Source organism: Pseudoalteromonas sp. 20-92 (assembly GCF_030847595.1).
GTDB classification, from domain to species: Bacteria; Pseudomonadota; Gammaproteobacteria; order Enterobacterales; family Alteromonadaceae; genus Pseudoalteromonas; species Pseudoalteromonas fuliginea.
Genome location: NZ_JANJGQ010000004.1, coordinates 230687 through 288357 on the forward strand (window position 1 = coordinate 230687; position 57671 = coordinate 288357).

Consider the following 57671-nt stretch of genomic DNA (forward strand, 5'->3'; position numbering starts at 1 on the left):
ACTCCATATTTAGTGAGGCATACATGTTTTGTGCTTTATTGTCGGTCATATACTCTATGAGTTTCAAGGCATTTTCAGGATTTTTAGCGAACTTAGTAATAACCGCACCCGATACATTTATGTGCGAGCCACGATTAATTTGGTTCGGGAAATTAATATTTACCGCTTCCGCCCAACCTTTTTGTTCTTTATCTTGCAACATTTTTCCAAGGTAATAACTATTACCTAACGCTAAATTGCACAAACCTTCTTTAACAGCTTTAACTTGAGCACGGTCGTTACCTTGGGGTTTGCGCGCTAAATTAGCTTTAACGCCTTCAAGCCATGTTTTAGTATCAGCCTTACCATGGTGAGCTATCATTGATGCAACAAGCCCCAAATTATAAGGATGCTTACCCGAACGAGTGCAAATTTGACCTTTATATTTAGGATCAGCCAACTCTTCATAAGTTAGGTTTGGTAACGCACCTACTCGCTCTTTTGATGAATAAACATTACGCACACGCTTTGTTAGCGCAACCCACTGGCCTTCGCCATCACGAAATGCTGCAGGCACATTATTATTTACGCTGTCACTTTTAATAGTTTGCGTTAACTTTAAATCTTCTAATTGAATAAGTGCACTAAAGTTAGAAGTTAGTACTAAGTCGGCTTTGCTATGTTTTCCCTCGCGCTTAACACGTTCAATTAATCCTTTTTTAGCAAAAACAACATTCGTTTGGATGCCGGTTTGTTTTGTAAAATCATCCAAAATTGGCTGTATTAAAAACGGTTGGCGAAAAGAGTAAATATTAACGACGTCGTTTGCAAAGGCTGGCGCCGATACTATTAATCCTAAAGTGATAGCGAGTGTCTTCATTATTCCACCTAAATAATAATTATTATCAAATAATTCTACCGTGAACAGTTAAAAAGTGCACACCTTAAATAGCTGTAAGTAGGTAAAAGGTGTCTAAAACAGAAATGTCATGTAAGACATCTCTCACGGATGTGACAGCTAATGAGTAAAAAGCAACATATAAAACAAGCATTAATTAAATAACCAATTGAAAATAAAGAATTAATAAACTTTAGCTATTGCATAAATACTAATTAAATATAGTTTCAGCCCTATTTAAGTTGCTCCATTCACCTACAATTTACTCATCAACCAAGCAGTGATGCTTATCGATTAAATACAAGCAAATTATTTATTCGACCAACCAATGATTAGGTTACCAAGGAAATACGGATTTTAGGACAGGCTCAGGATGAGTAACACAATGGAATGTTGTAAAAATGGATAGCATCAGGAAGGTGCGAAAGGGATAACAACAAGGGTTTAAGTTGTTTGACAGGATGTTTAAGGAATAGATGGACAGGCCTTTTAGGCAACACAATGGATTGATTAATACACGGATGCACTAGGAAGTGCAATGGAAGGATTTGGTAATAGTATTTACCTTACAGGATGTTCAGGAATTAAAGGAGACAGGCCCGGATAGCCTAGATTACATAGAACTAAAAAGTAATATTGTAATAACATGGATTAGTAAAAATTGGAGTTGATTAAGTTCAATTGCAGGATGCAAAAAATTAGAAGATTCCGCAAGCGCGCCTAGAGATAGAGCGCGCTTTTCTTTGCATAGGTCATTAAGTCAAACATATTAATAATAGAGGAAATAGCAATCTCATCAGCTTCAGAGCACAACTTATATGAAGGAACATAAATAGTTTATGGATATAAATTTTAAATCGAGTAAAAACGTCTCCACACTTAATAGCCCAGTAAATAGCACAGCAGAGTATATTTGTATTTTTACGGCACCTACCCCAAAAGAAAATCCTTATTCTGCTTTGTTTAATCCAGAAGGATTCGATTTTTCTAACATGTCTATGAGTGAGTTTAAAACGATACTCAACGTTATTATTCAATTAGAAAGTGATATCAGAACAACCCAAAGAGGTGAAACCGCCCGTGATGACGAATTTAGTTATCAATTAAATAAGCTAGCAAATGCAATAGGCCGCACAAATTTTAATGGTAAAGTTAATATTAATAAGTATTTTTTAAAAAGAGTAGAAGAAGCAAAAAAAATGGAAAGCAGTGACTTCCATTCATTTAGTCAAGTGCATACAAGTATGAATCAACTATATGAAACAGTTGTAAAGTTAACATCTGAAGAAAATTTTACAGCACTTCAAAATAAAGCGATAGCTTACTTAGAATACACGAGCAAACAATCGGCTTAAGTTAGCTCTGATCAGACTCAGGCCTGCCTTTATTACGTTTACCTAATAAATACGCATCGCGAAACTTTATAAAATGTTGCTCAAGCTTTGTTGATGCATCCATTTCGCCAGCAAGGGCTAACACCATAATAGCCACTTCAGCAGTGCCTAGTTGATGCGCATGAGGGGCTACACGTAATCGGTAATCAGATAGTTTATCAGCAGTAACAGAAAGTACAGGCAGGTTATCTAAATAGGGACTTTTACGAATCATTTTCTTTGCTTCTCGCCACGTACCATCTAAAAATATAAATAGCGGCTTTTTACCTAATTCAATACTCACTTCGGTAATAGCTCTGCCCTCTTCTACATCTTCAGCGGGAAACACGACCATTGGCTGATACTGCGAATCATTTATTAAAGCTAAAAGCGCTGGGTTAGGATCTGTTCTGTCCCATCTAAAAGCGTGGTTATCTGGCACTATTTCAGCAATTAAACGCCCTGTATTTGAAGGTTTAAAGCTTTCATTATGGTACATCAATAAACAGACCGCAGCCGTACAATCAGCCTGTTCAACACCTTTACAAATACAGTAGTGCTTAGCTATTAAGCATTGCTCACAGCGATCTAATTTACCGCCTCGAGCATTAAACTCTCGACGGGATTCACTTATTTGTTGAGCGCGTAATGCTAAAACTGAGTTTTTCACTGTATTTACCTTCAATTAATTAAGCGCGCATTGTAACGACTTCTTGTTATTTAATCTTATATTTATAGCCATACCAACCTGCATAAATCTTTGATCAATTTAACGAATTAAATTGCACTATAACTTCGTTAAAATTTTTTTATTTAGAACAACTAGATACAAAAAATTTTGCCTAGTTCTAGCGTAATTTTCTTAACGTTAAATAGACCCCATATATAAGCAGATTGGTATCATTAAATTAATTCAACATCTCTCAAATTAAAAATCAGACATAAAAAAACCCAACCTAAGTTGGGTTTTTCAAACAAATGCTAAAGAGTTAAATTACTTCTTTTTAACTGCTTTTTTGTTTGGTAGGTCAGTGATCGAACCTTCAAAAATTTCAGCTGCAAGGCCGATTGATTCGTTCAATGTTGGGTGAGCATGAATTGTAAGCGCTAAGTCTTCACCATCTGCACCCATTTCAATACCTAAACCGATTTCGCCAAGCATTTCGCCCGCGTTAATACCGATCATAGCACCACCGATTATACGGCCACTTTCTTTATCAAAGATAAGTTTAGTAGAACCTTCAGTACGAGCAGATGCAATTGCACGACCAGATGCTGCCCACGGGAATACCGCAGTTTCAACTTTTAAGCCTTGCTCTTTTGCTTCTTTCTCAGTAACACCTACCCAAGCGATTTCTGGGTCAGTATACGCTATTGAAGGAATACATTTAGGGTCGAAGAAATGCTTCTGACCAGAAATAACTTCTGCAGCAACATGACCTTCATGAACCGCTTTATGCGCAAGCATAGGCTGGCCAACTAAGTCACCAATTGCAAAAATATGGCTTACATTAGTACGTAATTGCTTATCAACATTAATAAAGCCACGCTCATCAACGTTTACGCCCGCTTTTTCAGCATCAAGTAAGTTACCGTTTGGAGTACGGCCAACTGCAACAAGTACTTTGTCGTAACGTACTGGTTCTGCTGGTGCGTTTTTACCTTCAAACGTTACGTATAAGCCGTCTTCTTTAGCTTCAACACCAACAACTTTAGTTGAAAGCATTACGTTGAATTTTTTGCTTACGTATTTTTGGTAAATTTTGATGATGTCTTTATCAGCTGCTGGTACTAATTGATCAGCAAATTCTACAACATCAATTGCAGAACCTAGCGCACGGTATACAGTACCCATTTCAAGGCCGATAATACCACCACCAAGTACAAGTAATTTTTCTGGTACGTCTTTAAGCTCTAGTGCACCAGTTGAATCAATTACACGGTCATCTTGTGGGATGAAAGGTAAGTTAACTGGTTTAGAGCCTGCTGCAATAATCGCGTTATCAAACGTGATAGTTGTAGCGCCGTCTGCGCCTTCAACTACTAAAGTATTGCTGCCAGTGAATTTGCCGTATCCAGATACAACTTTCACTTTACGCATTTTGGCCATGCCTTCTAGTCCACCAGTTAACTGGCCAACTACAGAATCTTTCCAAGTACGAACTTGGTCAAGATCGATTTTTGGTGCGCCAAAAGTAACACCGTGAGATGACATTTCAGCTGCGTCATCAATCACTTTAGCTACGTGTAAAAGTGCTTTAGAAGGAATACAACCAACATTAAGACATACGCCACCTAATGTTTCGCGAGATTCTACTAATGTAACTTCTAAGCCCAAGTCAGCAGCACGGAAAGCCGCAGAATAACCACCAGGACCACCGCCTAGTACAACAACTTGAGTTTTTAATTCGTTGCTCATGCTTTTACCTTAATTGTTTGAACGGGACACTGCCCTAAAATTTAACTGCCATGTTTCTGCAAGGCAGAAAGAGTGAGCAGCGCACAAAGTGATGCAATTCGTACAAAGATTGTATCATTGCAAATGGTAAAAATCCCAGCTAAAAACAACTGGCTGGGATTTGATTCTATTTATTTTATTGCGTATACCAATTTTTCTAAACTGGTTACATCACCAACTGGCGAATATCGCTCATGTAACTTGCAAGAGTCACAGTAAAGCGTGCAGCTAATGCTCCGTCAATAACCCTATGGTCGTATGACATAGAAAGTGGAACCATTAGTTTAGGTTCAAACTCTTTACCATTCCATTTAGGTTTCATTTCAGATTTAGATACACCTAAAATAGCAACTTCTGGCGCATTAACAATCGGCGTAAATGCCGTACCGCCAATACCGCCAAGGCTAGAGATAGTAAAACAGCCACCTTGCATATCAGACGATGTAAGCTTACCGTCACGGGCTTTAACAGATACTTCCATTAGTTCACGTGATAATTCAATAATGCCTTTTTTATCAACATCTTTAAACACTGGCACTACTAAACCATTTGGCGTATCAACAGCAACACCAATGTTAATGTACTTCTTAAGAATTAAACTTTCGCCATCGTTAGACAGTGAAGAGTTAAATGTTGGGAAGTCTGCAAGTGCTTTAGCCGCTGCTTTCATTACAAACACAAGTGGCGTGATTTTAACACCCAGCTTTTTCTTCTCGCTAAGTGCATTTTGCTCTTTACGAAATACTTCAAGACTGGTGATATCAGCTTCGTCAAACTGTGTAACGTGTGGGATTTGTACCCAGTTACGGTGTAAGTTTTTGCCTGATAGCTTTTGAATGCGAGATAGTTTTTTCTCTTCAATTTCACCAAACTTAGCAAAATCTACTTTAGGCCATGGAATTAGACCAAGCTCGCTGCCACCAGCATTACTACCTGCTGATAATTGACCAGATTCAACTTGCTTAACCAGTGTTTTAACATAGTTTTGCACGTCTTCTTTAACCACTCGGTTTTTACGACCAGTGCCTTTAACGTTAGCTAGGTTAATACCAAACTCACGCGCTAAACGGCGAACAACAGGTGATGCATGAGCATACGCACTGTTTTCTGTGAAGCTTTCATTACTTGCTTTTGCAGGTGCTGCTTGAGCGGGAGCCGATTCAGTTTTAGCCGCTGCTGCAGGTGCTGATTTTTCAACTGGTGCAGATGCTGCTACTGGCGCGCTGCCTGCAACTTCAAATACAAAAATTAATGAGCCAGTCGATACTTTATCGCCAGCGGCTACTTTAATTTCTTTAACCGTACCTGCAAATGGAGCGGGTACTTCCATTGCGGCTTTGTCGCCTTCAACGTTTAAGATTGATTGATCTTCTGAAACCTCATCGCCAACGGCAACCATAATTTCAGTTACTTCAACTTCATCGCCACCAATATCAGGTACATTAACTTCTTTAGTACTTGGTGCTGCGTTTGCTGTTGAGCTAGCTGCTGGCGCTTCTACAGGAGCCGACTCTTTAGCCGGTGCTGCAGATTCACTTCCTGCTACTTCAAAAACAAACACTAACGAGCCTGTTTTAACTGTATCGCCAGCGGCTACTTTAATTTCTTTAACCGTTCCAGCAAATGGTGCTGGCACTTCCATTGCAGCCTTGTCGCCTTCAACGTTTAAGATAGATTGCTCTTCTTCAACGGTGTCGCCAACAGCAACCATGATTTCAGTTACTTCAACTTCGTCATCGCCAATATCTGGTACGGTTACTTCTTTAATTGAAGAACCTGTAGAAGCAGCAGGTGCTGCCTCTTCAGATTTAGCTGGAGCAGCGGCTGATGCATTAGTCGAGCCAGTGCCTTCACTCTCGCCTTCAAACAAAAACACTAAAGAGCCCGTTGTAACGGTGTCGCCAACGTTTACTTTAATCTCTTTCACTGTACCCGCTTGCGAAGCAGGTATTTCCATTGATGCTTTGTCGCCTTCAACATTTAATAGTGATTGGTCCACATCTACTTTGTCGCCAACGCTTACTAATATTTCGGTTACTTCTACTTCGTCGTCACCAATATCAGGTACTTTAATTTCAATACTCATTGCAAACCTCTTATGCGTACAGTGGGTTAAGTTTGTTAGTGTCGATGTTGAACTTTTTAAGTGCTTCAACAACTACTGACTTCTCAACTTCACCGCGTTTAGCAAGTTCAGATAACGTAGCAACAACAACGTAGCCCGCGTTAACTTCAAAGTGACGACGTAGGTTTTCACGGCTATCAGAACGACCGTAACCATCTGTACCTAGCACTTTGTAGTTGCTGCTTGGAATAAATGAACGCGCTTGTTCAGCGTAGTTTTTCATGTAATCCGTTGCTGCAACAGTCACAGAGTCGTTTAATACGCTTGTGATATATGCTGTTTTTTGCTCGCTTTCAGGGTTAAGCATGTTGAAACGTTCAACATCTTGACCTTCACGCGTTAATTCGTTGAAAGACGTTACTGAGAACACGTCAGACGCAATGCCATACTCTTCGCTTAGAATCGTAGCGGCTTTACGTACTTCAGTCATAATAGTACCTGAGCTTAATAGCTGTACGTTGGCTTTTTTACCTGCGTAACTTTCAAGCTTATAAATACCTTTACGAATACCTTCTTCAGCGCCTTCTGGCATAGCTGGCTGATGGTAGTTTTCGTTCATAAGCGTTAGGTAGTAGTAAATATTTTCTTGGTCGTCACCGTACATACGACGAATACCGTCTTGTACAATAACTGCAACTTCAAACGCGTAAGTTGGGTCATAAGAAATACAGTTAGGAACCGTATTAGCAAGAATATGACTGTGACCATCTTCGTGTTGCAAGCCTTCACCATTTAGCGTTGTACGACCCGCTGTAGCACCTAATAAGAAACCACGTGCTTGTTGATCGCCCGCCATCCATGCCATGTCACCAACGCGTTGGAAACCAAACATAGAGTAGTAAATGTAGAATGGGATCATTGGCAAATCGTTAGTGCTGTATGAAGTTGCAGCAGCAACCCATGACGACATAGCACCTAACTCATTGATACCTTCTTGCAGTACTTGACCTGAAGTCGCTTCTTTATAGTAAGAAACAATATCGCGATCCTGCGGCGTATAGTTTTGACCATGTGGGTTGTAAATACCAATTTGACGGAATAAACCTTCCATACCAAATGTACGCGCTTCATCGGCAATAATTGGTACGATGTTTTTACCAATGCCCTTATCTTTTAATAAGATATTAAGTGCACGAACAAAGCCCATAGTGGTAGAGATATCACGTTTTTGCTCTTCAAGTAGCGGCTTGAATGCGTCTACTTCTGGCAACGTAAGTTTTTCACTAAAACGTGGAATACGCTTAGGTGTGTAACCTTTAAGCTCATCACGACGCGCATGTAAGTACTTGTACTCAGGTGAACCTTCTTCAAGCTCTAGGTATGGTAATTCTTTTAATTGATCTTCAGATACTAAGTCATCAAGGCCAAGGCGTGAACGTAAATGTGCAACATGCGACATGTCCATTTTTTTCACTTGGTGCGCAATGTTTTTACCTTCAGCTGCTTCCCCCATACCGTAACCTTTTACAGTTTTAGCAAGAATTACAGTTGGACGACCTTTTGTTTCTTCTGCTTTTTTAAATGCAGCAAATAGTTTTGACGATTCATGACCACCACGCTTAAGCGCGAAAATTTCGTCATCTGTCATGTCCGCAACAAGTGCAGCTGTTTCAGGGTAGCGACCAAAGAAGTTTTCACGTACGTACGCGCCATCTTTCGCTTTATATGTTTGGTAATCACCATCCACAGTTTCGTTCATTAACTGTAGTAATTTACCCGTTGTGTCTTTAGCTAGAAGAATATCCCAACCGCTGCCCCACACTAGTTTAATTACGTTCCAGCCAGCGCCTTTAAACAAGCCCTCTAGCTCTTGAATAATTTTACCGTTACCCATAACTGGGCCGTCTAAGCGCTGTAAGTTACAGTTAACTAAATAACAAAGGTTATCTAGTTTTTCACGTGCAGCAAAAGAAATAGCACCGCGTGACTCTGGCTCATCCATTTCACCGTCACCTAAAAACGCGTATACACGCTGATTTTTAGTGTCTTTTAAGCCACGACCATCTAAGTATTTTAAGAAGCGTGCTTGGTAAATTGATGAAATAGGACCTAAGCCCATTGATACCGTAGGGAACTGCCAAAACTCAGGCATTAACTTAGGATGAGGGTACGATGGTAAGCCTTCGCCATCAACTTCTTGACGGAAGTTATCTAGTTGCGCAGCCGATAAACGCCCTTCAACAAATGCACGTGCGTAAATACCCGGAGAAATATGACCTTGGTAATAAACTAAGTCACCACCGTCTACATCATTTGGTGCTTTAAAGAAGTGGTTAAAACACACTTCATAAAATGCAGCAGATGATTGGTAAGACGCCATATGGCCGCCTAAGTCGAGATCTTTTTTAGATGCACGTAGAACGATCATAATCGCGTTCCAACGGATAATTGAACGAATACGACGCTCAAGATTTACATCACCCGGGTAAGCAGGTTCTTGATCTACAGGAATAGTATTAACGTAGTTCGTGGTAATACCCGTTGGCATATCAACGCCGTCTAAACGGGCTTGCTCTAATACTTGCTCAAGTAAAAACTGAGCTCGTTCAACACCTTCTTCGCGCACAACTGATTCAAGAGCTTGTAACCACTCTTGTGTTTCTAGCGCGTCTACGTCAATTTTATTGACTTCAGACATATGGAGGTTTCCTTATGTTTAAAATACGAATATTGTTAATTTAATATCACAGCTACTTAATGTGTGTTCAAAGTAATTATGTACTAACTTAATTTTGTTTAGTGCGTCTTAAACTACGTTCAATTCGCGAATGTTCTTTGCCTGCTTCAAGCAATGCTTCTTCTATAAATGCTAAGTGCGCATTACTTGCTAAACGGGCTTGTTCTGGATTACCGTCAATTACGGCATCCATTAATAAACGCCTGTGTTGGGCTAATTGACTGCTAATATCTGACTTTTTTAATAGAACAGTTAAATTTTGCAGTACATTTTGCTCAAGCAGCGCTTTCATACCTCTAACTAAATGCAATAACACGACATTATGCGAAGCTTCAGCCACACTAAAGTGAAATGCATTAATTGCTTTTGCTTTTTGCTGTAAATCATCATTAACTAAGGCAATTTCATCAAAGCTTTGTTTTACTTTGCTAAAATCGTTGCTGGTCCCGCGCAGTGCTGCGTAATAAGCAGCAATCCCTTCTAATGCATGACGAAATTCAAGTAAATCAAACTGCGACTCAGGGTGTTTACTAATCAAATCAAAAAGTGGATCAGTAAGCCCTTCTTCGAGCTGATTTTTTACAAACGTGCCGCCACCTTGGCGACGCGTAACTAAACCTTTCGCTTCTAACTTTTGAATTGCCTCTCGTAGTGACGGGCGAGACACTTCAAATTGCTTTGCTAGTTCACGCTCTGGTGGCAACTTTTCACCTGGTGCTAACGAGCCTTCAAGAATCATGTTCTCAAGTTGCTGTAAAATAACATCAGATAATTTTGCTGCTTTAATCTTTAAAGACATGAATCAACGTCCGCGTTGTATAAATACCAATAGCCCACAAAACGGGGCTTTAAGTCGTATGATTTACCCAAAAGGTAAATTGGTCATACCAAAAATTTTCAATACGGTATCAAAAAGCCTAATAGCTGTCAATTTACAGTGTATTTATACGTTGGCAGTAGCGTAACGCATTTTGAACGAAGATTAAACAATGCGCAATTTACAAAAATTGTTATAACGCTAATAGGATGAAAACAATTGGTCTGACCAGATGGATTTAGAATATTAGCTCTATTTTATTGTGTTTAAAAATTGCAGGAAGAGATTAAAGCACCTTACATTGCATAAGGTACTTTATTAAAAAGGTATTAACTTAAGACAGCCCACCAAATAATGTAAGTAGTGCTATAAGTACTAAGTAAAATAATACATTGCGCTTAACAAGCTTAATCATACAAGTGGCTTCGTAGGTACAGCCGTAATAACGCTTTTCAACTTGCTCAGCAGCCAGTGCAGTACATGTTACGACTTCTCGGTTTGGAGATTTAAAGTTAAGTACGTAACGTAGCCAACAGCTCGTGCCTTTATTAAAGTTACCTATTACTAAATAACCAAAGCTGGTAATACGTGCAGGTAACCAGTCGAGCCAAAACAATAGTTTATGTATAAGCTTAAAACGCTTAGCAAATATTACCTTATGATCTTCTCGTACTAAATCAGCTAAAGTACGTACTAATGCATATAAAACAGCACCTGGCGCGCCTAAAACAACAAACCAAAAAATAACCGCGCAGTAAAATCTAAAATTTACCCACGCCAATGTTTGCCCAAAAGTTTCACCGTTTTCTTGCGCTTCAGTACGTTTTTGCCCTATTTGTAGTGCATATAAAGATGCTGCAGTACCATCGTCGCGCGTTAACGCATTTAAATACGATTTATATAAAGCACGCTGCTTAGCACAACCAAAGCACACTAAAAGTACCGCGATGTTAATACCCAACTGCCACAATACAAAATCTGACAAACAATAAACTAGCGCTATAGCTATAACAGGGAGTGCAAGCCAAACTAAAAATCCCAGTGTTGAGCTAAATAAGCCCTTATCACCAAGTAATTTATTAGAGCGATTTAAATAACCATTTGCGTAATAACTTATTTGCCAATAATTAGACCGAGCACCTAGACGCTCAAGTATTAGTGCAATTATTATAGAAACCAAAATCATTGTAGTTACTCTCTTAGCTTGATTGCTCAAGCATATTTAAAAACAATTGCCAATTAAAGCTACTACCTGGGTCGGTTTTTCGCCCTGGAGCAATATCGCAGTGCCCCACAATACGTGAAGGCGTTATTTTTGGATAGCGTTGCATTATTGATTTGCTCAAAACAGCTAACGCATTATATTGCATTAAAGTATAAGGAGTGGTGTCAGTTCCTTCAAGCTCAATACCAATGCTAAAATTGTTACACGCCGCATGCCCTTCAAATTCAGATAAGCCAGCGTGCCATGCGCGCTTATTAAATGGCACGTATTGTAAAACATTCCCGGTGCGCTTAATAAAGCAATGGGCAGATACACGTAAATTCTTTAAGTCACTAAAACTCGGATGAGCATTACAGTTAATGCTACCCATAAATAACTCATCAACGAAAGGTGTACCAAACTGCCCTGCTGGCAATGATATATTGTGAATCACCAATAAAGAAATATCAGCCTCATCAGGGCGCTCATCAAAATGCGAACAAGGCCGCTGCACTACCGTACTTAAAATACCACTTAAATCTATTTTCATGATACGTTTGCTATATAAATATCAAGATATACATATCGCTGATGCTAAAGGATTTATTAAAACAATGATAGTAACAAGCGAGGTGTAAAACCTCACCTACAACATACACCAAACCGTAGGTGCGAATTTACGTCTGCTCATGTAACGTAGCTTGGGTGTTTAAAAAGCAAGGTGTAAAACCTCACCTACAACATACACCAAACCGTAGGTGCGAATTTACGTCCGCTCATGTAACGCAGCTTGGGTGTTTAAAAAGCGAGGTGTAAAACCTCACCTACAACATACACCAAACCGTAGGTGCAAATTTACTTTGCGCTCATGTAACTTGGCTTGGGTGTTTAAAAAGCGAGGTGTGAAACCTCACCTACAACATTCATCAAACCGTAGGTGCGAATTTACGTCCGCTCATGTAACTTGGCTTGGGTGTTTAAAAAGCGAGGTATAAAACCTCACCTACAACATACACCAAACCGTAGGTGCGAATTTACGTCCGCTTATTTAACGTAGCTTGGGTGTTTAAAAAGCGAGGTGTAAAACCTCACCTACAACATACACCAAACCGTAGGTGCGAATTTACGTCCGCTCATGTAACGTAGCTTTTTAAATTAAAAGCGAGGTGTAAAACCTCACCTACAACATACACCAAACCGTAGGTGCAAATTTACTTCGCGCGCTTATCTTTATATCGGAACAAAGCCAATCGCTTCTCTTTCATCTACAAACATAGTAAAATTTTCTTAATTTATTAACGCTTATGAGCTTTGCTATGTCTATTTCGCACACCTTAATTAGTCAACTTGTTACTCTTGCACTCGACGAAGATTTAAATTACCAAACCGCGCAAGATGGCGATATTACCGCACAACTGATCCCACTAAACGAGCAAGCAAATGCCAAAGTAATAACGCGCGAAGACTGCGTTTTTTGCGGAAAAGACATCATCCTTGAAGTATTTAAACAAGTAGACCCGACTGTAAAAGTAGCCGTACTCGTAAATGATGGCGACGTAATTAAAGCAAACAGCACATTATTTACAGCCACTGGTTCAGCACGTTCAATATTAACTGCCGAGCGTACTGCACTTAACTTTGTGCAAACCTTATCAGGTACAGCGACTACTACAGCGCATTATGTAAAAGAGTTAAGCGGTACCACTACACAACTACTCGACACTCGCAAAACAATACCAGGGCTTCGCGCATTACAAAAATACGCAGTAAAATGTGGCGGTGGTGCAAATCATCGTATTGGCTTATTTGATGCGTTCTTAATTAAAGAAAACCATATAGCAGCCTGTGGCACAATTGATAAAGCAGTGGCTCAAGCAAAACTGAACCATCCTAATAAATCAGTTGAAGTCGAAGTTGAATCACTTCATGAGCTAAATCAAGCTATTCACGCTGGCGCTGATATTATAATGCTTGATAACTTTAGCATTGAGCAAATTAAGCAGGCAGTTACATTAACGCATAAACGCGCCAAACTTGAGGTCTCTGGTAATATGACGCTAGAAACACTCAAAACCTATTCTCAAGCGGGTGTTGACTTTATATCAAGTGGTGCGCTTACAAAAAATTTACAATCAATCGATTTATCAATGCGTTTTGAATAAAAAACACGCTAAAAAAGGTTTAAGCATAGCTAATTCATTGACATTTTAAATAATTGAGCATTTAATAGTAAAAAAGGACTACTCTTTAATATTTTGTTAAATAAAGTACCTTTAACATTAAATACGTATGCTAAATAACAATAAACAGTGCTAGACTCGCACTGTTGTATCAACTTATTTTATAAGTTCAGCCAAAATAGTTACTTGGCAATTTAGTTTAAAAACTAAATACACTAAATTATTTTATCAAGTGTCTAGTATTCATTGCTAACGTATAATTTGATTGATACAACGTAGTAGCACACAATGAATTTATAGCTTTTGTGGTCAACACTCAAAAGTTAACGTGAAATAACGTTTTTTAAGTAAAACTGTAAACTAAATCAGCTAAATTAAGTTAGGCAATTTTGCCGCTTTTATGATTTAACCTACAAAAATCTATCCTTTAGGAGAGGAAACATGAAAACAATGACTCAAAAACAACAGGGTTTCACCCTAATTGAATTAATGATTGTAGTAGCAATCATCGGTATTCTTGCTGCAATTGCATTGCCTCAATATCAAGATTATACCCAAAGAACTAAAGTTAGCTCGGCGCTAGCTGGAGTAGCTTCATTTAAAACTGCAGTAGCTCTTTGTAGCCAGATGAATGGCAGCTTAAGTGACTGTGATGGTGGCTCTGAAGACATCCCAGCAAACATTGCAGCTGACGATGGTGCAACAATCAACTTTGTTGATGCAGTTACTACTACTGATGGTGTTATTTTATTAACCACTACAGCTACAAATAGTGCCGGTGCAAATATGGTACTAACAATTACACCTACAGTTGGTAATGGTAGTCTAAAATGGGTTATGACGGGAACTGGTTGTTCTGCAACAACTCCTGGTCGTGGTATAAACTGTGATGTAAACTAACTTAAGCAAAATGGGTAGCTGTATATACTGCTACCCCTTAAGTGACTGAAGGCCTGAAAAGTGTCTAAAAAAAATAAAAACGATGATTTAAATACTTTCCAATGGATAGGAGTTAGTACTAGAGGAAAGCGCTTAGAAGGTGAAATCGCTGGTATCAGTATTGCCTTAGTAAAAGCTCAACTTCGTAAGCAAGGTATTACTCCCTCAAAAGTAAAACGTAAAGCAAAGCCTTTATTTGGCGTACACACTCAAAAAATAACACCTAAAGATATCGCCTTGGTTACTCGCCAAATTGCCACTATGTTAATGGCTGGCGTACCCTTAATTCAATCTATTGAGATGATAGCTTCTGGCTCAACAAATAAAAGCGTTACCAAGCTTATCTCAGCTGTAGGCGATGATGTAAAAGCTGGTCAGCCTTTGTCTTTATCACTTAGAAAATACCCACGTTATTTTGATGACTTATATTGTGATTTAGTTGAATCTGGCGAGCAGTCAGGAGCACTTGATAAAATATTTGATCGCATAGCTATTTATAAAGAAAAATCAGAAGCGCTTAAATCAAAAATTAAAAAAGCAATGTTTTACCCTATTGCTGTCTTAGTCATTGCCCTTATAGTGACCTCAATTTTGCTTATTTTCGTAGTGCCACAATTTCAGGACATTTTTGCAGGGTTTGGGGCTGAACTCCCTGCATTTACATTATTTGTAATTGGTATTTCAGATTTCATGCAAGAATCTTGGTGGATGATTCTGATTGCGATAGTGGTTTTTGGCTGGACTTTTAAAGAAGCTAAATTAAGAAGCCTAAAGCTCAGGGATGCAACCGACAGAGCCATACTTAAGCTCCCTGTTATTGGCATGATTTTAAACAAAGCAGCTGTGGCACGTTATGCGCGAACGCTTTCGACCACATTTGCTGCCGGTGTTCCATTAGTTGATGCACTTGATTCAGCAGCAGGTGCTTCGGGCAATGCAGTGTACCGTTATGCTATTTTAGATATTAAAGCAGAGGTTAGCTCAGGTAACCAAATGAACTGGGCAATGAGAAACTCAAAAATCTTCCCTGACATGGTAATCCAAATGGTTGCTATCGGTGAAGAATCTGGCTCGCTCGATGGTATGTTAGCTAAGGTCGCGACTATTTATGAGCAAGAAGTAGACGATGCTGTAGATGGCTTATCGAGCTTACTAGAGCCATTAATTATGGCTGTATTAGGTGTACTTGTTGGTGGTTTAATTGTTGCTATGTACCTCCCTATTTTCCAACTCGGTTCTGTTATTTAATTATTTGGTTTTTATATGCAAAGTATTGTAGAAGTAATGCAAAATGAGCTGTGGTTTTATCTCACCACCGTTGGCTTGGTTAGTTTATGCGTGGGCAGTTTTTTAAATGTAGTGATTTATCGCCTACCACTTATGATGCAAAAAGAATGGCAAAGTGAGTGTAGAATACTGTTAGAAGACGAGCTTAAAAATAGTAAAGCAATAAATAACGAGCAATTTAATTTAGTAAAGCCAAACTCAACCTGCCCAAAGTGCAAAACGGCTATTAAACCTTGGCAAAATATTCCTGTTATTAGCTGGTTATTTTTAAAAGGAAAATGTGCAAGTTGTAATAACCCTATATCAATACGCTATCCTGCAGTCGAAGCCATTACAGCAATATTAAGCTTATTTATTGCTTATACTATGGGCGCAAATGAACAAGCTTTACTGTATATATTGATTACTTGGGCATTAGTTGCACTAACCTTTATTGATATAGACCATATGCTATTACCCGATCAACTTACATTACCACTAGTATGGCTTGCTTTAATAGCGTCAATAATGGGCTATACCGTAGCGCCGAGCGATGCAATTATGGGTGCGGTTTTTGGTTATTTAAGCCTATGGAGTGTATTTTGGCTATTTAAGTTACTAACGGGTAAAGAAGGTATGGGCTATGGCGACTTTAAATTACTCGCTGTATTTGGTGCATTACTTGGTTGGCAATCACTACTTAGCATTATATTACTTTCAAGTATTGTTGGCGCTGTTATTGGCATTGTATTACTCAGTATTCAAGGAAAAGACAAAGCAACCCCGATTCCATTTGGTCCTTACCTTGCCATTGCAGGCTGGATCACTATGCTATGGAGCACTGAATTACAAAACATTTATTTTAATTTAATTGGTTATTAAAATGAGTGAGCAAACAATTAAACTCTCTAGCAATAAAAAAAACAATTGGGTTTTGGGTTTAACAGGTGGTATTGGCTGCGGAAAAACAGCAGTTAGTGACATGTTTGAGGAACTTGATATAACCATTGTTGATGCGGATATTATTGCTCGCCAAGTAGTTGAGCCCAAGAGTTGTGGTTTAAATGCAATAATAACGCACTTTGGCAATACGTTATTACTTAGCGATGGCACGCTAAACAGAAGTGCCTTACGAGAGCGCATTTTTACTAACGATGCTGATAAACAATGGCTAAATAACTTGCTGCATCCTCTTATTCGCAAAAAAATAGTCGCTGATTTAAATGCCGCTAATAGTGCTTACGTGGTTTTAGTTGCCCCGTTATTATTTGAAAATGGTCTCGATAAGTACTGTAACCGAACCCTACTCATTGACGTACCTAAAAATGTCCAAGTCGAGCGCACACTTAAGCGTGATAATGTGAGCCTTGAACAAGTAAATAGTATTATTGCAACACAAATGTCTCGCGAAAATAAACGTAAAAAAGCAGATGATATTTTAAATAATGATAGGGATTTAGCGTTAGTCAAATTATCACTTCGGTCTCTACATACTCGTTATATGCAATTAGCATTAAAAAATGCGAGTTAGATAACCCGAACTCTGGATAATAAATCTATCTTAAGCTGTTACTTTCAGCACTAACTGCGTTGAAATATCTAGCTAGAGAAAACTAAATTTAAATATTATTATGGTTCAATATGTTAATAAATCCCTTAATCAGAGTTCAGGTTAAGGAATTTAAAACAATAAGATAATTTATAAAACAATATTTAGTTAGCAAAATTAGTCCATCTGATGAAGAGTAATATAATCTCCTTGTTTTTTCTGATAAATTGCTAATCATTAACGAATTAAGCAGGTGCGCAATGAATATTAACTCACCGTTACTAAGAAAATTTATTACCCTTGGCCGTATTGATGCAGATACCGTTAAAGTAAAACAACGAGATTTTGCCTCAACCGCCGAGCTTATTGCCAAATGTGGAAACATCGATAGCAAAGATTTAGCTGAGCAATGTATTGATTTATTTCGCGTACCTTATTTCGATTTAAAAGACTTTGAACCTGCAAGGATCCCAGCAGAACTTGTAAAAGAAAAGTTGATCCGTAAACACCATATTTTACCCTTGGTGCAAAAAGGTAGAAAAGTATACATAGCCGCGTCTGATCCGACCGATTATGGTGCGTTTGAAAACTATGAATTTAGTACCGGCTTATCCTGTGAAATAGTAGTAGTTGACTACATTGAACTTGATAAAAAAATTGACCAATTGCTTGATGCAACTGGTAGCTTAAATTTAAGCGATGACGAATTTAAAGAATTTGCTGACTTAGATAGTGAAAACACTAAAGAAGCCACCCCACAAGATGATGAAAAAGATGATGCACCTATCATTGTTTACATCAATAAAATCCTAATGGATGCCATTAAAAAAGGGGCCTCTGATTTACACTTTGAACCTTATGAGCATAAGTACCGCATCCGTTTTCGTATTGATGGTATTTTACATGAGGTAGCCAGCCCACCTAATACCTTAGCAACAAAACTTTCTGCACGAATAAAAGTAATGTCACGCCTAGATATTGCCGAAAAACGTAAACCACAAGATGGCCGTATAAAGCTAAAAATTACTGAGCGTAAAAGTATCGATTTTCGTGTAAGTACAATGCCGACCCTGTGGGGGGAAAAAATAGTAATGCGTATTCTTGATTCATCAAGCGCAATGCTAGGTATTGATGTATTAGGCTACGAGCCGGAGCAGAAAAAACTCTATATGGATGCGCTTGCCCAGCCTCAAGGGATGATTTTAGTTACAGGACCAACGGGCTCGGGTAAAACTGTATCACTTTACACTGGTTTAAATATACTTAATCAACCAGAGCGTAATATTAGTACCGCAGAAGATCCTGTCGAAATTAATCTCGAAGGTATAAACCAAGTACAAATTAATATTAAAGCCGATATGACCTTTGCAAATGCATTACGTGCATTTTTACGCCAAGATCCTGATGTCGTCATGGTAGGTGAAATACGTGACTTAGAAACAGCTGAAATATCAATAAAAGCGGCGCAAACAGGTCACTTAGTACTATCAACTCTGCATACTAATTCAGCACCTGAAACGATAACTCGGTTATTAAATATGGGCGTACCAGCGTATAACGTAGCAAGTTCAATTAGTTTGATTATAGCCCAGCGCTTGGCTCGACGTTTATGCCCTAAATGTAAAACACCGGAAATATTACCAAACGAAGAGCTTACCCGCCAAGGTTTTAGCGAGCAACAAATTAGTGAAATGACCCTCTATGCACCTAAAGGATGTGATAATTGCACTGATGGTTATAAGGGTCGTGTCGGTATTTATGAAGTAATGCAAATAACACCAGAGATAGCACAAATTATAATGCGTGGCGGTAATTCATTAGAAATAGCAGAAGTATCACTTAAAGCAGGATTTAATAACTTGCGATTATCAGGTATTCGTAAAGCGGCTGATGGAATGACTTCGCTTGCTGAAATTAATCGAGTAACAAGTTTTTAAAGATCCATAGTTAAAAGCGACAAGGTTCTGAACACTAAATTCAGAGCCTTACTTATACCTAGAGACTCATATCTAAGTAATGTAAAATGCAAAAAAAAAGATTGTAAAGAGTAAATTATGCCTACTATTGTAAACTGCCCAACCTGTAAAGCTAAAGTTGAGTGGTCAGAACAGAGCCCACATCGGCCTTTTTGTTCTAAACGCTGCCAACTAATTGATCTTGGTGAGTGGTCGTTTGAAAATAATAAAATTTCAGCGCCAATTACATCAGCACAAGAGTTTAGCCAAGATATGATTGAAGATATTGAAGCTATGATGGCCAAAAATGAAGATGACTTTTTTAAATAATTTATCTCCATAATGCCCTAATACCAATCCGCAATAATACTTAATCAATTTGAGGGGTTAAATCAGACGTTAACTACGTTAAAAATTTCTGATATAGAACAACTAAATAACGAAATTTTTGCCTTGTTATCGACACGATTTTCTTCCCTCAAAATAGATCACTTAATTAAGCGAATTGGTATAAAAGCAAAAACCAGCATTACGCTGGTTTTTTAGTATTTACAAAAAAGTAAAATTAACTTTTTTGTTTACGGTGCTTTTTATTCATACGCTTTTGCATTTTAGCAAATTTCTCTTTTTGCTCAGCGTTAAGTACTTGCATTACTTGGTGCTGCGTTTTTAGTTTAATTAAACCAAATTGTTCACCTTTTTCATGGCGTTCATTTAATAACTCTTTAGCTGCATTTTCATCAAATGTTGCAGCCGAAAGTAACGCATCCATTTTTGCTTTATGCGCTTCTCGCATCGCTTTACGAGCTTCTTTATCGTCGCTACGTAATGCTTTCATTTGTGTTTTTTGCGCTGCAAAAATAGCTTTTAGCTTAGTTTGCTGCTCATCTGTTAGGCTTAATTTTTCAACGCCGCGCTCAGAAAGTAAAAAACGAGCTTGAGAATGGCCTTGTTTATGCCCGTCAGCTTTAGCCATAACACTACCGGCACCAAGTGTTGCTGTTGCCAGGCCAAAAACAAGTACTAATTTAGAAAGTGTATTTAATTTAGTCATAATCATTACCTTAATTATTTGGTTTAACTATTGGTTCAATTTGTGTGGTTGTGACTGCTTAATCAGCTAAGTTAACTATACCTAACTCAATGCAAAGTAACGCAAAGCAGTGTAAAGGTTGTGTAAAGATTCACTTTTGCACAATTTAGTGGGTAAAATAACGCCATAAGCAACTCTAAGGGTTTGTAAATGAAACTATTAATGATTGACGACGATACCGGCCTTTGTGAGCTATTAAGTGAATATTTAACTGCCCAAGGTTTTGAAATACAAAGCGTACATGACGGCGAACAAGGTCTTAAGCTAGCGCAAGTAAACGATTATGCGTTAATACTACTTGATGTGATGCTACCAACTCTAGATGGCTTTGAAGTACTTAAACAACTTAGACAAACAAAATTAACGCCGGTAATAATGCTTACAGCAAAAGGGGAAGATTTCGATCGTATTTTCGGATTAGAACTTGGCGCAGACGACTATATCCCTAAACCATTTAACCACCGTGAGTTACTTGCGCGTGTTAAAGCGATTACACGCCGTATAGAACATATTAATAGCTTTAACATTACTACCAGTAATAAGTTACAGGTTAATGGGATCACTGTTAACTTAGCCGCTCGAGAAGCGTCTGTTAATGATCATACACTTACATTAACAGGCACCGAATACGAAATACTAGCCCTTTTAAGCAAAAATGCAGGCGAAGTAGTCAGCAAAGAACTCATAAGTGAAGAGGTACTTGGCCGTCGCTTAGCTTCCTTCGATCGCTCTATTGATATGCATGTAAGCAATATCCGTAAAAAAATAGCTGAGCATATTTCAGGCGAGCGAATCAAAACAATGCGAGGAACAGGTTATGTCTTTATCCAAGGAGAATAAAGTAGGCTCTTTGTCTTGGCTTAAACATCCTGGGCATTACTTATTCTTTAAAATATTTATATGGTTTTGGCTAACTATAATAGGCACGATTACAGCACTGGTTTTCTTAAGCAACATTACGGCAATCAACGCCGTTAGTAACGAGCCATTACACGGTCCGATGGAAAAAAACTTACTCTATACAGCCAAAAGTATAGAACGCTCTGTTGTAAAACATAAGCGGACACTGAGTGATATGTTGTCTCACCCACGCTTATCTAAACGTAAGTTATTATATTTAAGTGCTGAGCAACAAGAAGACTCATTAACAAATAAAGAAGTCCCGAATGACGTTGATTTGAGCCTACTTAATTTTACTAAGACAATGTCACCGCAAATTATTTTTACTGAAAAGTATCAAGCATTTGGCCCTATTCAAATTACAGTACCCTCGGGCAACTTTTACTTGTATGAAATAGACATAAATCATCAGCCACCTTTGTTCCTTCGCTTAAAGCTTATGCCTGGATGGATGAAAATTTCTATCGCCATCATCGCTTCTCTAATTTTAAGCTTTTTATTTAGTCGTAACTTAATTGCCCCTATAAATAGCCTAAAAAAAGCAGCTGTTAAATTATCTGGTGGTGATTTAAGTGCTCGAGCGGCCATTTCAGTAAGCAGAAAAGATGAACTCGGTATACTCGGTCGTGATTTTAACAGCATGGCTAATCAATTAGAGCAATTAATTAGCTCGCAAAAACGCTTACTTGCAGATATATCACATGAGTTACGCTCACCTCTTACCCGCTTAAAAATGGCAACGGGCCTTGCTCAAATGCAAGCAAATGAAGCGAGTCAGTCCTATTTACTGCGCATAGAAAAAGAAGCGAATCAACTAGACAAAATGATTGCTGATGTACTGCAAGTGTCTCGTTTAGAGGCGAAAAGTCAGGCACTTTCACTTCAACAACAATCATTGCAAATTATAATTGACCATGTGCTTAACGACGCACAATTTGAAGCAAAACAAAACAACAAGCAATTACAGATTATGGGAAGTGCAGACATTAGTGCTAACTGTGATGAAACACTAATTGCCAGCGCACTTGAAAATTTACTACGCAATGCGATTAAATACGCCAATAGCACTATTAGCATTACTCTAAAGCATACTGATGCCATTTATATAGAAATATGTGATGATGGACCTGGAGTCCCTAATAACCAACTTAATAAGCTCTGTGAACCATTTTTTAGACAGTCAGATGCGCGAGACCGAGTTAGCGGCGGTACGGGGTTAGGCTTGGCAATTGCCAAAAATGCAATTACTGCACATGGTGGCAACTTAGTATTATCGAATAAAGAACAAGGCGGCTTATGTGCAAATATAACGTTGCCAATAATTAAAGAGTAAACAATGTTTTATAGTAGTGAGAACGAGCTTAAAAGTAACCAATCGGCCATTAGTAACTTTTATGATAATACACTGACAAAATCTTATTTAAATACACCTTATGGACAACTTTTTTACGCTTACGCTATCCCAAAAAATCCACACATTGCGATTGTTATTAGCTCAGGTCGTATAGAGGGCTTAGAAAAATATAAAGAGTTACTATGGGAACTTTATAATAATAATTATGCGGTGTTTATAATTGATCATCAAGGCCAAGGTCGTTCTTACAGGCATTTAAAAAACAAGCACAAAGGCTACGTAAAGCGCTTTGAAGATTATGCCGCCGACCTTCATTTATTTAATAAAGAAGTTGTAGATAATTATTGGCAAGGTAAAAAGGTATTAGTCAGTCACTCAATGGGGGGGGCTATTGCATTTGATTATCTTGCACATTTTGAACACACTTTTAGTGGCGCGTTTTTATCTGCGCCAATGCTCGACATTTACACCAAAGGCACACCAAAACCTTTAGCTAAATTAGTCGCAAGTACTGCAACATTACTTGGCTTTCAATACAGCTATGCGCTCGGGCAAACAGATTATACGCCTGATGAGTTTGCTATAAATACCTTAACTAGTAGCCCAATACGTTACGAACTATTTAGGAAAGCCTATAAACAAGAGCCTAAATTACAACTTGGTGGTGTGACTTATGGTTGGCTACACACTACTTTTGTATTTATTTCATCCGTGAATAAATTAACGGTTAATATTCCACTTTATATTGCCAGTGCTCAAAATGATGAAATAGTTGATAACAGTGCGCAATATAAACTGGCAAACAGGCACGAAAATACAATACTTGAGAGCTTTGCCGACGCTAAACACGAACTATTTTTTGAGCGCGATGAAATACGCCAACCACTGCTTAAAAGCTTATATCAGTTTTGTGAATCGGTGACGATTTAATAGCTAATTGTGTTAAATTTTATTGTAATAGTGCAATTTAATTCGTTAAATTGCTCAAAGATTTATACAGGTTGGCATTACAAATCAATATGCTAAAAATCGCTTAATCCGAGTTTAAGTTAAGCACCGACAATGGATCGAGGTGGATCAGAATATCGACCTCAGATTCAAACTCTTTGGTTATCAATACTTCTACTTCATCAGCCACGTTATGCGCACGAATCAAACTTAAATTGTCATCAAGCTCTAAATGCATTTGGATAAATTTTATCTTACCGCCTTGGCGAGTACGAATGCCATGTACGCCATGTACATCAGCATGCGCTTTAGCTATTTCAAATATGCTTTGTTTTTCGTCATCTGGCAGCTCTTTATCCATTAAGTGATCGGCACTATCTCTGGCTATTTCCCAGCTGTTATAAAGTAAGTAACCCGCTACGCCAATAGCAAAAACAGGATCGGCATACAATACGCCATAGTATGCTAATAAAATAGCGAGTAACACGGCGGCATTTAAAATCAAGTCGCCTTTGTAATGTACTGAATCAGCTTTTATTGCGATTGAATCGGTGTACTTAATCACTTTATTTTGTACAAATACAATAACCAAGGTACACGCAATAGCAAAAATGCTAACCCACACGCCTAATAAAGAATGACTGAGCTGTATTGGGTTAAATAATCGCTCAATACCATGAAATGCCAGTAAACAGCCTGAACCTGCAATAAAAGCGGCTTGCCCAAGCCCTGCTATAGCTTCAGCTTTTCCATGACCAAATCGGTGGTCATCATCAGCTGGGCGCAGCGCATAACCTAAAACTAAAAAGCTCATTGCAGTAGCCGTTATATCCATTAACGAATCTGTTAGTGAGCCAAGCATTGATGCTGAACCCGATGCAAGCCACGCCCACGTTTTTGCAGTAATCATTAAACTAACCATTATCATGGTAACAATACTAGAAGTTTTAACCCAAAATTCGTAACTGCGGTTGTGCACGTTTTTATCCGTTAATAGGTGTATTCAATACAGTGAGTATATCATTTTTTTAAAAGGTTTCGTGTATACTGAAAATCGTTAAACTACTGATCATTTAAAAGGCTTATTATGCTGGATATCGTTTTATACCAACCTGAAATTCCTCCTAACACTGGTAATATTATTCGTCTGTGCGCAAACACAGGCTATTCACTGCATTTAATTGAGCCCTTGGGTTTTGAATGGGATGATAAACGTGTAAAACGTGCAGGCCTTGATTACCATGAATTCAGCCATGTTCAACGTCACGCTTCATTTGAGGCATACCTAGAAAAATGTAAGCCTAAAAAAGTATATGCATGTACTACTAAAGGTAGCCAGTTTCATCATCAAGCAAGTTACGAAGCTGGCGATTGCCTTGTATTTGGCCCAGAAACCCGTGGCCTTCCTGATGATATGATCCAAGCCCTACCAAATGAACAACGTGTTCGTATTCCTATGCAAGCTAATAGTCGTAGTATGAACTTGTCAAACGCCGTGGCTGTATTTGTTTATGAATCTTGGCGTCAATTGGGTTTCCCTAACGCACAATAACTAATGCACTTACTAATATTGTAAGCCAAGATATGGCTCTTAGTTTAAATGAGCTCTAAATCAAAGCCCTTGGCTACACTATTAGCTAATGTATGCAGTTATCAGAAAATACATACAAACTTAAAATGTTGGACTACAAAATTACAGCCCAGGAATAAAAGCAACAACCTATCTTCGGCTGCGTATCATCTAACCTGAATTTACTTACAATAGGCCCATTATTGGCGTGTAAATTCACCTTGCTTTCACTGCAAATCCCTTGCTAGAGAAAAATAAATTAAAATATCATTATTGTTCAATATATTAGTAAATCCCTTAACCGGAATTCAGGTTATCTGTATGCATCTCATTTAAACCGCCCCAAAGTAAAGACTATCCTGTATCAAATTAACATTCATTTTTTACTATACAGTTCTCATAATCATAATTATTGAACTAAGCTCAATGTCATACAATTATTTAATTACATTGAAACTCTATGAAAAAAATATTTCTTTGCTCACTTATTTTATGCTCTACATCGAGTATTGCTGCTACATCAGCGACAGTTACCTTAGCATCTGATTACTTATTCAATGGTGTAAGTCAAACTCAAGAAGACCCGGCTTTACAAGCAAGTTTTGATTGGGCCGGAAACTCGGGGTTGTATGCCGGAATTTGGGGCTCTAATGTCGACTTTGGTGAAGGCACTGATATAGAAGCCGATGGCTACATTGGCTATTACACAAGCTTAACAGACTCGATTAATCTAGATATTGGTATTGCGCAATATACTTACCATGGTGAAGATTTTAGCTCCGATTATAACTACGCTGAAACTTACGCCAAATTCAATTATGGCAACACGAACCTTAACTTTTGGTACGCATGGGATTACTTTGCTACAGGGGCTGGGCATAGCATCATTATGCTGACGCACAACGTTCCGATTAATGACGTTTTTTCAATTGATATAGGCGCCGATTACTCTATGAGTTTCGACGATGACAAGTGGGAATGGGAGCCTGGTGATGATAATTATATGCATTGGCGTATAACTGCAAACTATACTTGGAATGAGTGGAATTTTACTGCTGGTTATGAAGACACAGATTTAGAAACGTACGGTGATGCAACTTTACTAGCAACCGTTTCAAGAACATTTAACTTCTAAGGGTTTATAAATGAAAACCACATTATTCTTTCTTTTACTTACTTTTTCTAATTTTATAGCTGCTGAAACAGTTTATTTAACATCCTTGGCTTGGCCTCCTTATTCAGATAAATCATTAGAACAACAAGGAGCATCAGTCGCAGTCGCAAAAGCAGCATTTAAGGCCGAAGGACATGAGCTTATCGTAGATTTTTATCCTTGGTCACGTGCCGTTAACTCTGCTTCACAAGCAAATTCTAAGTATGTCGGCTACTTTCCAGAATATATGCATGAAACATCGGATTTTGTTTTTTCTGATGCAACAGGGACTGGACCTCTGGGGCTGCTACAAAATAACGCTAAACCAATTGCCTATTCATCGGTGGGAGACCTTAAAGGTAAACGTATTGGTGTTGTACAAGACTATGTTAATACAAAAGAACTTGATGACATGATTGCCTCTGGCACAATTAAAGGAGACGCAGCTCCTTCTGATGTATTAAATATTAAAAAAGTAGCTGCGGGGCGAATTGATGCTGCAGTAATAGACGCAAACGTACTTAAGTATTTACTGGATACCGATAAATCGCTATCAGCACTAAAAAATAAGGTAGCAATGAACACAACATTATTAGAAGATAAAAAACTATACATTGCCTTTAGAAATGATACTGAAGGGCAAAAATGGCAGAAAATCTATAATCAGGGGCTTACAAAAATAGATGTAAACACCATTATGGCAAATTATCTTAAGTAATTTGGACTTTGAATAGTAAATATATCCCAAGCAACTATTTTCAACATTAACCTCGTTGAATTTAGTTGCAACGAGCCAGCTATTAACGCGTAAATTCGCTTTGCTCTCCTAAAATACCTGGACAGAAAAATAAATGAACTATCGTTCAAAACGTTATCAACAACTTTAACCAGAGTTCCGATTAAGTAAGGAGATATTTTGACTCGTTCAATTCTATTTAGGCTGGTTATTACTACATTAAGCGCTATGGTTTTTGTTTTACTTTGCTTTGGTGTTTATGATTACACCGCACAAAGCAATCAATTAAAGCTAAAGCTTGATACTGAAATCAATCTTGCAAAAGAGCGTATTGGACTGTCACTACCCAATGCGATGTGGAACTTCCAAGATGAATTAGCCAAAAAGCTAATAAATGCCGAAGTTGCATCCCAAAATATATCCAAAATAGTAGTATACGATACGAATGGAGAGGTATTCGTTGAAACAGATGGTGCAGAAACACCATCAATGACACAAACTGAGTTATTCTACGATGATGCAGGAACGCAAAATAAAGTAGGCAAAATTAATCTTTATATTGAGTTTAGTCATATTGAGGCTGTGCTACTTGAACTGGCTATTTTTTCGGTTATAGAAATATTACTACTCGTCACTATTTTAGCTGGAGTTTTAATCTATATTTTCAAAAAATTAGTTGCTCAACCATTATCTGAAGTGGCTGAAAAAATGGCAACCATTGCCAATGGCGATGGTGATTTAACACAAGAGATAATTGTTCGTCGCAACGACGAAATAGGCCAACTCGCGGCTTCATTCAACCAATTTGAACACAAAATTGCTGAGCTTATTAACGGTGTGAAACTATCAGTAGAGGATTCCTTTAACGTTGCTGGGAGTATTTCTAATGTTAGCAGCGAAGGTGTTCACTATTTAACAGAACAACAATCAGAAACAGACCAGATAGCAACTGCAATTACGCAAATGGCATCGTCTGCGGTAGAAATTGAAAATAATGCCAAATTAACGCTAAGCTCCGCCGAAACAGCAAATATAGATGCAAAAAAAGTTCATGATGCATTCCTAAGCTCTATAAATTCAATAGAGAACTTGGTGGGACAATTAGATGAAGCATCAACAGTAATTGCTAGTCTTGAAAATAGCGTGCAAGATATTGTATCTATGCTGGATGTTATTCAAGCGATAGCTGAACAAACCAATTTGCTAGCATTAAATGCCGCTATTGAAGCAGCCAGAGCTGGTGAGCAAGGCCGTGGATTTGCTGTTGTTGCTGATGAAGTACGCTCTTTAGCAAGTAGAACACAAACGAGTACAGCTGAAATTCATGAAACAATTAACAAATTACAACAAGGCTCACAATCTGCTGTTAATGTTATGGGCTTAAGTAAAAGTATGAGTCAAGAAAGCATGAGTGCTGCAAATGCAGCCAGTGAATTAATAGAAAATATATCTGAAGTAATAGAATCTATTACACATATGTCGAGTCACATCTCTAGTGCTGTATCAGAGCAGAGCACTGTTGCTGAAGATCTAAGTAAAAATATCAATGAAGTTGTCAGTGCTGGTCAAAACAGCATGGGGAAAATTGAACAAGTTCAAACATATTCAGAAGATATGAAAACACTCGCTCTTAAACTGAAAAAATCAGTAACTGTTTTTAAAACGTAAAGAAAATAAGCCTTTCAGATATTAGCTAAAAGGCTTATTTTTTATTCCGACTTTTGCTCTCGGCCTAATAGCGCCATAGCTGCATCTTTCATGTCTTTATTTTCATAAAGAACTTTATAAATTTGTTCAGTAATTGGCATTTCTACACCAGTTCGCTGCGCTAACAAATACACTTCTTTAGTATTTCTAAAGCCTTCAACAACTTGGCCGATTGACTTAATAGCAGCATCTACACTTTCGCCTTTACCCAGCGCTAGACCAAACCGACGATTACGTGATTGGTTATCTGTACAGGTTAGTATTAAATCACCAAGGCCTGCCATTCCCATAAAGGTTTCTGGCTTGGCGCCAAGAGCACAACCTAGACGAGTAAGTTCGGCAAGTCCCCTCGTTATGAGCGCGGTACGCGCATTAGCACCAAAACCTACACCGTCCGAAATACCGGCGCCAATTGCAATTACATTTTTAACCGCACCACCAAGCTGTATACCAATAAAGTCATCATTGTTATACACACGGAATGAGCGACCACAATGAAGTAAATCCGCAAGCTGCTGGGCAAATTCAGGCGACGTAGAAGACACAGAAATAGCCGTAGGTGAACCCATCGCCATTTCTTTTGCAAACGTGGGACCCGAAAGCACCGCAAGTGGAATGTCATCACCCAATTCTTGCAAAGCAACTTCTTGTAACAAACGTCCAGTATTAGGCTCAAGCCCTTTAGTTGCCCACGCTACTTTTGCGCCTTTTTGTAATGCTGGTTTGATTTGCTGAAGTGTATCGCCAAAAGCATGGCTTGGCACAACAACAAGTACAATAGCGCTGCTAGCAACGGCACGTTGTAAGTTGGCTTCAAGAGTAAGGGTGTCAGGAAAAGGGGCATCTGGTAAGTAACGTTGATTTTTCCGCTCAGCTGCAAGCGTGGCAACGTCGTCGCTATTTCTTCCCCAAAGTGTCACGTTGTGACCATTTCGGGCTAAACAAATAGCAAGGGCGGTGCCGTAAGACCCCGCCCCTAATACAGTAACAGCTGTAGTTGCTGTACTCATAAGTTATGCGTCTGCTGTAACCTGGTCAGCTGGCGCAGTACGTTGTTGCATGTACTGTGCAAATAACGCATCAAAATTTACTGGCGCAAGATTAAGCTGTGGGAATGTACCACGGTTAACAAGGTTTGATACAGCCTCACGTGCATATGGAAATAACACGTTAGGGCAAAATGAACCTAGCATATGTGCAAGTTGCACTTCTTCAACATCAGCAATAGTAAAAATACCCGCTTGTTGAATTTCACATAAAAACGCAGTTTCTTCACCAAGCGAAGCTGTTACTGTCAATGCCAAAACAACTTCAAATACACCCTCATCTAACTTGTTAGAACGTGTATCTAAATCTAACTTAACTTCTGGCGTCCATTCCTTTTGAAAAATAGCCGGAGAGTTTGGTGTTTCAAACGACACATCTTTAGTGTAAATACGCTGAATAGTAAATTGTGCGCCGGCTTCTGCAGCTGCTACGTTTTGAGTTTCTTCGTTCATTGTTATTCCTAACTTGTTCGTTATTATAATTAAATTAAGCGTTTAGCTTGGCGTCAAGTTTACCTTGCGCTTCAATAGCCATCATGTCGTCGCAGCCACCGATATGTTCATCATTAATAAAAATTTGCGGTACTGTGCTTGCACCACCTGCTTTGGCAATCATTTCATCGCGTAGCTCAGGCTGTACACCAATATCATAATTTGTGTATTCAACGCCTTTGCTGTTTAAAAGCGAAAGAGCACGCTGACAAAATGGACAATACGCCTTGGTGTATAAAACAACATTACTCATAATAAATCCTCTATAGGCCTAGCTAAACTGATTAGCGACCTGTTGTAGTTGGTAAGCTAGCAGATTGCCACGCACCCATGCCACCGGCTAATAAGTAAACTCGTTCAAAACCAGCTTTACTCATAGCGGCTGCAGTACCTTGGGCAGTCATACCTGTAGTACATACAACTATAATGGGTTTAGTCTTGTACTTTTCAAGGCTTGAAAAGTCAGATTTTTTCGCATTCTCTGGGCTTAAGTGCTCAGCACCAGAAATACGCCCTGCATTAAACTCTTTTTGCGCACGTATATCGATTACTTGACCGTCATCACGGTTAATAAGTAACGTAAGCTGCTGAGGATTTATTTGACGAACAGCTGAAAACTTACTTTTTATCCAGCCACTAACAATAAGAAATACAATACCCACCCAAGCAAGGCTTAAAATTGGGTGATTGGTGATAAATTCAATATATTGATCCATTCGACTTCCACTATAAATTACATCCTAAAACGTAGTGTTTTAGATATTTTAGACTTTAGCCACGCAAGTATACCCAAACCAACTTAAAATGCGAGTTTAGACGTTGTTTAAAAGTACATAAAACGCCCCATATATACCTTATCTAAGTGTGTGTTTACGTTTTTCAGCAGAGTGAAAAAAATTAATATGCGGCTTTGCATGCTGACCCTAGTTACAAAACACGGTATGCTAAAGCCAAACAGGTGCTAACTTTCAGGAGTGACTATGACAGAACATAAAAAACCACTGGTATTAATGATTTTAGACGGTTGGGGGTATCGCGAAGATGAGCAAAGTAATGCTATTTTGGCGGCAAACACGCCAGTACTAGACAACTTATGGGCTACACGCCCTCATACATTAATTTCAGCTTCGGGCTTTGATGTTGGTCTTCCTGATGGGCAAATGGGCAACTCTGAAGTTGGCCATGTAAACTTAGGGGCTGGACGAGTAGTTTATCAAGACTTTACTCGTATCACCAAAGCCATTAATGATGGCGAATTTGATTCAACACCTGCACTTGTTGAAAATATAGATAAAGCTGTGAAAGCAGGTAAAGCCGTTCATATTATGGGCCTATTGAGCCCCGGCGGTGTGCACAGCCACGAAGATCATATCGTTGCAAGTATTGAACTTGCTGCTAAACGTGGTGCTAAAGAAGTCTATTTTCACGCGTTTTTAGATGGCCGTGACACACCACCACGTAGCGCTAAAGCGTCTATTGAACGTATTGAAGCATTATTTAGCGAGCTTAAATGCGGTCGTTTGGCTTCATTAATTGGCCGTTACTACGCCATGGACCGAGATAATCGCTGGAATCGTGTAGAGAAAGCCTATAACGTAATGACTCTTGCCGAGGGCGATTTTAATTACGATAACGGCGTAATAGCACTTGAAGCTGCATATGAGCGCGACGAAAACGACGAATTTGTAGCTGCCACCACAATTACCCCTGCAGGCGCGACACCAGCAACAATAAATGATGGCGATACTATTATATTTGCTAATTTTAGAGCAGATAGAGCCCGCGAAATTACACGTGCATTTGTTGAACCTGATTTTGATGGGTTTACTAAAAAAAGAACGCCTGAACTTAGTGCTTTTGTAATGATGACAGAATACGCAGCCGACATTAACGCACCAGTGGCATTTGGTCCTACGCCTTTAGTTAATGTTTTAGGTGAATGGTTTGAAAAAAATGGTAAAACTCAACTACGTATTTCTGAAACCGAAAAGTACGCACACGTTACGTTTTTCTTTAGTGGCGGGCGCGAAAGTGAATTTGAAGGCGAAACACGCGAACTAATTCCTTCGCCGCAAGTAGCAACGTACGATTTACAACCAGAAATGAATTCAGAAATGTTAACCGACAAGCTTGTAGCTGCAATAAAAAGCGGTAAATACGATGCTATTATTTGCAACTACCCTAACGGCGATATGGTTGGTCATTCTGGTGTATTTGAGGCTGCTGTTAAAGCCTGTGAAGCTGTAGATAGCTGCATTGGACGTGTTATTGATGCGCTAGAAGAGTTTGGTGGTGAAGCGTTAATAACAGCTGACCATGGTAATGCTGAGCAAATGGCTGATCTCAAAACAGGCCAAGCACATACCGCCCACACTAGCGAACCGGTGCATTTTATTTATGTTGGTCGCGATGCAGAGCCAATGCAAGGTAAAGCCTTAAGTGATGTAGCCCCAACAATGCTTCACTTAATGGGTATGGAGCAACCAAGAGAAATGACTGGTACGCCTATCATGATGTTGAAATAAAATGAATAAACGTATTAACCGGTTAATTAAGTGCGGCTTAATACTTACTTCGTTAGCGGCTGCACCTGCAGTCGCTAACGAAGACCGCACTAAAAAAGATTTATCCGAAGTACAAAACGCGCTTGAACAAAATCAAGCGCAATATAATGAACAACGAAAAAAAATAGCAAAACTACAAAAAAATCTCAAAAGTCATGAGCTCAACATAGCAAAAAATGCTAAAGCGCTTAATATGGCTGAGCAATCGGTTAAAAAAAACCAACAGCAGCAAAAACTGCAACAACAAAAAGCAGAACAACTTGATCAAAAACACGCCCTATTTCAGCGCATTTTAGCCGCGCAATTAAAAAGTGCCTATATGGCTGGCGGCGATGACTACTCTAAAATGATTTTGAACCAAGAAGACACAGCAAAATTTGAGCGCACTCTCAGTTATTACAATTACTTAAATAAAGCCAGGATAGAGCAAATTGAAGACCTAAAAGCCCTTCAAGAGGAAATAGCTTCTAATCAGATAGAGCTGGCTAAAACAAAACAAAGGTTAATAGCTTTACATGACGAGCAAAAAAGGCGTCAAACTGCTTTGCTTAACGCTCAAAGTGAACGCCAAGCAAATCTTAAAAACTTACAAGCTCAGCTCACAAGTACCAAAAGCTCTATTAATTACCTTAAAGAAAACCAACAAACTTTAATTACAACCATTGAAGAGCTTGAAAAAGAAAAAACGCAAAAGATCGAATTACTCGGCCTAAATAAAAGCAAGGGGAAACTAAATTGGCCGACCAGAGGTAAGTTAGAACACACCTTTGGCCAGCGTAAGCATGGCGGTATTGATTGGAAAGGCGTGTTAATTGGTGCAAAAGAAGGCGTGAATGTTAATAGCGTGCACAATGGCCAAGTTGTATTTGCCGATTGGCTAAAAGGTTATGGCTGGGTGATCGTTGTTGATCATGGTGAAGGCTTTATGAGTTTATACGGCCATGCGCAGACACTCCTCAGAGATGTTGGCGATATGGTTAGAGAAGGTGAAACTTTAGCTTTAGTTGGCCAAAGCGGCGGACAAGCAAGTTCTGGTCTATACTTTGAAATACGCCACAAAGGACGCGCAGTAAATCCTGTAAAATGGTGCAGACGCATTTAATTGAATAAACCGCTGCACCGCTCTGGAGCAGCTGATGAAAAACAAAACCCCAACGACATTCTACGAAAAAAAACAAAACACAGGTTTCATTTTAAGCCTGTGTTTACTTGTCTTTATTTTCTTTATCAATAGCGCCTCTGCCAGCTCAGTAAAACAATTGAAGAGGCAACAAATAGACGAAATTTTATTTAATATTCATGCTTATTATGTTGATGACTTAGAATTACAAAATAGCATGCATATAAAATACAACAATCATCAATTTGAACGCTTATATTCAAAGCTCGATCCTTATTCTAAATACCTCGACGAGCATGAACTCACTGCGTTATTTGACAACACAAACGGTCGTTACACAGGCCTTGGTATTGAAGTTAAAAATATTGACGAGCAAATGACTATTATCGATGTTGTTAATAACTCTCCGGCCAAAAATGCAGGGATTTTACCTAACGATATTATAATTAGTATCAATAACCATACTATTGCAACACTTACAATTGACCAAGTAGCTGCTTTAATAAGGGACAGTAAGTTTGCAAGCATTCACTTAACAGTGCAACGTAATACAAATAAAACCCATATACCTTTTGATGTTACCCGTACCCAAATAGATTTAGAAAGTGTAACCAGTCAGCTTTTAGATACCGGCACTGGCTATTTAGCTATCAATAGCTTTTCCAATCACACACTACATGAGGTAGCAATACAAGTTGCAGCCATGCAAAGTCACTATGGTTACCCACTCAAAGGACTGGTCATCGATTTACGCGACAATCCTGGTGGCACCTTAAAAAGTGCTGTGGCAGTATCAGACCTGTTTTTACAAAGCGGCACTATTGTAACCACTAAGGGGCGTTTTTTTGATGCAAATCAAGCCTTTTACGCCAAGCACGGTGATGTGTTAAAAGGTGCACCAATTGTGGTACTCATAAATGAAAACTCGGCTTCAGCAGCTGAAATTTTAGCGGCTGCTTTAAAAGATAATAATCGTGCAAAGATTGTAGGAAGCCAGTCATTCGGTAAAGGCTCTGTTCAATCTCTCATCCCATTAGGTGACGGTAATACAGCCTTAAAACTGACTACAGCAAAATACTTTACGCCTTCAGGTAAATCAATTGATGGTGTAGGAATAACGCCCGATGTGGCGATTAATCAAACAAACCTTTCACAAAACAATAAAGCCGTTATAATAAAAAACGAACAGACTAAAGGTACTCAGCAATTACTTTCAAGTAATTTGGCTGATTTACAATTAGTTAAAGCAAAACAGTTGCTCAGTATGCAATAACATTCGCTTTATTTAGAGCAACTTACCGAGCTTAATAAGATAATAAAAATTATAAATTTGAAAAATATTAACGCAAGCATTATAACGTGGCTTTTATTAGTCACTTGCTTTGTCTCTTTTGATGTTAAAGCGAAGCAAATAGCAATCGTAATTGACGATATAGGCTACCATCAAAGAGATTTAGAGTTCTTAACCTTACCAGGGCAATTGTCATATTCAATTTTGCCTCATACCCCCTATTCGCAAGCTTTTGCTTCGCTAGCGAGTCAGTCAAATAAAGAGCTATTACTTCATGTACCCATGCAGGCGCTAAATGGGAAAAAACTAGGCCCCGGCGCGCTTACATTAAGTATGAGTAAAGAGCAGCTCCAGCAAACTCTAGGCACTGCCTTAGCTAGTCTGCCACAAGTTAAGGGCGTTAATAATCATATGGGCTCAGCACTAACACAACAAAGCCAAGCTATGAAATGGACAATGGAAGTGCTTAAAAAACGCCATTTATACTTTTTAGATAGTCGTACCACAGATTTAAGCCAAGCTCAAAATGCGGCAAACTTTTTAGGTGTTGCTAATATTAGCCGCCAAGTATTTTTAGACAACATTATCACCCCCGAGCAATTGCAGTTAAGGTTTGATGAATTAAAACAACAAGCAACCGATCACAATTTTGCCATTGCTATCGCCCACCCTTATCCTGAAACTATTGATTTTTTACGTGAAGCGTTACCACAGTTAATAGATCAAGGCTTTGAACTTGTGCCGGTTTCGCAGCTGGTTGAGCGTAAATACATTCAGTTGGCGCAGGCTGAGGGTAAAGGGGTTAGTGCTCGATGATATGTACTTTAATAAGGAAATTATATGTATAGCAAACATGAAAAATAACTAATTTTTTTCCTTGCTGATTATTTTCTGAATCATGGTAAAGAAATACAAACAATTAAACTCCATAGCCAAAGCTTTTACTCAGAAGCTTCAATTAACAAGCTACGTAATTTTCATTTAATAAAATTTATTGTTGCTGAAGTTATAGAGATTTCACCTATCATGATTTCTGAAAGAGAAAAATTAAAAGCCCCACCCAACTATTTTCAAACTTCAAAAGTATGGTGGTTTAGTAAACCTTGGGCTGTCGCGTTAACTACATTAATTATAATTTTACCAGCCATAAAAACATATATAGATATTCTCAGTTACTTATTTAAAGTAGAGCCGGTTATCAATTTTAGCACTAGGCAGGTGAAAGCTTACGGCCGTAAACAAAAAAGCCCCGCATTTTCATGCAGGGCTTTTTAAATTTTGCTGCTTGAGCTGTGTTTAGCTCATAGCGCTTTGTAACTTTTTCATCGCTGTTTTTTCAAGCTGACGAACACGTTCGGCTGATACACTGTACTTTTGTGCCAGCTCTTGAAGAGTCGCCTTATCATCAGACAACCAACGTGCGCTAACAATATCTTGCGAGCGTTCATCAAGTGTTTTAAGTGCGCTAAATAAACGCGTATGCGCCTGCTCTTTCCACTGTTGTTGTTCAACGTCGTCAGCCAGATCAGCTGCACCATCCGTTAAATATTGTACTGGAGAGTAAGTACTTGTTGGTGCGTTATCATCGTCGTCACCTGTCAAGTCGAAGCCCATGTCTTGGCCGCTCATACGCGATTCCATTTCACGAACTTCCTTTTCACTCACACCTAACTCGCTCGCAACCGTGCTAACTTCAGCCTGGTTAAACCAACCTAAACGCTTTTTATTTTTGCGAAGATTAAAAAACAATTTACGTTGTGCTTTAGTTGTCGCAACTTTAACTATGCGCCAATTTTTAAGCACAAACTCATGAATTTCTGCTTTAATCCAATGAACTGCAAACGATACTAAACGAACTCCCACTGTAGGGTCGAAACGCTTTACCGCTTTCATCAGGCCTATATTGCCCTCTTGGATTAAGTCTGCTTGTGGTAAACCATAGCCCGAGTAGCTTTTAGCAATATGTGCTACAAAGCGTAAATGCGACATAATGAGTTGCTTTGCAGCACTAAGATCGCCTTCTTCCTGAAGCCTTTTAGCAAGCTCTTGTTCTTGTTCAACCTTAAGCATAGGAATAGTGCTTACCGCTTGAAGGTAACCGTCCATGCTTGCGCTTTGTTGTCCGACTGTAAGTGCCATTGCGTATAAATCTTTACTCATTTTTCACCTCGGTGATAAACATTTGAAACCATCTTAGCACTCTTTAACCAAGAGTGCTAACCCCAATTTAAAACTTTTTTTAATCATAAATCAAGAGGTTTTTTTGCGTTATTTAAGTCTACTATAAGCGGCTGAATAAGTGATGAATTAAAGGGATGCAAGAGGTTCACCTCATCGCAGCACCTCATTTATAACTTATTACCTTGAGGAGAATAGTACACAAACATGACAGTTTTAATAAAGGAGGTACTACCCAACCCGATAGCATACGCATACCGAGCAGGGTTAGTTCACTTATATGGTACATAAGCATCGAACGACTAATAGATTCGAATTATACTTTATCGGGTTCTATTTCTTTAATGTATCGATTTACAGAAAGATACGAACCAATAAAGCCCAAGCTTGTTGCAAGTAAAACTAACAGGCCAAACTCTTTTAATGTTAAACCAATTAACGAAAAACTTGTTTGGTAAACACCCGCTACACTACTGACAGCAGAAGATAGCCACCACATCATTAAAGCAACCGATATGAAGGCAAATAGCCCACCGATAACACCATACCAAATACCCGTCCATAAAAATGGTGCATGAATAAATGTATTAGTAGCCCCAACTAATTTCATTACTTGTATTTCTTCTTTTTTATCCATAATAGATAAACGAATAGTATTACCAATAATAAGCGTGACTGAAGTAAGTAACAGTAGCGTGATCGTTATTACACTCTCTTTTAACAAACTCAACAATGCATTTAAACGCTCTAACCATGCTATATCGAGCTTACCAAAATCAACCTCACGCTCAGCTTCCAGCTTAGTTAAAAGAGCTCTAGCTGCATTAGGCTGACGATCACGCTTAGTTGGTGTGACCAACACAACATCAGGAAGTGGGTTACTATCTAAGTACTCTAATGCTTGCCCAAACCCCGAGACACTTTTAAACTCTGTAAGTGCTTGCTGCTTTGAAATAAATGCCACACTCTCAACTTCGGGATACAGTGCTAAACGTTTCACCAAAGTTTGTGTTTGTTGCTCGCTCATCGTCTCTTTTACAAACAAAGATATTTCGCTTGCTTCTTCAAACCCGCTACTGACTTGTTGAACATTTTTAACCACTAAATAAAGTGTTGCTGGTAGCGTTAAACTCAAACCTAGTACAGCAATTGTCATCATCGAAGCTAAAGGCGTACGCCACATTTCACCAAGGCTGTGTATTCCTTGACGAAAAATATTAATAATAAAAAAATAACCGCCAGCTAATATAGATTTTTTTTGCTTTTCGTTTTTATTTTGGCGCCCCTTAAATAGTAAGCTCATAAAACCTCCTGCGCTAAGGGGTCTTGAAGCATTCGCCCGTCTTTTAAAGTTAAGCTTCTATATTTCATACGCGCAACCAAGCCTAAATCATGAGTGGCAATAAGCACGGTTGTACCGTGTTTATTAAAATCTTCAAATAATCGTAAAATTTCCATCGAAAGTTCAGGGTCAAGGTTACCTGTTGGCTCATCGGCCAATAAAATTGGTGGCGAGTTAACTATCGCGCGAGCAATACCTACGCGCTGTTGTTCGCCGCCAGAAAGCATAGACGGGTGGCATTTCACTTTATCAATTAAGCCCACTTTATCGAGCGCCCCATGAACCCGCTTTGCAATTTGATTATGATGAGTACCCTCAATAATTAATGGCAATGCCACATTATCAAATACAGTATGGCGCTCTAATAAGCGATGATTCTGAAAAATAATACCAATGTCACGACGGGCATAGGGAATTTGACGCGAGTTAACCTTATTTAAATCAACACCGTTGATAAACACGTTACCCGCAGATGGGCGCTCCATTAAGCTAATTAACTTTAATAACGTACTTTTACCTGCACCACTGTGACCAGTTAAAAATGCAAGTTCGCCCGGCTTAATATGAAAATTAACTTTTTCAAGGGCCCGATGCCCTCCTGGGTAGGTTTTACTTACTTGCTGAAAATTTATCATTTTTTATTATGCCAACCTCATCATAAACACGAATGCAATTGGTATTCCTCGCAATTAAAAAGGGAGCAAGCTCCCTCTTAGTAAATTAAACGTCGTCCTCATCTTGGCTAAATAACGCATCAATAAAGTCATCACTCTTAAAAGTACGTAAATCATCGATACTTTCGCCAACACCAATATAACGAATTGGAATATTAAACTTATCAGCCACCGCAAAAATAACACCACCTTTTGCAGTTCCATCAAGTTTTGAAAGGGTAATACCAGTTAAGCCTACACACTGATTAAACAAATTCACTTGGCTAATCGCATTTTGCCCTGTGCCTGCGTCAATCGTTAACATCACTTCATGCGGCGCATCAGGGTCAATTTTTTTCATTACACGCGCTATTTTTTCAAGCTCTTGCATTAAATTATCTTTATTTTGCAAGCGCCCAGCTGTATCGGCGATTAATACATCCACTTTACGAGCTTTCGCGGCTTGAAATGCGTCAAAAACAACTGAAGCACTATCAGCGCCAGTGTGTTGTGCAATAACAGGAATACTATTGCGCTCACCCCATACTTGAAGTTGCTCAACAGCAGCCGCTCTAAACGTATCACCAGCAGCCAACATAACCGACTTACCTTCGTTTTGAAATTGCTTAGCCAGTTTACCAATAGTCGTGGTTTTACCTACACCATTCACACCCACCATCAGTATTACGAATGGTTTTTTATCAGTTGGTATCACTAAAGGCTGCTCTGCAGTTTTAAGCATAGTGGCCATTTCTTGTTTCATTAGCTCGTAAAGTGCATCGCCATCTTTTAACTGTTTACGATTAGCCCCATCTGTTAATCGATCGATTAACTTCATGGTTGTATCAACGCCCAAATCGGCAGTTAATAGCTGGGTTTCCAGCTCTTCAAATAAATCGTCATCAATTTTTTTGCCGCTAAATATAGACGCAAATCCAGATCCAATATTAACGCGAGTTTTTAATAAGCCTTTTTTAAGGCGAGAAAAAAAACCTTCTTTTTTGGGTTTATCTTCTTTGTCCGCTTTAAGTTTTTCAGCCTCAATACTCGCTTGCTCTAAACGCTCACTTTCAACTTTTTCAGCCGCAACTCGCGCTTGCTCTAAACGCTCGATTTCAACTTTTTCAGCCTCAACACGCGCCAGCTCTAAACGCTCGGTTTCAACTTTTTCAGCTACAACACGCGCCTGCTCTAAACGCTCGGTTTCAACTTTTTCAGCTGCAACACGCGCTTGCTCTAAACGATCGCTTTCAGCTTTTTCAGCTGCAACACGCGCTAGCTCTAAACGCTCGTTTTCAACTTTTTCAGCCTCAATACGCGCTTGCTCTAAACGATCGCTTTCAGCTTTTTCAGCCTCAATACGTGCTTGCTCTAAACGATCGTCTTCAGCTTTTTCAGCCTCAATACGCGCTTGCTCTAAACGATCGCTTTCAACTTTTTCAGCCTCAATACGCGCTTGTTCTAGACGATCGCTTTCAGCTTGTTCAGCTGCAACTCGTGCTTGCTCTAAACGCTCGGTTTCAGCTTTTTCAGCCTCAATACGTGCTCGCTCTAAACGCTCGGTTTCAACTTTTTCAGCCTCAATACGTGCTTGCTCTAAACGCTCGGCTTCAGCTTTTTCAGCCGCAATTCGCTCTTGCTCAAGGCGCATTTGCATTTCTTGTTCGGCTAAACGCTGTTGCAGCTCTAATTGTTTTGCATGGGCATCAGCTTGTTCTTTTGCCAATAATTCAGCATTTGCTTGTTCAACCGCTAACTTTTCAGCTTGCTCTGTATCGTGCTTCTCTGTTTCAGCGCGCTCTTGCTCTATACGCTCAGCTTCTTGTTGTTCGGCCAACGCTTGTTGGTTATTAGTTTCTTTTACTTGCTCTGCTTGTTTTTCATCTGACTTACCAAAACCAAACCAAGACAGGAATTTACTTTTTTTTGCCATACTTGCTAATAACCACTTATAAAAATCTGATAAACTAAAATTTGAAAATAGCTTTATTGTGCTCGGCAATATCTGCCAGCAAAAAAACAGTTCAAAACATTAAGAGCTAAATAGTAACACTTTTAATGCAGTTGAAAAATGAAGCTATACGTAATCTACTGCAATATTATCTGAGCTAGATCCCAGATACCATTTTTTAGTGAGCTAAATGAGAAATAAAACGGCGCAAAATAAAGTAATTAATAAATCAAGTGATGGCTTTATTAGAATTATAAGCGGTCAATTTCGTGGCAGAAAGCTACCAGTAAAGGATGTGCAAGGTCTGCGTCCAACCACCGATCGCATAAAAGAAACAGTATTTAACTGGTTAATGCAAGATACGCGAGATACAAACGTACTTGATTGCTTTGCCGGCTCTGGTGGTTTAGGGTTTGAAGCATTATCTCGTTTTGCTAAAAGCGCTACTTTTATTGAGCTTGATTTATTAGCAGCAACGCAATTAGAACACAATATAACAACTTTAAAATTGCAAAACGCGCACGTAAAAAATATAAATACATTATCGTTTTTAGAACAAAAAAACCTAAATGAACCTTTTGACCTCGTTTTCGTTGATCCCCCTTTTCGTAAAAACCTAGCCCAAATTAGCTGCGATTTTTTAGAAAAGAATCAATGGCTCAGCTCAGAAGCTTTAATTTACGTTGAAGTTGAAAGTGATTTAAACTCATTCACAAAACCAGATAACTGGCTGTTAATTAAAGAAAAAAAAGCTGGCCAAGTGTTTTCTAGGTTGTACCAACGCCAATCAAATTAATACTGTTTTACATGATGTGTTTCTGTTAATATTGTCCTTTACATGTGGTGTTGCTTCGGATTACAATACCGCACCATTTTTGAACCACTTGATCAATGTTTGATCAACTTGAGCAACGCTCATAATTTAGGTAGGTGAATTTTTAATGCCAGTAATTAAAGTAAGAGAGAACGAACCGTTTGACGTAGCACTTCGTCGCTTCAAGCGTTCATGTGAAAAAGCAGGAATCCTTTCAGAAGTTCGTCGTCGCGAGCACTATGAAAAACCAACAGCTGAACGTAAACGTAAAAAAGCTGCTGCAGTTAAACGTCACATGAAAAAACTTTCTCGTGATAACGCTCGTCGCGTTAAATTATACTAATATATTAGGTCTTGTATAAATGAGCCTTTTAATAACGCTAAAAGATGCGCAAAAAGATGCGATGAGAGCCAAAGACAAGCAACGTCTTAACCCTATTCGTATGGTACTTGCTGCAATCAAGCAACGTGAAATTGACGAGCAAATAACGCTAGACGACGCAGGTATTACCTCCGTTATAGTGAAGCTTGTTAAACAACGTCGTGACTCTTACACTCAGTACAAAGATGCTGGGCGTGATGATTTAGCTGATATTGAAGCCAATGAAATAGTAGCGCTTGAAACTTTTTTACCTCAACAATTGAGTGAAGAAGAAATCATTGCTCTCATTGACGCGGCTATTGCTGATACTAATGCAGCAGGTATGCAAGACATGGGTAAAGTAATGGGTATAATCAAAAGCAAGGCTGAGGGTCGCGCCGATATGGGCAAGATCTCTGGTTTAATTAAGCAACGATTAACTGCCTAATACTCCCACATACATTAAAGTATGATTGAAGTAAACCGAGCCTTGTGCTCGGTTTCTTTGTTTTTAACTTTAATAAAAGTGCTTCAATGTGGTTATTTAAAGATAAAATTATTTATAGCTACTCTGTTTATTTAGCTTTCGTTTTGGTAAGTTAAAGCACGTTATACTCTGCGCCAAGCGAGTATAAGAAGTAAATTTCACATTCGTTATTTTTATCATTATCTCAGGACTGCATTTTACTAATGGCTGGAAAGATCCCACGTAACTTTATAGACGATTTACTTGCCAGAACCGATATTGTCGACCTGATAGACTCAAAAGTAGGTCTAAAAAAAGCAGGTAAAGATTATCAAGCTTGCTGCCCTTTTCATAATGAAAAGTCCCCTTCGTTCACGGTATCTCAAGATAAGCAGTTTTATCATTGTTTTGGCTGTGGCGCTAACGGGAATGCGATTTCATTTATAATGGAATACGAAAAGCTCGAGTTTGTTGATGCTATTGAAGAAATAGCCAGCATGCTTAATTTAGAAGTACCTCGAGAACAAGGCACAAGTTCAGCACCAGAACGCACCGCAGCACAAAAGCGCTCTGATTACGATTTAATGCTCCACACAGCACGCTTTTATCAACACCAATTAAAACACCACAGCAATTCAACGGCTGTAATAGACTACGTTAAGGGCCGAGGTTTAAGTGGTGAAATAGTTAAAAAATTTATGATTGGTTACGCTCCAAGTGAATGGGATGGTTTATGCCTACAGCTTGGCCGCAACAAAGAACAAAAAGAGCAATTAGTTGAGCTAAAGCTCGCTTCAGAAAAAACACCCGGTAGACAATTTGATTTTTTCCGCGACCGCTTAATATTTCCTATTCGCGATAAACGCGGACGTGTTATCGCCTTTGGTGGGCGTGTAATGCAAGCCGACCAAGGTCCTAAATATTTAAACTCTCCAGAAACCAGAATTTTTCATAAAGGTTTTGAGTTATATGGTTTATATGAGGCAAAACAAGCTCATAAAAAGTTAGACCATGTACTTATTGTTGAAGGTTATATGGATGTGGTGGCGCTTGCTGAACAAGGTATTGAATATGCTGTTGCTGCACTTGGTACTGCAACTACGAGCGAACACATGCACACCCTTTTTAGAACAACAGATAAAGTTATTTGTTGTTACGATGGGGATCGCGCAGGGCGAGATGCAGCGTGGCGGGCACTTGAAAATGCTCTTCCTTATTTGAATGACGGAAAAGCCTTAAATTTTGTTTTTTTACCCGATGGTGAAGACCCTGACTCTCTAGTACAAAAAGAAGGTAAAGAGCTGTTTGAACAACGCTTGAGTGAAGCCGATGACTTTACTAAAGTATTATTCAATAAATTAAGCCTAGAAATAGATTTAACACTCGATTCTGGCAAGGCAAAATTACTTAGTGCTGCACTGCCATTAATAGAAAAAATACCCAGTGAGTTTTATCAAGAAAACATTCTTGAACAACTCGGTCGTTTAATTGGTCGAACACGTGAGCAGCTTAATAGTCGCTTAAAAACACCTAAGCAACAGCACTCTATTGAGCGAAAATTTAAAATAACACCTATGCGACAGGCCATTGGTATTTTAATTCAGCACCCACAATTGGCTAAAAGTATTCCTTATTTGCCCGATTTAGCGCAAATGAGCATAGCCGGTATTGGATTATTACTGCGCCTACAAGAACAAGCATTAGAAAAAGAGAATGTTACCACCGCGCAATTACTCGAATTTTTTAGAGGAACTGAAGATTACGAGCCATTAATAAAGCTTGCAACGTGGCAACACGAAATAAATGAAGAGCGTTTAGAGACTGTTTTTCAAAATACTTTTAAATTTATTGAAGATCAGTGTTTAAATTATCGACTAGAGACCTTATTAATAAAGGACAAGACACAAGGTCTCAATAGCGATGAAAGACTTGAATGTCATTTGTTAATGACAGCGTTAAAAGCGACTAACAGCTAGTCAGATCTAATTTTGGCTGTTATACTGTGCTATTCACTGCGTCACATTATTCTAGTTGGCTTAAATGCAAACTACATGATGGCGCCTGTTGTATCAACTTATCAGAGTGGAAGAAAAAATCTCTATGGATCCAACTCCTCAGTCACAATTAAAACTTCTGATTCAGAAAGGTAAAGAGCAAGGCTACTTAACTTTTGCAGAAGTAAATGATCACCTTCCACAAGACATTATAGACTCAGATCAAGTAGAAGATATCATAAGCATGATTAATGATATGGGTATCAAGGTTAGCGAAAATGCGCCTGATGCTGATGAATTAATGATGCAAGAAACAACGACAGACGAAGACGCAGCAGAAGCTGCCGCTGCAGCCCTTGCGACTGTAGAAAAAGAAATCGGCCGTACAACTGATCCGGTACGCATGTACATGCGTGAAATGGGTACTGTTGAACTTCTGACACGTGAAGGCGAAATTGTAATCGCTAAACGTATTGAAGAAGGCATTAACCAAGTTCAGATTTCTGTTGCAGAGTACCCTGAAGCAATCACTTACCTACTTGAACAGTGGGATAAGTTTGAAGCTGAAGAAATGCGTTTAAGCGATATCATCGTTGGATTTATCGATCCGAATGAAGATACAGCGCCAATTTCAGCAACTAATATTGGTTCAGAATTAAGTGCTAAGCAACTTGACGACGATGATAAAGACGACAAAGACGATGCTGATAGCGACGATGAAGATGAAGAAGAGATAGACACAGGACCAGATCCTGAAGAAGCTCGCATTCATTTTGAAAATCTACGTGATTTATACAACAAAGCACGTGATACGTTTGAAGCTAAAGGTCGTTCGCATCCTGAATCACAAGCAGCCATTTTTGAAATTGGCGAGCTTTTCAGAACCTTTAAATTAATACCTAAACAGTTTGACCGCATGGTAAATAACATGCGTGAAATGATGGACAGAGTTCGTATTCAAGAACGTCTAATCATGAAACAAGCTGTACAAATTGCTAAATTACCGAAGAAAACATTCGTTAAGCACTTTGCTAACAACGAAACTGATGCTTCTTGGGTTGATTTAGAAATTTCAGGTAACGAAAAGTATTCAGCTAAACTTGAAGAAGTTAAGCCAGAAATCATTCGTAGCATTAATAAATTATCTGTTATTGAACAAACAACAGGTTTAAGCATTGAGCGTATTAAAGATATTAACCGTCGAATGAGCATTGGTGAAGCGAAAGCACGCCGTGCGAAAAAAGAAATGGTTGAAGCTAACTTACGTCTTGTAATCTCAATTGCTAAAAAATACACAAACCGTGGCTTACAATTCTTGGATTTAATTCAAGAAGGTAACATTGGTCTGATGAAAGCGGTTGATAAATTTGAATATCGCCGTGGTTATAAGTTCTCTACTTATGCTACGTGGTGGATACGTCAAGCAATCACTCGCTCTATTGCTGACCAAGCAAGAACAATCCGTATTCCAGTACATATGATTGAAACGATTAATAAACTTAACCGTATTTCTCGTCAAATGTTACAAGAAATGGGTCGTGAGCCAAATCCAGAAGAATTAGCAGAACGCATGATGATGCCTGAGGATAAAATCCGTAAGGTACTTAAGATTGCTAAAGAGCCAATTTCAATGGAAACACCAATCGGTGATGATGAAGACTCTCACTTAGGTGACTTTATCGAAGATACAACCATTGATTCGCCAATCGATTCGGCAACAATGGAGTCTCTTCGAGGCGCAACTAACGATGTACTTGCAGGCCTAACAGCTCGTGAAGCTAAAGTACTACGTATGCGTTTTGGTATTGATATGAATACCGACCACACCTTAGAAGAAGTAGGTAAACAGTTTGACGTAACACGTGAACGTATTCGTCAAATAGAAGCGAAAGCGCTGCGTAAATTACGCCACCCTTCTCGCTCAGATTTACTGAAAAGCTTTTTAGACGCTAAATAATTTAGCGCTACTATATAAACTAAAAAGGCCGCTATAGCGGCCTTTTTTCTATTTTAAGGAAATAACCATGGCTTGGATCCAAATTCGTATTAATGCCAATGCTGCAACAGCTGATGCCGTAAGCGACCTATTAATGGAAGCCGGTAGCGCTTCAGTAACCTTTATTGACGCAAAAGATACCCCTATTTACGAGCCTAAAATTGGCACTGTTGTGTTCTGGGCTGATACCACAGTCATTGGCTTGTTCGAAGCTAATCACGATATGAACGCAGTTGTTGCGTTATTGAAGCGCCATGATGAGCTAAAAGACAATTTAGTATACAAAATCGAGCAACTTGAAGATAAAGACTGGGAACGTGAATGGATGGATAACTTCCACCCTATTCAATTTGGCGAAAAACTATGGATTTGCCCAAGCTGGCGCGACATTCCAGACCCTGATGCAGTAAATGTATTGCTAGACCCAGGCCTTGCTTTTGGCACGGGCACACATGCAACAACGGCCTTATGTCTTAAGTGGTTAGAAAGCCAAGATCTGACGGGTAAAACGGTTGTTGATTTTGGTTGTGGCTCAGGCATTTTAGGTATTGCAGCTATAAAACTAGGTGCAGAGCGTATGATTGGGATAGATATTGACCCTCAAGCGCTTGAGGCAAGCCTTGATAACGCTAACCGAAATGGTGTTGCAGACAAACTCGAAGTATACCTTCCAGAAAACCAACCTGAGTTTAGTGCTGATATTGTGGTGGCTAATATTTTGGCGCAACCGCTGCGTGAACTTCACAGTGTAATTTTGGGATTACTCAAGCCAGGTGGAAAAATTGCTATGTCGGGCATATTAGAAGAGCAAGCCCAATCGGTTGCCGATATTTACGCGCCGTTTATTGAGCTAGATAACATTGCCGTTGAAGGTGATTGGACTCGAGTGAGTGGCACTAAAAAAGCGTAATAAACTGCACAATCAAATTTAGAGCATTAACTCAAAACATGCATGTAAAGCCTGTATTTAACAGGCTTTACTATTTTTTTACATAATAAAAAATAAACTTATTTTGTTGCAAAAACAAAATACGCTCAAATTTCACACAAATAAAGCCATTCCTCATACGGTTATCAAATGTCAATACGAAAAGGGCAAAAAAAAGTCACTTTTGTTCAATTTATAGCCTTTGATTTTTGCTAAAAAAACCGTAAACTTAGCGCCCCTTGAAAAGAGGCCTATTGAATATAGTGCGTATCGGTAAATACCAACTTGAGAATAATGTAATTGTCGCGCCAATGGCAGGCATTACAGACAGACCATTTAGACAACTTTGTCGTCGCTTAGGCGCGGGGCTTGCTGTGTCTGAAATGCTATCGTCTAATCCTAAGGTTTGGAAAACAGAAAAGTCGATGAACCGTATGGATCACAGCGGTGAATCGGGTATACGTGCTGTGCAAATTGCAGGAGCAGATCCTGAGCTTATGGCGCAGGCCGCACAATTCAATGTTGCTAACGGTGCACAGATCATAGATATCAATATGGGGTGCCCAGCAAAAAAAGTGAACAAGAAACTCGCAGGCTCTGCCTTATTACAGTTTCCTGAACTTGTGGAAGAGATTATTGATGCAGTCGTTAACGCTGTAGATATACCTGTAACACTTAAAATCCGTACAGGATGGGATCCGGATAACCGTAATGGTGTAGAGATTGCGAGAATAGCTGAACGTTATGGCATTGCATCACTTGCTGTACATGGGCGTACGCGCGCATGTATGTACAAAGGTGATGCTGAGTACGCCACGATTAGGGATATAAAACGTTCAGTGTCGATTCCTGTTGTTGCCAATGGTGATATTACATCACCAGAAAAAGCAAAACAGGTTTTAGACTATACGGGTGCAGATGCCATTATGATTGGCCGAGCCGCCCAAGGTCGCCCTTGGATATTTAGGGAGATAGACCACTATTTGCGAACTGGGGAACACTTACAGCCGCCTGCTATTGCAGAGGTGCGCAGTATATTAATGGAGCATTTAACAAACCTCCATTTGTTTTACGGTGAGCCAATGGGAGCGCGAATTGCTCGCAAACATGTATCTTGGTATTTGCAAACCCATGACAGTGATGGTCAGTTTAGGCGAGTATTTAATGCGCTCGACAACCCACAGGCACAGGTCGTCGCATTAGAGCAATACTTTAAAACACTAGCAGCTAACTAAGAAAGAAAGAGACTTAATAATGTTCGAACAAAACGTGACTTCTCCATTTATCACTAACCCTCATGTTCAGTCACACGAGAAACCGCAGCCATTGCGTGATGCAGTAAAAAAAGCTGTTCACCACTATTTAAAGCAGCTTAACGGTCAAGATGTGCAAGACGTTTACGACCTTGTTCTTTCAGAGCTAGAAGCGCCATTACTTGAAGAAGTGATGACATATACACGTGGTAACCAAACTCGTGCAGCAATTTTACTAGGTATCAACCGTGGTACTTTACGTAAAAAGCTTAAAAAATACGGCATGAACTAATACCAATTATATTGAAAACGTAAGTATTCTAACGAGTTAAACAAGCCCATAACGTCGTTAATAATTTTTTATGTAGAATAACTACACAGCAAAATTTTTGCCTTGTTATAGACTTGTTTTTCTATCGTTATAACTACTTACTAATCCAATACAACTGGTATTATGCAAAAAAAGCACCCTCGGGTGCTTTTTTTATGCCTACAACTTATTAACCAAATTGCAAAATGCTCACCCTCATCGGCGCTTTATAAGTCGTTTTTTGAGTTGTAATCAGTTAAAATGCCCGCTTCTAAGCTAGCTCATTAACTGAGGAAATCAAACTACAATGGATACTCATCGTCCCATTCGTCGCGCACTATTAAGTGTGTCTGATAAAACCGGTATTGTTGAATTTGCCCGCGCACTAGAAGCGCAAGGCGTTGATATTTTATCAACTGGCGGCACATGTAAACTACTTGCTGATAACGCCATAAAAGTGACTGAAGTATCAGATCACACAGGCCACCCTGAAATCATGGATGGCCGCGTAAAAACTCTTCACCCAAAAATTCACGGCGGCATATTAGCCCGTCGCGGACAAGATGAAAGCGTAATGGCAGATAACAGCATTTCTGCTATCGACATAGTTGTAGTTAACTTATACCCCTTTGCGAATACAGTCGCTCAAGAAAACTGCAGCCTTGAAGATGCTATTGAAAATATTGATATTGGCGGCCCTACAATGGTTCGTGCAGCCGCTAAAAACCACAAAGACGTAACAATCGTGGTAAACGCGAGCGACTACGACCGTGTTATTGGCGAAATACAAAACAACAATGGCTCTACGACGTATAAAACACGTTTTGACTTAGCGATTGCTGCTTACGAGCACACTGCCGCATACGATGGCATGATTGCTAACTACTTCGGTAAAATGGTGCCTGATTACACCGAGGAAGCTGCTGTAGAGACTAAATTCCCACGTACTATCAATATGCAGTTCACTAAAAAGCAAGATATGCGCTACGGTGAAAACTCACATCAAGATGCTGCTTTTTATGTTGAAAATGACATTGCTGAAGCATCAGTTGCAACAGCAACTCAATTGCAAGGTAAAGCCCTTTCGTTTAACAATATTGCCGATACCGACGCAGCGCTTGAATGCGTTAAAGAATTTGATGTACCTGCGTGCGTAATTGTAAAACATGCTAACCCGTGTGGTGTTTCAATTGGCGACAACATTCTACAAGCATACGAGCGCGCTTTTAAAACAGACCCTACATCAGCATTTGGTGGCATTATTGCCTTTAACCGAGAGCTAGATGCAGCAACTGCACAAGCCATTGTTGAGCGTCAGTTTGTTGAAGTAATTATTGCACCGAGTATTTCGAGCGACGCTGCAAAAATTGTTGAAGCTAAAAAGAACGTTCGTTTATTAGAATGTGGACAGTGGACAGGCAAAGCCGCTGGCCAAGATATTAAACGCGTTAACGGCGGTATTTTAGTTCAAGACCGCGATTTAGGCATGGTAACGCAAGGCGACTTAAAAGTTGTTTCTAAACGCCAACCTACAGAGCAAGAACTTAAAGATTTACTGTTTTGCTGGAAAGTAGCTAAGTTTGTTAAATCAAACGCAATTGTTTATGCCCGTGACGGTATGACTATTGGCGTAGGCGCAGGCCAAATGAGCCGCGTATACTCAGCTAAAATTGCAGGCATAAAAGCTGCAGACGAAAACCTTGAAGTTAAAGGTTCAGTTATGGCGTCTGATGCGTTCTTCCCATTCCGTGATGGCATTGACGCAGCCGCAGCCGCTGGCATTACTGCGGTAATTCAGCCTGGTGGCTCAATGCGTGATGAAGAAGTGATTGCAGCTGCTGATGAAGCTGGCATGGCAATGGTACTAACTGGTATGCGCCATTTCCGCCACTAATCACACAAAGGGTTAAACGTTGGTTTAACCCTTTTTGTTTGCTATAAATTCACGTATTCTGATTATTCAATAACCTATTTAAAATTATAATGTGAAGGAACAAACAATGAAATTTGCGCTAAAATCGCTACTTGTAGCCACACTAACGATGACATCGACTATGGCGCTTAGCCATAACCACGAATCGAGCCTTGAACATGCACTTCAATCAAGCGAACGCAGCGCTAAAAACAGCGTTCGTGACGAATATCGTCACCCGGCTCAAACACTGGCATTTTTTGGCTTTAAACCAACTATGACAGTTGTTGAAATTGCGCCCGGCGGTGGTTGGTATAGTGAAATTTTAGCGCCAGCACTAAAAGAGCAAGGCACTTATTATGCCGCGCACTTTCCTGCTGATTCATCAGTTGGCTACTACCAACGCTCTCTTGCGGGCTTTAAACAAAAAGTAGCTGAAGATAAGCGTTTTAGTAGCGTTAAAATTACTGAGTTTGCACCTGTAACACATTTAGATATTGCGCCAGCTGGCAGTGCCGATATGGTTTTAACATTTCGTAATGTACATAACTGGTACATGGGCAAAGATAAAAGCGGTGCATTAAGTGCATTCCAAGCTTTTTATAAAGCCCTTAAACCAGGTGGTACATTAGGTTTAGTTGAACACCGTTTAGCTGAAGAACGTGCTGACGAAGATCAAAAAACATCAGGTTATATGAAGCAGAGCTACGTAGTAGACCTTGCTAAACAAGCAGGGTTTGAATTAGTAGCAAGCAGTGAAATAAATGCAAATCCAAAAGATACAGCCGATCACCCTAAAGGTGTATGGACGCTACCACCAAGCTTAAGACTCGGCGAACAAGATGCTGATAAATATAAAGCCATTGGTGAAAGCGACCGCATGACGCTGAAATTTAAGAAACCGCTTTAAATAGGAATTTTCGCCATGAATGTTTTAGTCATTGGCAGCGGCGGCCGCGAACACGCACTTGCGTTTAAAGCCGCTCAAAACACCAAAGTAAATACTGTATTTGTAGCCCCTGGTAATGCAGGTACTGCACTTGAACCAAAACTTGAAAACGTAGCAATAAACGTTGACGACTTAGATGGTTTACTTAATTTTGCACAGCAAAATAAGGTAGAGCTTACTATTGTAGGTCCTGAAATACCGTTAGTACTGGGTGTTGTTGATAAGTTTCGTGAACATAACATGGCTATTTTTGGACCAACGGCGGGCGCAGCTCAGCTTGAAGGTTCTAAATCGTTTACTAAAGACTTTTTAGCACGTCATAAAATCCCAACGGGCGACTACCAAACGTTTGAACAGATTGAGCCTGCCCTTGCTTATTTAAAAGAGAAAGGCGCGCCAATTGTTGTAAAAGCAGATGGTTTAGCTGCGGGTAAAGGCGTAATTGTAGCCATGACGCAAGCCGATGCCGAAGAAGCTATTCGCGATATGCTTGCGGGTAATGCTTTTGGCGATGCGGGAAGTCGTGTTGTTATTGAAGAGTTTTTAGACGGTGAAGAAGCGTCTTTCATCGTAATGGTTGATGGTAAAAACGTATTACCATTTGCGACCAGTCAGGACCATAAACGCGCTTACAATGGCGATGCGGGTCCTAATACGGGTGGCATGGGTGCATACTCACCTGCGCCAGTTGTTACTGATGAAATCCACCAGCGTATTATGAACGAAGTGATCTACCCTACGGTAGAAGGCATGGCAAGCGAAGGCCATCCATACACAGGCTTTTTATACGCAGGTTTAATGATTGACGAAACAGGCACCCCTAAAGTCATTGAGTACAACTGTCGCTTTGGCGACCCTGAAACTCAACCAATGATGCTACGTTTGCAATCAGACCTAGTTGAATTGATTGAAGCCGCTAATCGTGTAGAACTTGATAAAACAACAATTAAGTTTGACCCACGTGCAGCTGTTGGTGTTGTACTTGCCGCTAAAGGTTACCCTGGCGATTACCCTAAAGGCGATGCTATTTCGGGGCTAAAAGTTGATTACCCTGCAGATGAAAAAGTGTTTCATGCGGGTACTAAGCAAGATGGCAATGACGTTGTAACCGCAGGCGGTCGCGTATTATGCGCAACAGCACTTGGTAACACTGTTACGCAAGCGCAGCAACGCGCCTATGAGCTTGTTAAACAAATTAGCTGGAATGGTATGGAATATCGTACAGATATTGCTTATCGTGCTATTGCCCGCGAGCAATAGGCTTATAATACCAGTTTATTGGTATAACCAGTTAATTTAACTACAAAAGCGCAGTCTCTCTGCGCTTTTTTAGTGCTACACTAATTAAAAGTTTTTTTAAAAGTACGCAAACGTTGGAACTAAGAACTTTACGTTATCATGCAATTGCTGTTGCCATACTAGTACTTATATTTTTTATTATAAGTACACTGGCATCAAACCTCGTCGTGCCTACACGATATACAATTGATAAAACCGCGCCCGTATATCTTGATTACGCGTACTATATTGATGAAACTAAGAGCCTTACTTTTAACGATGTTATAACCCAGCCGCAGTTACTCACTCATCAAAAATTTTCGGAAATACCGTGGAGTTTTACTCAACAAAATTATTGGCTGTTTCTCGATTTAGAAAATAAGAGCTTCAAAAAAGAAAACGTTGTTGCCCATTTTGATAACCCCATGGTTGATCACCTAACTATTTTTCGACTCAATAAAAACAACCAATTAATGGATACTTATAAGCTCGGAGATAAAGAACAAGCACTTACTTTATTTCAATACAGTGTGCCGCATATCCGCTTTTCGCTCGAAAGTAAGTCCTCACAACGACTCGTAATGAAAATAGATACGATAGGTATAAGTAAAACACCTGTAAATTTATATCGTGATAAAGAGTTTATTGACTTAGTGCGTTCGCAAACAGGGATTTGGGGGATTTTTGTTGGCGTATTGCTAATGGCTGCACTGTACAATCTTGTTCTTTATTTTGGTATAAAAGACCGAGTTTACTTAATTTATATTGGCTACATTATTAGCGCTATTATACTAATGGGAGCGGTATTAGGTTTTGGCTTTTATTTATGGCCAATGGAATGGCAATTATTTATTCACGAAAAAATAGTACTTGGTAATTACGGCGTTGCTTTTTTTACACTCTCCTTCTGTATTATGTTTTTACGTTACCACAAAGAAAAATGCTGGCGCTATAAAATGAGTACAGCGCTACTTAAGCTTATGTTTGTTCTTGCTGTAAGCAGCCTTTTTATCCCTGAAAATATAGCAGCACCTATTTTTTTTGGAGTGATGAGCCTACTTTATATAGCGTGTATTATTTTAATTTATAACAAATTACGTAGTGGTTTTAGATGGGCTAAATTTTATGTTTTTTCATGGGTGCCACTAATTTTTGGCGCGGCGATTCAACCTATGGAACTGACTGGCCTTTTACCTTATAGCTTTACCACACGCCACGCCTTTTTAATGGCTATACTATGCGAAGTAATATTAATGGCAATGGCATTAGCAGACCGAGTTAGGTATCAGCGTGAACGTGCTTTATATCACGCTACGCACACTCAACAAACAAAGCTTCTTAATAGTGCTAAGCTCAAGCAAACCTTTATGGAGTTACAAGCAAAAAACCGCTCAACAACTTTGTGTTTGATTAAAATACGCCACTTTAACTCTCTTAATACTATAATTACCCCTTCTCAAGGCTATGCACTTATAAAACATATAGCGAGAGAATTAGAGTTAGAATTGAGCCACGAGCGCGAATTTATAAATCTTGATACTAACTTAAACACCATCCCTCGATTAGCCGATCTCAATAGCGGCGTATTTGCCTGTATTTCGACTAAAACACAAAACCAAGAAATGCTAGAAGCACTTCTCACCAAAGTAATTAGCAACTTACCAAAACAATACGAAATAAAAGGGCTAAACCTGCAACTTAATTACAGTATTGGCATTAGCTGTGCGGGTAAAACTAACGACTTTGAGTATTGGTTAAAACGTGGATATTTAGCACTTAAAAAAGCAAAAAGTAGTGTTAATCAAGTAGGGTTATCATCAAACGTGAATAACCAAATGATGGACGTTTCCTTAGCTGCAAAGCTACAAAAAGCCATAAAAACAAATCAACTTGCACTCTATTACCAGCCACAAATAAATTTATTAAATAACCAAGTAATTGGCGCAGAAGCTTTACTACGCTGGCCCGATCCAACCTTTAATAATTTACCGATTGAAGAGTTAGTAATTCTTGCTGAACATACAGGTATTATTAACGAACTAACACTGTGGGTCATTGAACAAGCGTGTAAAGATATTGCCGAACTAACAAAAAATGGTTACATCAATCATACTATTAGCGTCAACCTCAGCGCTAAAAACTTGACCATAAATAACTTAGCTGAAAAAGTAGAAAATATACTCATTAAATACCAAGTACCGGCTCGTTTACTTAAGTTTGAACTAACCGAATCAGCTTTTGTAGAGAGTCAAGATGCACTCATTAAATTAGTTGATGAATTATCGGCATTAGACATTAACGTTGTTTTAGACGACTTTGGTACAGGTTACGCATCACTTAACTACTTAGTTAACTACCATTTTAGTGAACTAAAAATAGATAAGTCGTTTGTTTTTGATTTACCTAATAACCCCACTCATCAAGTTATTGTACAAACAGCCATTGATATGGCGCACAACCTTAATTTATCAATAACAATTGAGGGGGTAGAAACTCAGGAGATTCATCACTTACTTAAAGACATGAATGCTGATTCTGCCCAAGGTTATTTATACGCAAAAGCACTGCCTTACACCGACTATTTACACTTCTTAAAAAGCCAATATAGCTTAAAAATGTTAGACTCCTCTTTTTAACATCTTTAGGGGCCAAGTAAAGATGCAAGGCACACTGCGTAAACTAAAATCGAGTTTAACCGAACCAGTACAATATCACTTACCTGTAGGTGAGCACTTAGTAGACTTAAATGCATTTATAGGTAAGGAGCTTACGCTCACCTTTAGTGGCACTATTTTATGTTCTAACTGCGGTAAAAAAACCAAAAAAAGCTATTCTCAAGGTCACTGTTTTGTATGCATGCGCAAGCTCGCTAGTTGCGACATGTGTATTATGAAACCAGAAACTTGCCACTACGATCAAGGCACTTGCCGAGAGCCACAGTGGGGCGAAGAAAATTGCATGATCCCACACTATGTGTATCTCGCTAACACCTCTGGATTAAAAGTAGGTATTACCCGCCATACACAAATACCGACTCGTTGGGTGGATCAAGGCGCTACTCAGGCATTACCTATTTTTAAAGTGCAAACTCGCCTGCAATCGGGTTTAGTGGAAGTTGCTTTGGCTGAATTTATTGCCGATAAAACCAATTGGCGCAATATGTTAAAAGGCCAAAACGACGCACTTGATTTAAAAGCAGCCGCGGCTGAGTTAATTCCACAAATTAGCGAAAAACTAAACGAGCTAAGTGAGTTATTTGGCGCAACAGCAATAGAGCAATTAGATGAAGATGTTGTTGATTTAGATTTTCCAGTAACCGAATACCCAACAAAAATCAGCTCATTTAACTTTGATAAAGACCCTGTTGTAAGTGGTGTTTTACAAGGTATTAAAGGTCAGTACCTAATCTTTGAAAAAGGCGTTATTAATATTCGTAAATTTACATCTTATGAAGTAACGGTAGGCTAACAGGCTATGTTAAACAGCTACCCACAGTTATTGGTTATTTATAATGAGCTTGAGATAGCTCACACACCACAAGACCGTGAGGAGCACTTGCACAGTGTTGCAACAAGCGACTTAACTGATGTGGTCATACTTAATAAGCGTGGTGAATACTGCACTTTAAAAAACACACCTTGTGAGCCGTTAAGCGCAGAGCAACTTGCTGTACTCGTAACAAGTTACTTATTAAATGAAGGGCATTGTTGTTTAAGTAAAATAACAACCCTCACCGTTGAGCAGGCATTTAACTTACTTGAGCTATAAAACGCAGCACAATTAAACCTCAGTAAGCACTTTTATATGCGCTACAGCACTACGACCTAACGCTGATAGCGCATAGCCACCTTCTAAATACGAAATAACCCCTTTGCAACCGCCCTCCTTTGCC

The 57671-nt window shown here is 39.1% G+C and carries 52 protein-coding genes (2 of these 52 running past the window's edge); 33 read left to right on the forward strand and 19 right to left on the reverse strand.

The genetic code is table 11. From position 1 onward, the window contains the following. On the reverse strand, positions 1–862 hold the 5' portion of the coding sequence (locus NRL14_RS06295; protein ID WP_033015947.1) for an extracellular solute-binding protein. 143 nt of this gene lie to the left of the window's left edge; 862 of the gene's 1005 nt are visible here — the first part of the coding sequence; it begins with the start codon at positions 860–862; the stop codon falls past the left edge of the window. Positions 863–1716: 854 nt separating this feature from the next. Between NRL14_RS06295 and NRL14_RS06300 the strand changes: the two genes are divergently transcribed. Beyond that, positions 1717–2232, forward strand: a complete 516-nt coding sequence (locus tag NRL14_RS06300; protein ID WP_008136817.1) for a hypothetical protein — start codon at positions 1717–1719, stop codon at positions 2230–2232. Position 2233: 1 nt separating this feature from the next. Here NRL14_RS06300 and NRL14_RS06305 read toward each other — a convergent pair whose 3' ends face one another. The 7 genes from NRL14_RS06305 to ampD form a co-directional block, all read right to left on the reverse strand. Further along, positions 2234–2920, reverse strand: coding sequence for a tRNA-uridine aminocarboxypropyltransferase (locus NRL14_RS06305; protein WP_007378727.1), 687 nt, complete (start codon positions 2918–2920; stop codon positions 2234–2236). A gap of 324 nt (positions 2921–3244) precedes the next feature. Continuing rightward, positions 3245–4669 carry a dihydrolipoyl dehydrogenase gene (gene lpdA / locus NRL14_RS06310; protein WP_007378726.1) on the reverse strand — a complete coding sequence of 475 codons (1425 nt, stop codon included), beginning with the start codon at positions 4667–4669 and terminating at the stop codon, positions 3245–3247. A 205-nt stretch (positions 4670–4874) separates the two neighbouring features. Next, on the reverse strand, positions 4875–6794 hold the full coding sequence (aceF, locus tag NRL14_RS06315; RefSeq protein ID WP_306724247.1) for a pyruvate dehydrogenase complex dihydrolipoyllysine-residue acetyltransferase: 1920 nt from the start codon (positions 6792–6794) through the stop codon (positions 4875–4877). A gap of 10 nt (positions 6795–6804) precedes the next feature. Beyond that, on the reverse strand, positions 6805–9471 hold the full coding sequence (gene aceE, locus NRL14_RS06320) for a pyruvate dehydrogenase (acetyl-transferring), homodimeric type (protein WP_306724248.1): 2667 nt from the start codon (positions 9469–9471) through the stop codon (positions 6805–6807). An 88-nt stretch (positions 9472–9559) separates the two neighbouring features. Beyond that, a complete protein-coding gene (gene pdhR / locus NRL14_RS06325; RefSeq protein ID WP_002957764.1) occupies positions 9560–10309 on the reverse strand; it encodes a pyruvate dehydrogenase complex transcriptional repressor PdhR in 750 nt (249 codons plus the stop codon). A 352-nt stretch (positions 10310–10661) separates the two neighbouring features. Then, positions 10662–11513, reverse strand: coding sequence for a beta-lactamase regulator AmpE (gene ampE / locus NRL14_RS06330; RefSeq protein WP_306724249.1), 852 nt, complete (start codon positions 11511–11513; stop codon positions 10662–10664). A 13-nt stretch (positions 11514–11526) separates the two neighbouring features. Beyond that, the gene (gene ampD / locus NRL14_RS06335) at positions 11527–12081 is read right to left on the reverse strand and encodes a 1,6-anhydro-N-acetylmuramyl-L-alanine amidase AmpD (protein ID WP_306724250.1); all 555 of its coding nucleotides are present in this window, start codon (positions 12079–12081) and stop codon (positions 11527–11529) included. Positions 12082–12847: 766 nt separating this feature from the next. On the opposite strand from ampD, the gene nadC reads away from it, so the two are divergent. The 7 genes from nadC (at position 12848) to yacG (ending at position 19750) form a co-directional block, all read left to right on the forward strand. Next, positions 12848–13693, forward strand: coding sequence for a carboxylating nicotinate-nucleotide diphosphorylase (gene nadC, locus NRL14_RS06340; RefSeq protein ID WP_033023262.1), 846 nt, complete (start codon positions 12848–12850; stop codon positions 13691–13693). A 459-nt stretch (positions 13694–14152) separates the two neighbouring features. Next, on the forward strand, positions 14153–14611 hold the full coding sequence (locus tag NRL14_RS06345; RefSeq protein WP_269467059.1) for a prepilin-type N-terminal cleavage/methylation domain-containing protein: 459 nt from the start codon (positions 14153–14155) through the stop codon (positions 14609–14611). Positions 14612–14671: 60 nt separating this feature from the next. Then, positions 14672–15898 (forward strand): type II secretion system F family protein, encoded by a 1227-nt coding sequence (locus tag NRL14_RS06350; protein WP_306724251.1) that lies wholly within the window; start codon positions 14672–14674, stop codon positions 15896–15898. 15 nt (positions 15899–15913) lie between these two features. Next, on the forward strand, positions 15914–16798 hold the full coding sequence (locus tag NRL14_RS06355) for an A24 family peptidase (protein ID WP_306724252.1): 885 nt from the start codon (positions 15914–15916) through the stop codon (positions 16796–16798). A gap of 1 nt (position 16799) precedes the next feature. Continuing rightward, entirely contained in the window at positions 16800–17447 is a 648-nt protein-coding gene (coaE, locus tag NRL14_RS06360) for a dephospho-CoA kinase (protein ID WP_306724253.1), read from the forward strand. A gap of 278 nt (positions 17448–17725) precedes the next feature. Continuing rightward, complete coding sequence (gene pilB, locus NRL14_RS06365; RefSeq protein ID WP_096793821.1) at positions 17726–19402, forward strand: type IV-A pilus assembly ATPase PilB; 1677 nt, start codon at positions 17726–17728, stop codon at positions 19400–19402. Between the two features lie 117 nt (positions 19403–19519). Next, entirely contained in the window at positions 19520–19750 is a 231-nt protein-coding gene (gene yacG / locus NRL14_RS06370) for a DNA gyrase inhibitor YacG (RefSeq protein ID WP_007376049.1), read from the forward strand. 235 nt (positions 19751–19985) lie between these two features. Here the strand turns inward: yacG and NRL14_RS06375 are convergent, their stop codons facing one another. After that, entirely contained in the window at positions 19986–20474 is a 489-nt protein-coding gene (locus NRL14_RS06375) for a periplasmic heavy metal sensor (protein WP_008136801.1), read from the reverse strand. A gap of 189 nt (positions 20475–20663) precedes the next feature. Between NRL14_RS06375 and NRL14_RS06380 the strand changes: the two genes are divergently transcribed. From NRL14_RS06380 to NRL14_RS06390, 3 genes are read left to right on the forward strand one after another with little or no spacing between them, the layout of a single operon-like run. Then, positions 20664–21353 carry a response regulator gene (locus NRL14_RS06380; protein ID WP_007376047.1) on the forward strand — a complete coding sequence of 230 codons (690 nt, stop codon included), beginning with the start codon at positions 20664–20666 and terminating at the stop codon, positions 21351–21353. Beyond that, entirely contained in the window at positions 21331–22746 is a 1416-nt protein-coding gene (locus NRL14_RS06385; RefSeq protein WP_306724254.1) for an ATP-binding protein, read from the forward strand. Before NRL14_RS06380 ends, NRL14_RS06385 begins: the two co-directional genes overlap by 23 nt. Before the next feature lie 3 nt (positions 22747–22749). Then, positions 22750–23697, forward strand: coding sequence for an alpha/beta fold hydrolase (locus NRL14_RS06390; protein ID WP_306724255.1), 948 nt, complete (start codon positions 22750–22752; stop codon positions 23695–23697). A 103-nt stretch (positions 23698–23800) separates the two neighbouring features. On the opposite strand, the gene NRL14_RS06395 is transcribed toward NRL14_RS06390, so the two are convergent. Further along, a complete protein-coding gene (locus NRL14_RS06395) occupies positions 23801–24643 on the reverse strand; it encodes a cation diffusion facilitator family transporter (RefSeq protein WP_081824583.1) in 843 nt (280 codons plus the stop codon). A 159-nt stretch (positions 24644–24802) separates the two neighbouring features. On the opposite strand from NRL14_RS06395, the gene trmL reads away from it, so the two are divergent. The 4 genes from trmL (at position 24803) to NRL14_RS06415 (ending at position 28842) form a co-directional block, all read left to right on the forward strand. After that, positions 24803–25267, forward strand: coding sequence for a tRNA (uridine(34)/cytosine(34)/5-carboxymethylaminomethyluridine(34)-2'-O)-methyltransferase TrmL (trmL, locus tag NRL14_RS06400; RefSeq protein ID WP_007376043.1), 465 nt, complete (start codon positions 24803–24805; stop codon positions 25265–25267). Positions 25268–25745: 478 nt separating this feature from the next. Next, entirely contained in the window at positions 25746–26420 is a 675-nt protein-coding gene (locus NRL14_RS06405) for a TorF family putative porin (protein WP_008136793.1), read from the forward strand. A gap of 10 nt (positions 26421–26430) precedes the next feature. Then, positions 26431–27156 (forward strand): ABC transporter substrate-binding protein, encoded by a 726-nt coding sequence (locus NRL14_RS06410; protein WP_007376041.1) that lies wholly within the window; start codon positions 26431–26433, stop codon positions 27154–27156. Between the two features lie 198 nt (positions 27157–27354). Then, complete coding sequence (locus NRL14_RS06415) at positions 27355–28842, forward strand: methyl-accepting chemotaxis protein (RefSeq protein WP_007376040.1); 1488 nt, start codon at positions 27355–27357, stop codon at positions 28840–28842. Positions 28843–28883: 41 nt separating this feature from the next. Here NRL14_RS06415 and gpsA read toward each other — a convergent pair whose 3' ends face one another. The 4 genes from gpsA to NRL14_RS06435 are packed head-to-tail and all read right to left on the reverse strand — an operon-like array spanning position 28884 to position 31135. Continuing rightward, on the reverse strand, positions 28884–29891 hold the full coding sequence (gpsA, locus tag NRL14_RS06420; RefSeq protein ID WP_033038644.1) for an NAD(P)H-dependent glycerol-3-phosphate dehydrogenase: 1008 nt from the start codon (positions 29889–29891) through the stop codon (positions 28884–28886). A 3-nt stretch (positions 29892–29894) separates the two neighbouring features. Continuing rightward, entirely contained in the window at positions 29895–30380 is a 486-nt protein-coding gene (gene secB / locus NRL14_RS06425; protein WP_306724256.1) for a protein-export chaperone SecB, read from the reverse strand. Positions 30381–30414: 34 nt separating this feature from the next. After that, positions 30415–30672, reverse strand: coding sequence for a glutaredoxin 3 (gene grxC / locus NRL14_RS06430; protein ID WP_002957783.1), 258 nt, complete (start codon positions 30670–30672; stop codon positions 30415–30417). A 31-nt stretch (positions 30673–30703) separates the two neighbouring features. Further along, on the reverse strand, positions 30704–31135 hold the full coding sequence (locus tag NRL14_RS06435; protein ID WP_007376037.1) for a rhodanese-like domain-containing protein: 432 nt from the start codon (positions 31133–31135) through the stop codon (positions 30704–30706). Between the two features lie 264 nt (positions 31136–31399). Between NRL14_RS06435 and gpmM the strand changes: the two genes are divergently transcribed. The 4 genes from gpmM to NRL14_RS06455 all read left to right on the forward strand — a co-directional run bounded on the left by gpmM (position 31400) and on the right by NRL14_RS06455 (position 36210). After that, complete coding sequence (gene gpmM, locus NRL14_RS06440; RefSeq protein ID WP_008136787.1) at positions 31400–32944, forward strand: 2,3-bisphosphoglycerate-independent phosphoglycerate mutase; 1545 nt, start codon at positions 31400–31402, stop codon at positions 32942–32944. A 1-nt stretch (position 32945) separates the two neighbouring features. After that, entirely contained in the window at positions 32946–34085 is a 1140-nt protein-coding gene (locus NRL14_RS06445; RefSeq protein ID WP_008136785.1) for a murein hydrolase activator EnvC, read from the forward strand. A gap of 34 nt (positions 34086–34119) precedes the next feature. Beyond that, positions 34120–35376 (forward strand): S41 family peptidase, encoded by a 1257-nt coding sequence (locus NRL14_RS06450; protein ID WP_306724257.1) that lies wholly within the window; start codon positions 34120–34122, stop codon positions 35374–35376. 66 nt (positions 35377–35442) lie between these two features. Further along, positions 35443–36210, forward strand: a complete 768-nt coding sequence (locus NRL14_RS06455; RefSeq protein WP_373462520.1) for a divergent polysaccharide deacetylase family protein — start codon at positions 35443–35445, stop codon at positions 36208–36210. 480 nt (positions 36211–36690) lie between these two features. On the opposite strand, the gene rpoH is transcribed toward NRL14_RS06455, so the two are convergent. The 4 genes from rpoH to ftsY all read right to left on the reverse strand — a co-directional run bounded on the left by rpoH (position 36691) and on the right by ftsY (position 41500). Beyond that, positions 36691–37554, reverse strand: a complete 864-nt coding sequence (rpoH, locus tag NRL14_RS06460; RefSeq protein ID WP_007376032.1) for an RNA polymerase sigma factor RpoH — start codon at positions 37552–37554, stop codon at positions 36691–36693. 334 nt (positions 37555–37888) lie between these two features. Continuing rightward, the gene (ftsX, locus tag NRL14_RS06465; protein ID WP_007376031.1) at positions 37889–38875 is read right to left on the reverse strand and encodes a permease-like cell division protein FtsX; all 987 of its coding nucleotides are present in this window, start codon (positions 38873–38875) and stop codon (positions 37889–37891) included. Beyond that, entirely contained in the window at positions 38872–39549 is a 678-nt protein-coding gene (gene ftsE / locus NRL14_RS06470; RefSeq protein ID WP_096793829.1) for a cell division ATP-binding protein FtsE, read from the reverse strand. Before ftsE ends, ftsX begins: the two co-directional genes overlap by 4 nt. Positions 39550–39634: 85 nt before the next feature. Further along, positions 39635–41500, reverse strand: a complete 1866-nt coding sequence (gene ftsY / locus NRL14_RS06475) for a signal recognition particle-docking protein FtsY (protein ID WP_306724258.1) — start codon at positions 41498–41500, stop codon at positions 39635–39637. 208 nt (positions 41501–41708) lie between these two features. Here ftsY and rsmD point away from each other — a divergent pair, with 208 nt between their 5' ends. The 14 genes from rsmD (at position 41709) to NRL14_RS06545 (ending at position 57547) form a co-directional block, all read left to right on the forward strand. Beyond that, positions 41709–42314, forward strand: a complete 606-nt coding sequence (gene rsmD / locus NRL14_RS06480; protein WP_007376028.1) for a 16S rRNA (guanine(966)-N(2))-methyltransferase RsmD — start codon at positions 41709–41711, stop codon at positions 42312–42314. Positions 42315–42459: 145 nt separating this feature from the next. Continuing rightward, complete coding sequence (gene rpsU / locus NRL14_RS06485) at positions 42460–42675, forward strand: 30S ribosomal protein S21 (protein WP_002957797.1); 216 nt, start codon at positions 42460–42462, stop codon at positions 42673–42675. A gap of 19 nt (positions 42676–42694) precedes the next feature. Beyond that, entirely contained in the window at positions 42695–43141 is a 447-nt protein-coding gene (locus NRL14_RS06490; RefSeq protein WP_007376027.1) for a GatB/YqeY domain-containing protein, read from the forward strand. Positions 43142–43383: 242 nt separating this feature from the next. Then, positions 43384–45135, forward strand: a complete 1752-nt coding sequence (dnaG, locus tag NRL14_RS06495; protein ID WP_306724259.1) for a DNA primase — start codon at positions 43384–43386, stop codon at positions 45133–45135. Positions 45136–45259: 124 nt separating this feature from the next. Further along, positions 45260–47110: an RNA polymerase sigma factor RpoD gene (gene rpoD, locus NRL14_RS06500; RefSeq protein WP_306724260.1), complete on the forward strand. Its 1851-nt coding sequence runs from the start codon at positions 45260–45262 to the stop codon at positions 47108–47110. A gap of 67 nt (positions 47111–47177) precedes the next feature. Beyond that, positions 47178–48059, forward strand: coding sequence for a 50S ribosomal protein L11 methyltransferase (prmA, locus tag NRL14_RS06505; protein ID WP_306724261.1), 882 nt, complete (start codon positions 47178–47180; stop codon positions 48057–48059). Between the two features lie 281 nt (positions 48060–48340). After that, positions 48341–49312, forward strand: a complete 972-nt coding sequence (gene dusB, locus NRL14_RS06510; protein WP_010553368.1) for a tRNA dihydrouridine synthase DusB — start codon at positions 48341–48343, stop codon at positions 49310–49312. Between the two features lie 19 nt (positions 49313–49331). Further along, positions 49332–49622, forward strand: coding sequence for a DNA-binding transcriptional regulator Fis (gene fis, locus NRL14_RS06515; protein ID WP_002957804.1), 291 nt, complete (start codon positions 49332–49334; stop codon positions 49620–49622). Positions 49623–49947: 325 nt separating this feature from the next. Further along, positions 49948–51534 carry a bifunctional phosphoribosylaminoimidazolecarboxamide formyltransferase/IMP cyclohydrolase gene (gene purH / locus NRL14_RS06520; protein ID WP_306724262.1) on the forward strand — a complete coding sequence of 529 codons (1587 nt, stop codon included), beginning with the start codon at positions 49948–49950 and terminating at the stop codon, positions 51532–51534. A gap of 106 nt (positions 51535–51640) precedes the next feature. Beyond that, the gene (locus NRL14_RS06525; protein ID WP_007376020.1) at positions 51641–52462 is read left to right on the forward strand and encodes a class I SAM-dependent methyltransferase; all 822 of its coding nucleotides are present in this window, start codon (positions 51641–51643) and stop codon (positions 52460–52462) included. 15 nt (positions 52463–52477) lie between these two features. Continuing rightward, the gene (gene purD, locus NRL14_RS06530; protein ID WP_306724263.1) at positions 52478–53761 is read left to right on the forward strand and encodes a phosphoribosylamine--glycine ligase; all 1284 of its coding nucleotides are present in this window, start codon (positions 52478–52480) and stop codon (positions 53759–53761) included. A gap of 113 nt (positions 53762–53874) precedes the next feature. After that, positions 53875–56415, forward strand: coding sequence for an EAL domain-containing protein (locus tag NRL14_RS06535; RefSeq protein ID WP_306724264.1), 2541 nt, complete (start codon positions 53875–53877; stop codon positions 56413–56415). 22 nt (positions 56416–56437) lie between these two features. Continuing rightward, complete coding sequence (locus NRL14_RS06540) at positions 56438–57247, forward strand: DUF2797 domain-containing protein (RefSeq protein ID WP_008136908.1); 810 nt, start codon at positions 56438–56440, stop codon at positions 57245–57247. Between the two features lie 6 nt (positions 57248–57253). Next, positions 57254–57547, forward strand: a complete 294-nt coding sequence (locus NRL14_RS06545; RefSeq protein WP_306724265.1) for a DUF4144 family protein — start codon at positions 57254–57256, stop codon at positions 57545–57547. A gap of 12 nt (positions 57548–57559) precedes the next feature. Here NRL14_RS06545 and NRL14_RS06550 read toward each other — a convergent pair whose 3' ends face one another. Beyond that, positions 57560–57671, reverse strand: the 3' end of a protein-coding gene (locus NRL14_RS06550; RefSeq protein WP_306724266.1) for a histone deacetylase family protein. 806 nt of this gene lie beyond the right edge of the window; 112 of the gene's 918 nt are visible here — the last part of the coding sequence; the start codon falls outside the window, past its right edge; its stop codon occupies positions 57560–57562.

What these genes read in the sequence shown, in the direction of transcription:
- NRL14_RS06300 (WP_008136817.1), top strand. Translation starts at nt 1,717, where the DNA reads ATGGATATAAATTTTAAATCGAGTAAAAACGTCTCCACACTTAATAGC.
- lpdA (WP_007378726.1), bottom strand. Translation starts at nt 4,669, where the DNA reads ATGAGCAACGAATTAAAAACTCAAGTTGTTGTACTAGGCGGTGGTCCT.
- aceF (WP_306724247.1), bottom strand. Translation starts at nt 6,794, where the DNA reads ATGAGTATTGAAATTAAAGTACCTGATATTGGTGACGACGAAGTAGAA.
- aceE (WP_306724248.1), bottom strand. Translation starts at nt 9,471, where the DNA reads ATGTCTGAAGTCAATAAAATTGACGTAGACGCGCTAGAAACACAAGAG.
- pdhR (WP_002957764.1), bottom strand. Translation starts at nt 10,309, where the DNA reads ATGTCTTTAAAGATTAAAGCAGCAAAATTATCTGATGTTATTTTACAG.
- ampE (WP_306724249.1), bottom strand. Translation starts at nt 11,513, where the DNA reads ATGATTTTGGTTTCTATAATAATTGCACTAATACTTGAGCGTCTAGGT.
- ampD (WP_306724250.1), bottom strand. Translation starts at nt 12,081, where the DNA reads ATGAAAATAGATTTAAGTGGTATTTTAAGTACGGTAGTGCAGCGGCCT.
- nadC (WP_033023262.1), top strand. Translation starts at nt 12,848, where the DNA reads ATGTCTATTTCGCACACCTTAATTAGTCAACTTGTTACTCTTGCACTC.
- NRL14_RS06345 (WP_269467059.1), top strand. Translation starts at nt 14,153, where the DNA reads ATGAAAACAATGACTCAAAAACAACAGGGTTTCACCCTAATTGAATTA.
- NRL14_RS06355 (WP_306724252.1), top strand. Translation starts at nt 15,914, where the DNA reads ATGCAAAGTATTGTAGAAGTAATGCAAAATGAGCTGTGGTTTTATCTC.
- coaE (WP_306724253.1), top strand. Translation starts at nt 16,800, where the DNA reads ATGAGTGAGCAAACAATTAAACTCTCTAGCAATAAAAAAAACAATTGG.
- pilB (WP_096793821.1), top strand. Translation starts at nt 17,726, where the DNA reads ATGAATATTAACTCACCGTTACTAAGAAAATTTATTACCCTTGGCCGT.
- yacG (WP_007376049.1), top strand. Translation starts at nt 19,520, where the DNA reads ATGCCTACTATTGTAAACTGCCCAACCTGTAAAGCTAAAGTTGAGTGG.
- NRL14_RS06375 (WP_008136801.1), bottom strand. Translation starts at nt 20,474, where the DNA reads ATGACTAAATTAAATACACTTTCTAAATTAGTACTTGTTTTTGGCCTG.
- NRL14_RS06380 (WP_007376047.1), top strand. Translation starts at nt 20,664, where the DNA reads ATGAAACTATTAATGATTGACGACGATACCGGCCTTTGTGAGCTATTA.
- NRL14_RS06385 (WP_306724254.1), top strand. Translation starts at nt 21,331, where the DNA reads ATGTCTTTATCCAAGGAGAATAAAGTAGGCTCTTTGTCTTGGCTTAAA.
- NRL14_RS06390 (WP_306724255.1), top strand. Translation starts at nt 22,750, where the DNA reads ATGTTTTATAGTAGTGAGAACGAGCTTAAAAGTAACCAATCGGCCATT.
- NRL14_RS06395 (WP_081824583.1), bottom strand. Translation starts at nt 24,643, where the DNA reads ATGATAATGGTTAGTTTAATGATTACTGCAAAAACGTGGGCGTGGCTT.
- trmL (WP_007376043.1), top strand. Translation starts at nt 24,803, where the DNA reads ATGCTGGATATCGTTTTATACCAACCTGAAATTCCTCCTAACACTGGT.
- NRL14_RS06405 (WP_008136793.1), top strand. Translation starts at nt 25,746, where the DNA reads ATGAAAAAAATATTTCTTTGCTCACTTATTTTATGCTCTACATCGAGT.
- NRL14_RS06410 (WP_007376041.1), top strand. Translation starts at nt 26,431, where the DNA reads ATGAAAACCACATTATTCTTTCTTTTACTTACTTTTTCTAATTTTATA.
- gpsA (WP_033038644.1), bottom strand. Translation starts at nt 29,891, where the DNA reads ATGAGTACAGCAACTACAGCTGTTACTGTATTAGGGGCGGGGTCTTAC.
- secB (WP_306724256.1), bottom strand. Translation starts at nt 30,380, where the DNA reads ATGAACGAAGAAACTCAAAACGTAGCAGCTGCAGAAGCCGGCGCACAA.
- grxC (WP_002957783.1), bottom strand. Translation starts at nt 30,672, where the DNA reads ATGAGTAATGTTGTTTTATACACCAAGGCGTATTGTCCATTTTGTCAG.
- NRL14_RS06435 (WP_007376037.1), bottom strand. Translation starts at nt 31,135, where the DNA reads ATGGATCAATATATTGAATTTATCACCAATCACCCAATTTTAAGCCTT.
- gpmM (WP_008136787.1), top strand. Translation starts at nt 31,400, where the DNA reads ATGACAGAACATAAAAAACCACTGGTATTAATGATTTTAGACGGTTGG.
- NRL14_RS06445 (WP_008136785.1), top strand. Translation starts at nt 32,946, where the DNA reads ATGAATAAACGTATTAACCGGTTAATTAAGTGCGGCTTAATACTTACT.
- NRL14_RS06450 (WP_306724257.1), top strand. Translation starts at nt 34,120, where the DNA reads ATGAAAAACAAAACCCCAACGACATTCTACGAAAAAAAACAAAACACA.
- rpoH (WP_007376032.1), bottom strand. Translation starts at nt 37,554, where the DNA reads ATGAGTAAAGATTTATACGCAATGGCACTTACAGTCGGACAACAAAGC.
- ftsX (WP_007376031.1), bottom strand. Translation starts at nt 38,875, where the DNA reads ATGAGCTTACTATTTAAGGGGCGCCAAAATAAAAACGAAAAGCAAAAA.
- ftsE (WP_096793829.1), bottom strand. Translation starts at nt 39,549, where the DNA reads ATGATAAATTTTCAGCAAGTAAGTAAAACCTACCCAGGAGGGCATCGG.
- ftsY (WP_306724258.1), bottom strand. Translation starts at nt 41,500, where the DNA reads ATGGCAAAAAAAAGTAAATTCCTGTCTTGGTTTGGTTTTGGTAAGTCA.
- rsmD (WP_007376028.1), top strand. Translation starts at nt 41,709, where the DNA reads ATGAGAAATAAAACGGCGCAAAATAAAGTAATTAATAAATCAAGTGAT.
- rpsU (WP_002957797.1), top strand. Translation starts at nt 42,460, where the DNA reads ATGCCAGTAATTAAAGTAAGAGAGAACGAACCGTTTGACGTAGCACTT.
- NRL14_RS06490 (WP_007376027.1), top strand. Translation starts at nt 42,695, where the DNA reads ATGAGCCTTTTAATAACGCTAAAAGATGCGCAAAAAGATGCGATGAGA.
- dnaG (WP_306724259.1), top strand. Translation starts at nt 43,384, where the DNA reads ATGGCTGGAAAGATCCCACGTAACTTTATAGACGATTTACTTGCCAGA.
- rpoD (WP_306724260.1), top strand. Translation starts at nt 45,260, where the DNA reads ATGGATCCAACTCCTCAGTCACAATTAAAACTTCTGATTCAGAAAGGT.
- prmA (WP_306724261.1), top strand. Translation starts at nt 47,178, where the DNA reads ATGGCTTGGATCCAAATTCGTATTAATGCCAATGCTGCAACAGCTGAT.
- fis (WP_002957804.1), top strand. Translation starts at nt 49,332, where the DNA reads ATGTTCGAACAAAACGTGACTTCTCCATTTATCACTAACCCTCATGTT.
- purH (WP_306724262.1), top strand. Translation starts at nt 49,948, where the DNA reads ATGGATACTCATCGTCCCATTCGTCGCGCACTATTAAGTGTGTCTGAT.
- NRL14_RS06525 (WP_007376020.1), top strand. Translation starts at nt 51,641, where the DNA reads ATGAAATTTGCGCTAAAATCGCTACTTGTAGCCACACTAACGATGACA.
- purD (WP_306724263.1), top strand. Translation starts at nt 52,478, where the DNA reads ATGAATGTTTTAGTCATTGGCAGCGGCGGCCGCGAACACGCACTTGCG.
- NRL14_RS06540 (WP_008136908.1), top strand. Translation starts at nt 56,438, where the DNA reads ATGCAAGGCACACTGCGTAAACTAAAATCGAGTTTAACCGAACCAGTA.
- NRL14_RS06545 (WP_306724265.1), top strand. Translation starts at nt 57,254, where the DNA reads ATGTTAAACAGCTACCCACAGTTATTGGTTATTTATAATGAGCTTGAG.